The organism is Streptomyces sp. NPDC003635 (assembly GCF_053587635.1).
Genome location: NZ_JBSFOK010000048.1, coordinates 1 through 54,537, shown reverse-complemented (window position 1 = coordinate 54,537; position 54,537 = coordinate 1). Strand labels below are relative to the sequence as shown.

Genomic DNA, 54,537 nt, shown 5'->3' with positions numbered 1-54,537 from the left:
CCAGGACCCGGTGGGCACGGAGGTGCTGGTGGGCCGGGAGGCGCTGCGCCGGCATCTGGGTGCCGCGATCGCCGCGGGCATCGAGGAGATCCCGGGCACGCTGACGGCGGCGCTGGACGGGAGCAGTGTGGCGGTGGCGGTCTCCGGGACGATGGCCGTGCCGGACGCCACCGACGGGGGCCGGGTGGCCTTCCGGCTGGTGAGTCTGATGCGGGTGGACGAGTCCGGTCTGATCTCGGAGGTCCGGATCATCGCGGGCCATTCGGATCTCACACCGGTCCCCTGACCGCCGACTGACCCCCGCCGCCCCGGGTCAGTTCAGCAGTGCCCATTCCTCGGCGGTGAGCGGGGGTTCGGTGAGCGGCGGGTGGGCGGGGCCCGTGCGCAGCGCGTTGAGCACCGCGGGCGACTGGAGGCTGGCGACCGGGGCGGCGAGGGTGGTGACGCCCGCGGAGGCGGCGCTGACCACCGGGTCGGACAGGCCGACCGTGCCGACGCGTTCGGAGAAGTCCTGGCGACTGTGGAGTTCCTCCGACAGCCGCGGGTCCTTGGCCTCGACCCGGCAGCCGGGGTAGAACACGTCCTGTGACGCGGCGAGGATCCACGGGTCGTCGACGGCCGCGGCGACGGCACGCATCACGGTGGCCGCGAGGTCGTGCTTGCCCCGGTGGCGGCGCAGGGTGCGGTCGAGGACGGCGACCGCCCTGGCGGCGGAGCTCATGCCGTGGCCGTAGACGGGGTTGAAGGCGGCGAAGGCGTCGCCGAGCACCACCAGGTTGTCCGGCCAGCGCTCCAACCGGTCGTAGTGGATACGGCGGTTGGCGGTGCTGCGGGAGCCCCGGACGGGGCCCGCCGGTTCGGCGGTCGCGAGGACCTGGCCCACCAGCGGGTGCCGAAGGCCCTCGGCGAAGGCGGTGAACCCCGCCTCGTCCGTCGGAGGTTCGGCGCCCCGGGTGCCGGAGAGGGTGACGATCCACTGCCCGTCCTCGATGGGCAGGATCAGCCCGCTGCGGCCCGGTTCGCCGACGCGGTGGTCGGCGTACACGCTGACCATGGGGAAGCGGGCGGCGGCCCGTTCGGGCGCGCGGTAGATCCGGGTGGAGTAGGTGATCCCGGAGTCGACCACGTCCTCCTCCGGTTCGGGTACGCCGAGCGGGGCCGTCCACTGGCGCAGCCGTGAGCCGCGTCCGCTCGCGTCCACGACGATCTCGGCGTCCAGTGTCGTGACGTCGCCGCTGTCGAGGTCGCGGACGGTGATGCCGTCCAGGTGGCCCTGGGTGCCGCGCAGTTCGTGGACCTCGGTGCGGGTGCGTACGGTGATGGCCTCGTCGGTGAGTACCTGGTCCCGGACGGTCCAGTCGAGCAGGGGGCGGCCGACCGCGAGGAGGAACTGCGTCTCGGGGAAACGCTGTTGCCAGCCGTACGGGGACATGTTCACCATGTCGGACTGGACGCCGATGCGGTGGGCGCCGGCGGAGCGCAGCCGTTCGACGGTGCCGGGCAGCAGTGACTCGACGATCCGGGCGCCGCCCGACCACAGCAGATGGGCGTGCCGGGCCTGGGGAACGCCCTTGCGCGGTTCCGGGCCGGTCGGGAGGTCGTCGCGGTCGATGACGGTGACCCGGTCGAGGTGTCTGCGCAGGGCCCGCGCCGTGAGCATCCCGGCGAGTCCGCCGCCGATCACGGCACCGTGGGTGGGCTTCGTCGACACTGGGTTTCCCTTTCGCCGGCACCCGGACCAGGTCTCGCAATCTAGGGAGCCGGGGCACGGCAGACCAACCCCTAACCCACCGCTCGCGGTGCGCGGAGCGTCAACCCCTATGCGGCGCAGCAGGGGTGGGCGGTCCTTCGACGATCCCGGAACGTGTCCTACCGGTAGCACGAGGTGCCTCGGAGGGCCTTGAGAAGCCGTCGGTCGGCAAAGATTCGGCAAGAATTCGGTCCTGTCTCTGCCGTAAGCTGTCGGCTCGGGCGGCAGGCGAGGCCGCCGCCCTCGACCCGGACTCCACCACGCGAGGACTACCGTTCAGCCATCCGGGGGCCACGACGCCATGCAGTCGAACAGTGCCGGTTTGTTCCATGACATCGCGTTCAGGGGGGACCGAGTCGAGTGGTACTGATACAGCGGGAATCACAGCTCGATCAGCTCCGCGCGGCCTTCGACAACTGCGACGACCAGCACGACGGACAGGTCTGTCTGATCACCGGCGGGGTGGGCAGCGGCAAGACCGCGCTGCTGGAGGCCTTCGCCGCGTCGGTGACCGAGCGCTCGGCCCATGTGCTCCGCGCCGTCGGCTCACCCGCCGAGCGCAGCCTGCAGTTCGCCGTGGTGGACCAGCTCATCGACAGCTCCGGACTCGGGCGCGCCTCCATGCGCCAGGTCGCCACCGCCGTACGGCATCTCGCCCGCACCGCGCCCCCACCACTGACCGCTGACGACCTCGCGGAGCTGACCACCCCGCCGGCCGCCCCGCCGGAGGCCGCCGAACAGCCGCTGCCCACCACCGTGCACGGCGTGCTCGCCTCCCTGCTCGATCTGGCCGGCCCGGCACCCCTCGTGCTCACCGTCGACGATGTGCACCACGCCGACCAGGCGTCCCTGCAGTGCCTGCTGTACGCGGTCCGCAGGCTGCGGCACAAGCGGATCATGGTGGTGCTCACCGAGTCCTCGACGCTGCGCGCCCCGCATCCGCACTTCCGGGCCGAGCTGATGAGCCAGCCCTCCTTCTCCCGGATCGAGCTGGCCCCGCTCACCGACGAGGCGCTGGGCCGGCTGGCCGGGACCCACCCGGTCCCCTCGGCCCGTGCCCGGCTCGCCCGCCGCGCGCCCGCGCTGACCGGCGGAAGCCCGCTGCTCATGAGCGCCCTGCTGGACGATCCGGTCGCGGCCGAGGCCTCCCCCGCGGCGGGCGGCGACGGACCACTGGCCGAGGCCGTGCTGCGCTCCCTGTACCGGCACGAGCCCGAGGTGCGCGCCACCGCGCAGACCCTCGCCGTGCTCGGCCGACCCACACCGCTGCCCGTGCTGGCCCGGCTGGTCGCCCTCACCCCCGATCTGACCGCCCAGGCGCTCCAGTTACTGGGGCAGTCCGGACTCGTGGACGGCGACCTGATCCGCCCCCCGCTCGTCGCCGCCGTCCTCGCCGGACTGCCGACCGAGGAGCGGCGGCGGCTGCACCGGATGACGGCCGAGGTGCTGCACGAGTTCGGCGCCGAGCCGGAGGCGATCGCCCGTCATCTCATCGCCGCCGACTGGGCCGAGCCGGACTGGGCGGAGCCCGCCCTGTACCGGGCGGCGGCCCAGGCGCTGGCCTCCGGTCGCCCCGATCTCACCTGCGCGTGCCTGCGCCTGACGCGGCCTCAGCCCGCGGACACCCCGCGGTGGACGGCGTACGACAGCCTGCTGCTGCGCTCCCGCTGGCAGCTCAACCCGCTGTCGGCCGCCACCGACCTGAGCAGGCTCAGCGCGGTGGAGGGGGCCGACGGCTACCCGCCCAACGCGCTCACCGGTGTGCCCGCGCTGTTGTGGCAGGGCCGCGGCGACGCCGCCTGCTCGATCGTCGCGGCCGTCACCGGGCTGAGGGACCCCTCCCCCGAGACCCGCGCCCGGCTCGCCGCCGCACGGCTGCTGATCTCACTCGCCCGGCCCGACCACTACCCGGAGGCACAGGCCGAGGCCCGGGCCATCACGGACTCCGGCATCGCCACCTCCGTCACCGGCCGCTATCTGGACGCGCTGACCCTGCTCGCCGACTCCCTCGCCCCGGAACGCGGCACGGCGGACCCCTCGGCCGACGCCGAGCTGATGATCCAGCGCTATCTCGACGACGACGGCGCGCTCGGACTGCTGGCGACGCTGCTCGTGGCGATGGTGTACACCGGGCGGCCGGCGCAGGTCCGCGACTGGACGAGGACCGTGCTGGCGCGCCCCTCGGTGGGGAACGTGCCGAGCTGGCAGGCGGTGCTGCACGCCATCCGGGCCGAGGCGGCGCTCCGGCTCGGCTCGCCCCAGGAGGCCGAGGAGCAGGGGCGGGCCGCGCTGACCGTGATCACCCCGCAGGCGTGGGGGTTCGCGGTGGCGGCGCCGCTCGGCACCCTGGTGGCCGCGGCGACGGAGGCCGGGCGGTTCGCGGACGCGGACCGCTGGCTGGCCCGGCCCGTCCCGGCGGAGTCCTTCCGTACCCCGCTCGGACTGCACTATCTGGCGGCGCGCGCCCGCTATCAGCTCGCCATCGGGTGGCGCCGGGCGGCCGCCGACGATCTGCGCTGGATCCGCCGGGAGATGGCGGCCTGGCGCATGGACGTGTCGACCCTGGTGCCGTGGCGGCTGGAGCTGGCGCGCGTACAACTGGCCCTCGGGCACCGGCCGGAGGCCGTACGCCTGCTGGAGGAACAGCTCGACGCCAACCGCCCGGTGGACGACCGCACCCGGGGTGCCGCGCTACGGCTGCTCGCCGGCCTGGTACCGGCGGAGCAGGCCCGCCAGCTGCTGACCCGGGCGGTGAAACTCCTGGAGACCAGCGGCGACCGCCGAGAACTGGACCGTGCGTTGGCCGACAGGGCCGTCCTGCTGGGCCGCCCCACCAGGCCCCATGCCTCCCCCGAGCCGGTGTCGCGCCCGCATTCCCGCCCGCCCGCCGAGCAGGCACGGTGCCTGGACGAGCCGCGGCCCAACGGGCGGGAGAGCCGGGCAGGACAGGTGGGGCAAGGGCAGCCGAAGGGGGAACAGCGCTCCGCCGGTGCGGAACGCGCGGAGCCCCTCGGCGGGTTGAGCGAGGCCGAGACCAGGGTCGCCGCGCTGGCCGCGCAGGGGCACACCAACCGGCAGATCTCCAGCAAGCTGTTCATCACCGTGAGCACTGTCGAACAGCATCTGACCCGGGTCTACCGGAAGTTGGACGTCAAGCAGCGCACCGATCTCGCCACCCGGCTGGCCGCTGTGGGCGCTTGCGGGGACTGAGCCCCTCCGCTCAGGGCGACGCGGGAGTGGCGGAGCGGAAGGCGTCGATGTTCTCCCGGATCGCCTCCGTCACCTCCGCCGGGCGGCCGTTGAGATAGAAGTGTCCGCCGGGGAAGGACCGGAAGCGGAAGGTTCCGGTCGTCAGCTCCTCCCAGGCGCGGGCGTCGGCCAGGGGTACCCGGGAGTCGCTCTCGCCGGTCAGCACCGTCACGGGCACGCTCAGCGGGGCCGCGCCCGGCGTGACCCGGTAGGTCTCCACGGCCCGGTAGTCGGCGCGCAGCGCGGGCAGCACCATGCGCACCAGCTCCTCGTCGTCGAGGATGCCCGGCTCGGTGCCGCTCAGCTCGCGGATCTCGGCGATGATGCCGTCGTCGTCCCGGAGGTGGACGGTCTCCTCACGGAACCGGTGCGGGGCGCGCCGCCCGGAGGCGATGAGGCCCAGCAGCTCGCCCCCGCCGGACTCCTCCAGCCGCAGGGCGATCTCGTAGGCGAGCACGGCGCCCATGCTGTGTCCGAAGAGCACCACGGGACCGGTCGGCTCGGAGACCAGTGCCTTGTACACCTGGTCCGCCAGCTCCCGCAGATCCGTACGGGCCGGCTCACGGTGCCGGTCGAGTCGCCCCGGGTACTGGACGCACAACACGTCCAGCTCCGGCGCGAGCGCGCGGGCCAACGGCAGGAAGTAGGGGGCGGAACCGCCTGCGTGCGGCAGTGCGAGGAGCTTGACGGCGCCGGGCCGGGCCGGCTCGTACCGGCGGAACCAGGTGTCGTACTGACCGGATGCTGCCGACATGACGGGTCGTACCTCCAGCGATCGGGTGCGACGGGACGAACCGTCCACGGACGCCCCACATTACGAGCCCCGCCCACCACGGAAGAAGCCCCTACGACCCCTGTCCCGCCCGCGCGGACTGCCGGTGCGGGGGCGCTCGCGGTCCCCGGGGCGGGCATCCCGAGCGCCCCCTGAGGTCAGTCGTCCAGCGCGTCCATGACGTCCGCGAGGTCGACGAACTTGAAGCCGGTCGCGGTCCGGTCCTCGCTCCGCGGGGTCTCGTCGCCGTCCTGGACGACCAGGAGGCCGTTGGGGTAACGGCGCCCCAGCGGCGCGTTGAGGACCGCCGCGCCGTCGCACTCCTCGGAGCCGTCGAGGGTGGCGGAGGCGGCCGTGACCCGGAAGCCGCCCTCGTATTCGTTGTCGTCCTCGACCTCGCGGTCGTACGCGGCGAAGGTGTTGTCGCCCTGGCTGGAGGCGAGGAGGTAACCGTCACCGTCGGACTCGGGCAGCAGGGTCAGGCCCTCGACGTCGGCGGCGACGCGGGTGCCGCCGAAGCCGGGATCGGATCCCGGCGCGCACTCCTCGGTGGCCTCGTCGTAGGTGCCGGGGACGCCGTACTCGCGGACCTTGTCGATGAGCCTGGGCGTGCCGGTGAGGTCGGCGCGCAGCCGCCAGATACCGACGTCCTCCTGACCGGCGTAGAGCGTGCCGTTGGCGGGGTCGACCACCATGCCCTCCACCTGGGGCAGTTCACCGGGCTCCAGGCACGGCGTCCACGAGGTGCCGTCGGGCAGCCGGAAGGCGGAGGGCAGGTCAATGGTGCGGATCTTGCGGTAGCCGACCGTGCCGGAGCGGGTGGGCAGCAGCTCCAGGAGCGCGACGCTCGTCGTCTCGCGCCGGCTGACCAGGGCGTACGAGCGGCCCGTGGCACGGTCGGTCCAGGTGGCCAGGCCGTAGGCGGTGCGCTGGTCGTTGATCTCCTCCTGGTCGGCGGAGAAGACCGGCGACACGGCCGGGTCGGTGACGTCGGTGAGCGGGCCGCCGGCGCGGTCGCGGTCGATGCGGTAGAAGCGCAGCCGGTCGTTGCCGCGGTCGCTGGTGACGGCGAGGTCGGCGCGGCCGGTGGACAGCTTCAGGCCGTGCACCAGGTCGACGTTGTTGAAGCGCCCGGGGGCGTCCTCGGGGGTCGGTCCGGCCGGGGCGGGCACGGACTGGACCTCGCGCGCGTCGAGGTCGTAGACCCGCAGTCCGCCCTCCTTCGCCGTGGCGACGACCAGACTGCGGCCCGGCTCGGCGGCGTTGCGCCAGATCGCCGGGTCGTCCGCGTCGGAGTTGCCGCCCGCCTCGTCGTCGTGGAGTGCCGCCGTCTCGGACCTGGGGGTGATCCCGGGCAGTGCGGACGACGCCTGCGCCTGGGTGGGCAGCGTCACGGCGAGTGCGACCAGGGTGGCCGTCATCAGGAAGACGTGCGATCTACGGGGCTCGGGCACGGACGCGCTCCTTCTGCTCTTGATCGGATGCGTCTGGCAGCCTGTCCCGCGTGCGTGAAGGGTGAGCGTTCGTCACTTACGGCGAGATAGACGTGACATGAACACTACATACCGCGTCGAACGGTGACCGGGAAGTCGACGTGCCGGAACGGGTTCGGCAGCCCGTGCTCGGCGGCCCGCCGCGGATCGTCGACCTGGGCGAAGGTCCGGACCAGACTCGCCTTCACGCCGAACACCGCGTCGGAGTCCAAGTAGGGCGAGTCGTCGGCGAACAGATGGGTCGTCAGGGTCCGGACGCCGGGCCCCGACACCTGGACGTGGATGTGCGCGGCCCGGTTGGCGTGCCGGCGGGTCGATCTCAGCAGGGCGCCGACCGGGCCGTCGGTGGGGATCGGGTAGTGGCGCGGCACGACGGTACGGAACCAGAACCGCCCGTCGCCGTCGGCCGTGAACAGCCCGCGCAGATTGCGCTCCGGCACCTCGCCGGGCCGCTGCACGTCGTAGAACCCCTCCGCGTCGGCCTGCCACACGTCCACCCGGGCCCCGGCCACCGGCGCTCCGGAGGTGTCCGTGACCCGGCCGGTGACCAGGCACGGCTCACCGCCCTCACCGATGCTGTCGCCGAGCTCCCGCGCGGGTGACTCGACCAGGTGGAAGGGGCCTTCTACGGTGGCCTCGGTGCACTCCCCGTCCGCCGGGTTGTTCAGGGACTCGACCAGCATCGACACCCCGAGCACGTCGGAGAGCAGGATGAACTCCTGCCGGGTGGCGTCGCACTTGCGGCCGGTCTCGGTGAGGAAGCGGATGCCCTCGGCCCACTCCTCGGCGGTCAGCCCCACCTCCTTGACGAAGGCGTGGGCATGGCCGACCAGGGAGGTCAGGATCTCGCGCAGGCGCTCGTCCGGGGCTCCGGCGAAGGAGGCGGCGACGATCTCCGCGGACCGCTCCGCGTCGAAGCCACCGGACGCCTCGCGGGGTCGCTCGCTCATCTGCCGCCTCCCTCACCGCACGGTCAGTTCACGGCCGCGCCGGGAACCTCTTCGGTCACGCCGTTCAGCTCCGAGGCCGGATCGAAGCCGTACGGCCGGGTCAGGGCCTCCATGCCGTGGCCGGACGGATCCCGGAAGTACACGCCCCGGCCGCCGTCGTTGCGGTTGATGCGGCCCGGGTGCTTGCCGTGCGGGTCGGCCTGGATGGGCACGCGCGCCGCGACGAGCCGGGCGAGGATCTCGTCGAACTCCTCCTCCGACACGAGGAAGGCGTAGTGCTGCAGGGGAATGTCGGCGTCGGGACCGAAGGTCGCGAAGTCGAGCGTGACGCCGTTCGCCGTTTCGACGGGCAGGAACGGCTCGGCCGGTTCGCCCACTTCGAGGCCGAGGATCCCGGCGAGGAACCGGGCTGACTGCTCCCGGTCGTGACTGGCGATGACGGTGTGATTGAACTCGACGGGCAAGGTGAATGCCTCCGTGGGCATCTCCGCGGCGCCTCCATGCCTCACCCAGCCGGTGACCGACACGCGATGCCGCGACAATCACCCTAGGCACACGGTCGCCGTCGCGTCGAGCCGTTTTGCGCCGGAAGGCTTGCCTCCAGATCGTCCAGGGCGCTGCGGGCCGCGGCGATACGCGTCCGCAGCTCCCTGTCGGCCGGCGGAGTGTCGTCCGACCGCTCCCGCTCCAGCTCCCGGGCCTCCTCCAGGGAGCTGATCACCACCCCGATGAGCACGTTGACCAGCACGAACGAGGCGATCAGGACGTACGACGCGTAGTAGACGACGCTCCAGCGCGTGGCCTCGAGACCGGCGTGCACCGCCTCGCCCAGGCCGTCCAGCGTCATCAGCAGGAACAGGGTGAGCACCGCGCGGCCGATCGAGCCGTACTGCTCGGGGTCGTGTCGGCCGAGGAGGAGCCAGCCGACCATGGCGTAGACGTAGAGCAGCAGCGCGCCCACGAGCAGAAAGCTGACCGTGCCGGGCAGGCTGCGGGCCACCGCGACCATCACGATGCGCAGTTGGGGCAGGAACCGGGCGGTGCGCAGGACGCGGGCCAGGCGCAGCAGCCGCAGGACGGTGGCGTTCTCGCGGACGACCGGGAGGAACGCGAGGCCCACGACGGCCAGGTCGAACAGGTTCCATGGATCACGGAGGAACTCGCGGGGGCGGTCGGCGTGGGCGCAGGCGCGCAGCGCGATCTCGGCCGTGAAGGCCGCGAGGCACACGTGCTCGGCGAGCCCCAGCCACCGGGACCACTCCGCCGCGAGGCCGGGGTACGTCTCCACGCCCAGCAGGGCGGCGTTGACGAGGATCAGGGCGAGGACGGTGAGCGCGAACCAACGGGCCTCCGTGATCTGGCGGGCCCACTGCGCGAGCGCCCGGCGGGCGGGCCAGGACGCGCGCTCCGGAAGAAGCTGGTGGTCGGTCATCCTGCTGAATCTGCTCCGAGGCGCGGCGCGGTATGCCGGGGGCTCAGATGTGCGAACGCGACAGAGCCCGCACGCCCCTCGCCTCGCCCGAACCATGCCCCGCCCGCACATGACCGCACCGCTGCCCCGCACAGGCCCACGGAAGGGGCGCGCCGGCCGCTCCGCTCAGCGGACGGCGGAGTGGAGCCGGTTCGTCAGCGCGTTCAGGGCGCCCAGGACGGAGCCCAGCGCGTCCTTCTCGCCCTCGGTGAGGGACAGCAGCGCCTGCCGGAGGTAGGCGGCCTCCAGCTCCCGCACCTCGGCGAGCCGCTGCCGGGAGGTGGCAGTGAGGTGGAGATGGGCGACCCGCTTGTCGGTGGCGTCCTGGCGGCGCTCCAGCAGCTCGAGCTCGGTCATCCGGGAGACGAGGGCGCTGACGTTGTTGGGCTTCATCAGCAGCGCCTCGGCCGCCTCGCGCACGGTGGCGCCCTCGCGCCGCGCCACGAACCGCAGCAGCGCGAGCTGACCCTCGGGCGGCTTGGGGTGCGGGTACTCCGCCGCGATCCGCCGCTCCAGCGCACGGTGCAGCGCGGGCACCTGCTCCGCGAGGCCGGCGGCCACGCGGTCGAGGTCCCGGCTGGGAGTGCTGGAGGGGGTCACGCTCGCAATATAGGTATGAGAACATAGCTATGTCAAAAGACCCACTGCCCACTGTTCGGCGACATCGTTCAAGCAGCCACCCCTACGGAAGCCGGAGCCCGATGGACCGCGTTTCTTCCCGCCCTCGCACTCCCCGCCCGCCCGTCCCCCAGACGGCCCTCGGTGTCGGCGCGATCCTGCACGGCCCCCAGGGGCTGCTGCTCGGCCGCCACAAGTACGGCACCTGGGAACTGCCCGGCGGCATGGTGGAGCCCGGCGAGTCGCTCCAGCAGACGGTCGTGCGCGAGCTGGCCGAGGAGACCGGCCTGACGGCGCGCCCGGCGGATGTACGACTGCTCGGCACCCTCCTGGACCGGGTCGAGGGGGTCGTACGGCTCACCGTCGCCGCCCAGGTCACCACCTGGCAGGGCGAGCCTCGCGACCAGCCCGGGGAGAAGGTCGGCGACTGGCGCTGGTACGCCCTGGACGGGCTGCCGCAGGAGCTGTTCGTGTGCAGCGCCCAGGCCCTGACCGCCTGGCGCCCCGGCCTGCCGATCGACCACACCCCGGCCCACTTCACGCCCTACGCGTAGGGGGCCTGCAACCCTCTCGCAACCTCCCCCGTGGTCCGCTGGTCCGTCCGGATCCGGTTCCCGTGGGGATGGTTGGCATGTACGAGGAGATCCCGCGCGTCGCGCTGACGCCCGCCGCCGCCGAACTGGTGCGGCGGCTGCACGACGCGCACGGCCCGCTGATGTTCCATCAGTCCGGCGGCTGCTGCGACGGCAGCGCGCCGATGTGCTACCCGGCGGGCGAGTTCCGCACCGGCAACTCGGACGTGCTGCTCGCCGAGTTGTACGTGCACGGCGTCGAGGAGCCGGTGGGCTTCTGGATGTCCCGCAGCCAGTACGAGGCCTGGGCCCACACCCGGCTGATCGTCGACGTGGTGGAGGGCCGCGGCAGCGGCTTCTCCCTGGAGGCACCCGAGGGGGTGCGTTTCCTCATCCGTTCTCGCGTTGTCGGGGCATAGCCACCGCGCCGACCGCCCGGATCTGATGCACTTCTCCCCTGAGTCCCGGGACAGTTGACGAATCCTCAGGGGGGACTGTGACACGTCGTCAGAAACGACGCACGGCACGCAGAACGACACTGACCTTTCTCACCGTACTCGGCTCGCTGGCCGGTACCGCCCTGCTGGGGGCGGTACCGGCCAGCGGCGCTCCCGCCGCCACGCGGCTCGCTCCCGGTGTGGTGTACGAGCAGTTCGACATCCAGGGCGCCCAGGGCACCGCCCACGGCCATCTGCTGCGGGTGGACCTGACCAACCCGCGTATCACCCTGGACCTGCTGTACCCCGGGAAGGTCGCTGCCCGGACGCCCGTGTCCCGGCTGGCCGACGCCCAGGGCGCCATCGCCGGGGTGAACGGCGACTTCTTCAACATCACCGAGACCCAGCACCCCGGCGTCGAGGTGACCGGCGCGAGCGTGGGTCCCGCCGTCGCGAGCGGCCGTACGCTCAAGGCGGCCGTACCGAACGACCAGCGCTTCGGGCCGTCCCTGCCGCCCGGCACCTCCACCGAGGACGTCGTGGGCATGGGCGTCGACCGCCGGGCCCGTCTCGACGACATGGCACTGGCCGGATCGGTCCGCACGGCCACCGGGAACCTGGGGCTCGGCGGCCTCAACCAGTACGCGCTGCCGGTGAACTCCGTCGGGGCGTTCACCTCCGAGTGGGGCAGTGTCTCCCGGGTCCGGGCGACCTGCGGCACCGACACCGACCGCGCCGCGCCGTGCAGCACGGACACCCACGAGGTGACGGTCCGCGGCGGTCGGGTGGTGGCGACCGCCGACAGCCCGGGCGGCGGCGCCATCCAACCCGGGACCACCGTGCTGGTGGGCCGGGAAGCGGGGGCGCAGGAGCTGCGGAAGTTCGTCCCGGGGCAGCCGGTGAAGGTACGGCACCGGCTGGTGGCCGCCGCCTCCCGGGTGGCGTACCGGTTCGCGGTCGGCGGCTACCCGGTGCTCACCGGCGGACAGCCGCTGCCGGGCCTGGACGACAACACCGCCGCGGTGCGCAGCGCCGTGGGCATCGGGGGCGGCGGGAAGCAGGTGCTGCTGTTCTCGCTGGACGGCGGCACCGGGTACAAGGGGCTGACCATCGCCGAAGTGGCCCACACCATGCGGAGGTTGGGCTCGACCGACGCCTTCAGCCTGGACGGCGGCGGTTCCTCGACGCTGGTCGCCCGGGCCCCTGGGGCCTCCACGGTCAGCGTGCTCAACCATCCCTCGGGCGGCGCGGAACGCCCCGTCCCGAACGGCATCGGCGTCTTCACCCGGTGACGGGCCGATGAGCGGGCGGCCTCACGGTCTCAGACCGCTGACGATGTCGGCGGTGGCCGTGAGGCCGCTGCTGATGGTGGGCGCGATGCTGGTGCCGGCCATGTAGAAGCCGAGCAGGGCGCACACGAGCGCGTGGGAGACCTTGAGCCCGCCGTTGCGCAGGAAGATCACCGCAAGGACCAACAGCAGCAGCACCACGGAAATGGACACGGCCATCGTCAACCTCCTCCGCCACGCCGCACACGTCCGGTTCACGGCGTTCGGCCGTAAGTGTGGCGTAGCGGAGGGTTCGTCCGGGCGGCTGACCTGTCCGCCGAACGTGTGGTGTCACGCGCGGTCGTGCGCCTCCAGGAAGGCCCGCAGGCCGGAGAGGTCGTCGGTGTTGAGGTAGTCGACATCGGCGGCGACCAGTTCGGTCCACAGCGCGTCGCGTTCCGGGCCCGCCAGGTCCGGGGTGGCCCAGAACCGCACCTTCTGCCCGCGGGAGTGCGCGGCCCCCGTGATCGTGTTCAGCTTCCGCCGCTCGGCGTCGGGGAAGGCGCCGACGCCTCGCCAGGTGAAGTTGTTGCCCCAGTTGTCGCTGATCAGCGGGATGAAGGAGGCCGGTGCCGAGCTGCCGAGGTCGCTGAGCCGGCCGTCGTAGAAGGCGCGGCGCACGGTCTGCGCCTCCATCGGCACCCGGGCGGCGCGGTCGCCGGAGATGACGGCGGTGACCGGGCCGGGGAACACCCGGCCGTGGGCGTACGTCGTGAACAGGTGCCTGTAGCGCTTGAGATGCCGGTCGAGTTCGAGGTACGTCGAGGAGCCCTCGGTCTTGATGTCGATGAGCAACTGGAGCGGCCTGCGGTAACCGCGGTACACGGAACCGTGGTTGGCCTTGACGCGGGCGGCGAGCGGGTCGAGGTAGAGGGACTCCAGGGTGCGCGCGGGGTCGAGGTCCTCCGGGTCGTGGGCGACGAGGAGCTGGTCGCCCGTGAGGAAGATGTCGGCCTCCAGGCTGCCGAACCGGTGGTCCAGGGCGTCGAGGAGGGGGCGCGGGTGCTCGTAGTCGTTGTGGGCGTGGGCGCGCCACAGCGGGCGGGGTCGGTGCTTCTTGTCGACGGCGAAGGCACTGCCGACCGGCGGGGCCAGCACGCCCGCGAGTGCGGCGCCGACCGTGGTGAGGGCTCTGCGACGAGTGATGAGCGCCATGTTCTGCCTCCCTTTGGGCCGATCCGAACCACAGGGAGTATGAAGCGGTCAGGTCCGTAACGAACCTGTACGTGCCAGGAGTTGGCCGGACTGCCGCCGTCCGTTCACTCCGTCCGTCCGGCGGCGCGAAAAAGCCCGCCCCAGGCAGGGCGGGCTTTCCCGGGTGAACTCCGGTGGGCCGTCAGGGGGCCTGGAGGTCGACCAGTTCGGCCAGCGCGGCCCGGTGCGCGCCCGCGGTGCCGTACGCGATCGAGTCCGCCTTGGCCCGCTTCAGGTACAGATGCACCGGGTGCTCCCAGGTCATTCCGATGCCGCCGTGCAGTTGCAGCGCCTCCTCGGCGGCACGGACCGCGACGGGCGCCGCGTACGCCTGGGCGACGGCGACCGCCACGTCGGCGTCCTCGCCGCGCGCGAGGGCGTCGGCCGCGTTGCGGGCGGCGGCGCGCAGGTTGACGACCTCCAGCCACGTCTGGGCGAGCCGGTGCTTGAGCGCCTGGAAGCCACCGACGGGCCGGTTGAACTGCTTGCGCTCCTTCAGGTAGCGCACGGTCTCGGTCAACGTCCAGTCGGCGCCTCCGAGTTGCTCGGAGGCGAGCAGCCCGGCACCGGCGCGCAGGGCGCGGCGCACGGCGGGTTCGGCGTCGCCGAGCAGGCGTCCGGGCGCTCCGTCCAGGGTCACCGTGGCCACCGGACGCGTCAGGTCCAGGGACGCCCGCGGGGTGATCGTGGCGGCGGAGGCGTCGACCGCGTAGAGGCCTCCGTCGTCGGCGGGCACGAGCAGCACGTCGGCGACTGCGGCGTCCGCGACGGCGGTCAACTCGCCGTGCAGGGAGCCCTCTTCATGTCGTACGACCTTGTAGACGCCGCCCGGAGCCACACTCAGGGCGACGGCGAGAGCGCCGATACGGCGGCCGGACGCGAGGTCGGCCAGCAGGTCGAAGGCGTCGCAGGCCAGCAGGGCTTCGGTGGCCACGACGGCACTGGTGAGATACGGCACCGGGGCGACCGCGCGACCCAGCTCTTCCAGGACCACGGCGGCTTCGCGGTGCGTGGCGCCCTGGCCGCCGTGCTCCTCGGGAACCAGGAGGCCCGCGAGACCCATGCCGTCGGCGAGCGCCTTCCAGGCCTCCAGGTCGTGCGGCGCGTCCGACTCGGTGCGGGCGATGACGCCGGGCGCGTCGCAGTGGTCGGCGAGCAGGTCCCGGACGGCGGACCGCAGCGCCTCTTCCTCCTCGGAGTAGAGAAGATCCGGCTGTGCGCTCATCGGGACAGGTCCTTCCATGCGACGTCCTTGTCGGTGCGCGGCTCGGCGGGCAGGCCGAGGACGCGCTCGGCGACGATGTTCAGCAGGACCTCGCTGGTCCCGCCCTCGATGCTGTTGCCCTTGGAGCGGAGGTAGCGGTAACCGGCCTCGCGGCCGGTGAAGTCCACGTGTTCCGGGCGCCGCATGGTCCAGTCGTCGTACAACAGGCCCTCCTCGCCGAGGAGTTCGACCTCCAGGCCGCTGATCTCCTGGTTGAGGCGGGCGAAGCCGAGCTTCATGCCGGCGCCCTCGGGGCCGGGCTGGCCCGCGACGAGCTGCTGGCGCAGCCGCTCGCCGGTGAGCCGGGCGACCTCGGCGTCCACCCACAGCTTCAGCAGTCGCTGATGGAGTTCCTGGGTGCGCAGTTCGGGACGCTCGCGCCAGGCCTTCGAGACCGGGCCGATCATGCCGCCCTCGCGGGGCAGCCGCATGCCGCCGATGGCCACGCGTTCGTTGTTCAGCGTGGTCTGCGCGACCCTCCAGCCGTCGCCGACCGCGCCGAGTCGGTGGGCGTCGGGGATGCGGACGCCGGTGAGGAAGACCTCGTTGAACTCGGCCTCGCCGGTGATCTGGCGCAGGGGCCGCACCTCGACGCCGGGGTCGGTCATGTCGCAGAGGAAGTAGGTGATGCCCGCGTGCTTGGGCACGTCCGGGTCGGTCCGCGCGATGAGGATGGCCCAGCGGGCGAGATGGGCACTGGACGTCCACACCTTCTGTCCGTTGACGACCCACTCGTCGCCCTCCCGTACGGCCCGGGTGCCGAGCGCCGCCAGGTCGGAGCCGGCGCCGGGCTCGCTGAAGAGCTGGCACCAGACCTCCTCCCCGGTCCACAGCGGCCGCAGGAACCGGCGCTTCTGCTCCTCGGTGCCGTAGTGAAGGATCGTCGGGGCGGCCATGCCGAGGCCGATGCCGATCCTGCGGGGGTCGTTGTCGGGGGCGCCGGCGGCCTCCAGCTCGGCGTCCACGACGGCCTGGAGCGAGCGCGGGGCGCCGAGGCCACCGAGGCCCTCGGGGTAGTGCACCCAGGCCAGCCCGGCGTCGAAGCGGGCCCGGAGGAAGTCCTGCCGGTCGGTGGACGCGGGCGGGTTCGCGGCCAGGAACTCCTGGGTGAGGCGGCGCAGTTCGGCGGCGTCGGTCATGCTGCTCCCTCCGTCAGGACGGCGATCCGGCCGGTGGTGACACCGTCGCCGACGCGTTGCACGGCCGCCGCGGCCTCGGCGAGCGGGACGCGCTCGCTGATCAGCGGCTTGATCGCGCCCCGCGCCGCCAGCTCGGTGAGCTGCTCGTGGCAGTGCTGGACCAGCTTGGGGTTCTTGGTGTTGTACAGGCCCCAGTGCAGGCCGAGGATCGAGTAGTTCTTCACCAGCGCGTGGTTGAGGCCCGGGCTGGGGATCGAGCCGCTGGCGAAGCCGACGACCACGATCCGGCCCTCGAAGGCGACGACCTTGGTGGACTGGGTGTAGGCGTCCCCGCCGACGGGGTCGTAGATCACATCGGCGCCCCGGCCGCCGGTGGCCTCCTTCACGGCCGCGACGACGTCCTCGCTGCGCCGGTCGATCACCACGTCACAGCCCAGCTCCCGGGCGACGGCGGCCTTCTCGGCGCCGCCGACGACACCGATGACCGTGGCTCCGGCGGCCTTGCCGAGCTGTACGGCGGCGCTGCCGACCCCGCCCGCGGCGGCGTGCACGAGGAGGGTCTCCCCGGCCTCCAGCCCGGCCCGGCGGTGCAGTCCGAACCAGCCCGTCTGGTAGCCGATGTGCAGGGCGGCGGCCTCGGCGTCGTCCAGCGACTCGGGCGCGGGCAGCAGGGCCCGTGCATCGGCGACGGCGTACTCGGCGAATCCGCCGTACGGCAGCGCGGGGTTGGCGATGACGCGGCGGCCGTCCTCGGTCTCGCCGCAGATCTCCACGCCCGGGGTGAACGGCAGCGGCGGCCGGACCTGGTAGTGGCCCCGGCACATCAGCACGTCCGGGAAGTTGATGTTGGCGGCGCGCACCTTCAGCAGGACCTGGCCGTCACCGGGGGTGGGCGGCTCGACGTCCGCGAGCCGCATCACCTCACTCGGCTCGCCGTTCTCGTGCACTTGCCATGCCTGCATGCGGTGCCTCCACGGGACTGCTTCGTCTGACCGGGGTCGGTTCGCATACTAAGCGGTCGCTTGCCGATCAGGGAACAGTCACGCGGGTCACGCGTTCCTGGGCCGCGCCCGCACGTGCATCCGCTCCCCCTGCGGCCCGAACAGACTCAGGAACTCCACCGGCCCCTCCCCCGTCGACCCGAACCAGTGCGGAACCCGGGTGTCGAACTCCGCCGCCTCCCCCGCCGCGAGCACCACGTCGTGCTCGCCCAGCACCAGGCGCAGCTTGCCGGAGAGGACGTACAGCCACTCGTAGCCCTCGTGGGTGCGCGGTTCCGGCTCGAGGCGGCGCTGCGGTTCGAGCACCTTGAAGGCCTGCAGGCCGCCGGGCTGCCGGGTGAGGGGCCAGTGGGTACGGCCGTAGCGCTCGATCGGCTTCACCCCGCGCACCCGGGGATCGCCGACCGCGGGGGCGCCGACCAGTTCGTCGAGCGGCACCTGATGTGCCTGGGCGATCGGCAGCAGCAGCTCCAGGCTGGGCTTGCGCAGCCCGGACTCCAGCCGGGAGAGGGTGCTGACCGAGATGCCGGTGGCCTCGGACAGCGCGGCGAGGGTCACCTCCCGCTCCTTGCGCATCTGCTTCAACCTGGGGCCGACGCCCGCGAGAACTTCCTCCGTACTCATGTCGGTATTGCAGTTTCGGCAAAGACGTTTGTCAATCCCGCGCTCGCGGAGCGACCGTGGCGGCATGACCGAAACCTACGAAGTGATCGTGATCGGGGGTGGCGCGGCGGGCCTGTCCGCGGCCCTGGTGCTGGGCCGCGCCCGGCGCCGCACCCTGGTGGTCGACGCGGGCGAGCCCCGCAACGCTCCCTCCGCCCATATGCAGGGCTATCTGTCCCGGGACGGGATGTCGCCGGCCGAGTTCCTCGCGATCGGGCGCGAGGAGATCGCCCGCTACGACGTGGAGCTGGTCCGGGACCGGGCGGTGGACGTCACCGAGGGCTTCACGGTGACGCTGGAGAGCGGGCGTACCGTCCACGCCCGGCGCCTGGTGATCGCCACCGGCCTCAAGGACGAACTGCCCAACGTGCCCGGGCTCGCCGAGCGGTTCGGGCGGGACGCGCTGCACTGCCCGTACTGCCATGGCTGGGAGGTGCGCGACCAGGCCTTCGGGGTGCTCGCGACCAGCCCGCTGAGCGTGCACCAGGCGCTGATGGTGTCGCAGTGGTCCAAGGACGTGACGCTGTTCCTGCACGAGGTCGACGAGAGCGAGCTGTCCGCCGACGACGTGCGGAGGCTGGCCGTGGCGGGGGTGGACGTGGTGCCGGGGCCGGTCGCCGAGGTGCTGGTCGAGGAGGACCGGCTCACCGGGGTACGCCTCTCGGACGGCTCCACCCATGCCCGCGAGGTCCTCTTCGTCGCGCCCCGCGCCGTGCCGCGGACCGATCTGCTCCAGCGGCTGGGGGCGGAGCTGACCGAGACCCCCTTCGGCTCGTACCCCGTGGTGGATCCCACCGGGCTCACGTCCGTCCCGGGCGTGTGGGCCGCGGGCAACGCGGCGGGGTTCGCCGAGCAGGTCGTCAACGCGGCGGCGGGTGGCTACCGGGCCGGGGCCACGATCAACGGGGAGCTGCTGATGACGGACCTGGACGCCGCCGCCCAGGTGTAGAGCGGCCACCCCGGGTGCACCATGGTCAGCATGCTGTTGAGCCGACTGGCCCAAGTGTCCCAAGAGGTCGCCGCCACCTCGGCCCGGTCCCGGAAGGTCGCTCTGCTGGCGGAGCTGTTCCGGGACGCCGAGGCCGCGGACGTGCCCATCGTCATCCCCTATCTCGCGGGACGGTTGCCGCAGGGGCGGCTCGGGGTGGGCTGGAAGGTGCTCGGCCGGCCGGTCGCCCCGGCCGCCGAAGCGACCCTGACCGTGGCCGAGGTCGACGCCCTGCTCACCGATCTCGGCAAGGTGTCGGGCGCCGGTTCGCAGGCCGAACGGGCGCGGCTCGTCGGCGAGTTGCTGGGCGCCGCCACCGCCGACGAGCAGCGGTTCCTGTACGGGCTGATCACCGGCGAGGTCCGCCAGGGCGCGCTGGACGCGGTGGCCGTGGAGGGCCTGGCGCAGGCGGTCGAGGCGGCCCCGGCGGACGTACGGCGGGCCGTGATGCTCGCGGGCTCGCTGCAGACGGTGGCCGAGGCACTGCTCACCGAGGGCCCCGCCGCACTCGGCCGCTTCCGGCTCACCGTCGGCCGCCCGGTCCTGCCGATGCTGGCGCACAGCGCCTCCTCGGTGTCCGAGGCGGTCGAGAAGCTCGGCTCCTGCGCGGTGGAGGAGAAACTGGACGGCATCCGCGTCCAGCTCCACCGGGACGGCGACACGGTACGGGTCTACACCCGCACCCTCGACGACATCACCGACCGGCTGCCCGAACTGACCGCCGCGGCGATGGAGTTGCGCGGTGAGCGGTTCATCCTGGACGGCGAGGTCATCGCCTTCGACGCGGCGGGACGGCCCCGCTCCTTCCAGGAGACCGCCGGGCGCGTCGGCTCACGGGTGGACGTGGCGACAGCGGCGCGCGCGGTCCCGGTCTCCCCCGTCTTCTTCGACGCGCTCTCCGTCGACGGCCACGACCTGCTCGACCTGCCCTTCGCCGACCGCCACGCCGAACTGGCCCGGCTGGTCCCGGAGCCGATGCGCGTCCGGCGCACCCTCGCCGACGGCCCCGAGGACAGCGGGCGGGCCGAGGCCTTCCTCGCCGAGACCCTGGAGCGCGGCCACGAGGGCGTGGTCGTGAAGTCCCTGGACGCCCCCTACAGCGCGGGCCGGCGCGGCGCGTCCTGGCTGAAGGTCAAGCCCGTGCACACCCTCGACCTGGTCGTCCTGGCCGCCGAGTGGGGGAACGGCCGGCGCACCGGCAAGCTCTCCAACCTGCACCTCGGCGCCCGCACCGACGACGGCTCGTTCGCCATGCTCGGCAAGACCTTCAAAGGCATGACCGACGCGATGCTCAGCTGGCAGACTCGGCGTCTGAAGGAGCTGGCGGTCGAGGAGAGCGGCCACGTCGTCACCGTACGACCGGAACTCGTCGTCGAGATCGCCTACGACGGCCTGCAGAAGTCCACCCGCTACCCGGCCGGCGTCACCCTGCGCTTCGCCCGGGTGGTCCGCTACCGGGAGGACAAGCGCCCCGAGGAGGCGGACACCGTGGAGACCCTGCTCGCGGCCCACCCCGAGGTGCGGCCGTGAAGTACAGCGCGGGCCTGCTGCTGTACCGGCGCACCGACGACGGCCTGGAGGTGCTTCTCGGCCACATGGGCGGCCCTTTCTGGGCCACGCGCGACGCGGGGGCGTGGGGCGTGCCGAAGGGCGAGTACGAGCCGGAGACGGAGGCCGCCTGGGACGCGGCCCGGCGGGAGTTCCAGGAGGAGCTGGGTCTGGCGCCGCCCGCCGGGGATGCCGTACCGCTCGGTGACGTGCGTCAGTCGAACGGCAAGCTGGTGACGGTGTGGGCGGTCGAGGCCGACCTCGATCCGGCGACCGTCGTGCCGGGCACCTTCCGGATGGAGTGGCCGCCGAAGTCCGGGCTGACCGAGGAGTTCCCCGAGCTGGACCGGGTCGCTTGGTTCTCCCTGGACAGCGCCCGCACCGTGATCGTGAAGGCCCAGGGCGCGTTTCTGGACCGGCTCGCGGAGCACTCGGGCTGAACCGCCGCGTTGCGGCCACCGGCGACGCGCGGGAAGGTCGAAGCACATCAGCACATCCCGGGAGGTCGGTCATGCCCATCGCAACGGTGAACCCGGCGAACGGCGAGACACTCAAGACGTACGAGGCCATGGACGGCGAGGAGATCGAGCGCCGCCTCCAGCTCGCCGAAGCCACGTTCCGCACGTACCGGACGACGACGTATCCCGAGCGCGCCCGGCTGCTGAACCGGGCAGCGGACCTCCTGGACGAGGACGCGGGGGACATCGCCCGGGTGATGACCACCGAGATGGGCAAGCCCGTCGCGCAGGCCCGCGCCGAGGCCGGCAAGTGCGCCAAGGCCATGCGCTGGTACGCCGGGCACGCCGAGGAACTCCTCGCCGACGAGGAGCCCGCCGAGGCCGACGTACGGGACTCCGGGGCCTCCCGGGTCCGGGTGCGCTACCGGCCGCTCGGCCCGGTGCTCGCGGTGATGCCGTGGAACTTCCCGCTGTGGCAGGTGGTGCGGTTCGCCGCGCCCGCGCTGATGGCGGGCAACGTCGGCCTGCTCAAGCACGCCTCCAACGTGCCCCAGACCGCGCTGTACCTGGAGGACCTCTTCCACCGGGCGGGCTTCACGGAGGGCGTGTTCCAGACGCTGCTGATCGGCTCCGGGCAGGTGGAGGAGGTCCTGCGCGACGAGCGCGTCAAGGCGGCCACCCTCACCGGCAGCGAGCCGGCGGGCCGCGCTGTCGCCTCGGTCGCCGGGGACATGGTGAAGAAGACGGTGCTGGAGCTGGGCGGCAGCGACCCCTTCGTCGTCATGCCCTCCGCCGACATCGACCGGGCCGCCGAGGTGGCGGTGACCGCGCGCGTGCAGAACAACGGGCAGTCGTGCATCGCCGCCAAGCGGTTCATCGTGCACACCGACGTCTACGAAGCCTTCGCCGAGCGGTTCGTGGCGGGCATGAAGGCGCTGAAGGTCGGCGACCCGATGGCGGAGGAGACCCAGGTGGGTCCCCTGGCGACCGAGCAGGGGCGGACCGACCTGGAGGAACTGGTCGACGACGCCACCCGCAGCGGGGCCGAGGCCCTGTGCGGCGGCCACCGGCTGCGCCGCCCCGAGCTGCCCGGCTGGTACTACCCGCCGACGGTGCTGACCGGTGTCACCCGGGAGATGCGGATCCACCGCGAGGAGGCCTTCGGCCCCGTCGCCACGCTGTACCGGGCGGGGGACCTGGACGAGGCGGTCCTCATCGCCAACGACTCGCCGTTCGGCCTGAGTTCCAACGTGTGGACGCGCGACGAGGCCGAGGTCGACCGGTTCGTACGGGACCTGGAGGCCGGCGGCGTGTTCGTCAACGGCATGACCGCCTCCCACCCGGCGTTCCCGTTCGGCGGGGCCAAGCGCTCGGGGTACGGCCGTGAGCTGTCCGGGCACGGAATCCGCGAGTTCTGCAACATCACCACCGTTTGGCAGGGTGCGTAGGCCCTGCGCGGCTACGATCCCGTTTTGTGAACCGCGAAGTGACTCTGCCTCTGATCGTCGATGACCGCGGGACCTTGCAGGTGTCCGCCGCCGATGTGAGCAAGCTCTTGCGGACCGTCGGCGGGCGGTGGCTTCATCTTGTCGAGGCCGGTGAGGATCTCGACGAGGACACCGTGGCCGCGCTGACCATCGAGCTGGCCAAGCTGGCGGATCGCATCGACGTCGCCTGCATCGCGCACAGCAGCGGCAGCACGCCGTAGGGGCACACGCACAGTCATCCCGCGTTCGGCGTAGCTCCGCGCGAAGTCGCCGCCTCCTCGGGTGATCGTGGACTGGACCACCTCCTGAGGCGAAAGCAGGCACGGTTCATGGCGACTTTGTGCAGACCCTCGGTGTCCGTTCCAGAGCATGTGATCACGATGGAGGAGACGCTCGAACTGGCGCGCTCCCGCCACGCCGACCACCCCCAACTCCCGCTGGCGCTCAGGCTGATCGAGAACACGGGCGTGAAGACCCGGCACATCGTGCAGCCCATCGAGGAGACGCTGAAGCACCCGGGGTTCGAGGAACGCAACAAGATCTACGTGGCGGAGGCGAAGGCCCGGGTGCCCGCCGTCGTCCAGCGGGCGCTCGACGACGCCGAGCTCCTCACCAGCGACATCGACGTGATCATCTACGTGTCGTGCACGGGCTTCATGATGCCCTCGCTCACGGCCTGGCTCATCAACGAACTGGACTTCGAGCCCACCACCCGTCAGATACCCATCGCTCAGCTGGGCTGCGCGGCCGGCGGTGCGGCGATCAACCGGGCGCACGACTTCTGCACGGCCTACCCGGAGGCCAACGCGCTCATCGTGGCCTGCGAGTTCTGCTCGCTGTGCTACCAGCCCACCGACATCGGCGTCGGCTCGCTCCTCTCCAACGGCCTCTTCGGCGACGGCATCGCCGCCGCCGTGGTGCGCGGCCGGGGTGGCGAGGGCATCCGACTGGAACGCAACGGCTCGTACCTGATCCCAAAGACCGAAGAGTGGATCATGTACGACGTCCGGGCCACCGGCTTCCACTTCCTGCTGGACAAGCGGGTGCCGGCCACCATGGAGCCGCTCGCCCCGGCGCTCCAGGACCTCGCGGGGCTGCACGGCTGGGACGCCGCCGACCTGGACTTCTACATCGTCCACGCCGGAGGTCCCCGCATCCTCGACGACCTGAGCAAGTTCCTCCAGGTCGACCCGCACGCCTTCCGCTTCAGCCGGGCCACGCTCACCGAGTACGGCAACATCGCCAGCGCCGTCGTCCTCGACGCGCTGCGCCGGCTGTTCGACGAGGGCGGCGCCCCGGAGCGGGCGCGCGGGCTGCTCGCCGGGTTCGGCCCCGGCATCACCGCCGAGATGGCTCTCGGCCGCTGGCAGCGCATGGACGAAGAGGCGGTATGACCGAGAAGACCCTGACCGAGATCCTCCCCCCGATCCGGCACTGGCCGGCCCTCGATCTGACCGGTGTCGACTTCGACCCGGTGCTGAGCGAGCTGATGCGGGAGGGCCCGATCACCCGCATCCAGCTGCCCAACGGCGAGGGCTGGGCCTGGCTGGTCACCCGGTACGAGGACGTACGCATGGTGACCAACGACCCCCGGTTCAGCCGCGAGGCCGTCATGGACCGGCCGGTCACCCGGCTCGCCCCGCACTTCATCCCGGCCCGGGGCGCGGTCGGCTTCCTCGACCCGCCGGACCACACCCGGCTGCGTCGCTCGGTGGCCGCCGCGTTCACGGCCAAGGGCGTGGAGCGGATCCGGGAGAAGTCCCGCCGGATGCTGGACGAGCTGGTCGACGAGCTGCTCCAGGACGGGCCGCCCGCCGATCTCACCGCGACGGTCCTCACCCCGTTCCCCATCGCGGTGATCTGCGAGCTGATGGGTGTGCCGTCCGCCGACCACCACGTCATGCACACCTGGACCCAGCTGATCCTGTCCTCGTCGCACGGCGCCGATGTCAGCGAGAAGGCCAAGAACGAGATGGGCTCCTACTTCGCCGACCTCATCGGGCTCCGGGACGGCGGCGGCTCCGAGGACGTCACCTCGCTGCTCGGCGCCGCCGTGGGCCGGGGTGAGGTGACGCTGGAGGAGGCCGTGGGGCTCGCGGTGCTGCTCCAGATCGGCGGCGAGGCGGTCACCAACAACAGCGGGCAGCTGTTCTACATCCTGCTGACCCGCCCCGACCTGGCCGCACGGCTGCGCGCCGAGCCGGAGATCCGCCCCCAGGCCATCGACGAGCTGATCCGCTACATCCCGCACCGCAACGCGGTCGGGCTCTCCCGGATCGCCACCGAGGACGTGGGCGTCCAGGGCGTCCGGATCCGGGCCGGGGACGCGGTCTACGTGTCCTACCTGGCCGCCAACCGGGACCCGGACGTCTTCCCGTACCCGGAGACGATCGACTTCTCGCGCAGCCCGAACCCGCATGTGTCCTTCGGTTTCGGACCGCACTACTGCCCCGGCGGCATGCTCGCCCGCATGGAGTCGCAGCTCCTGGTGGACGTGCTCATGGAGCGGCTGCCGGGGCTGAGACTGGCCGTTGCGCCGGAGAAGGTGCCCTTCAAGAAGGGCGCGCTGATCCGCGGGCCCGAGGCCCTGCCCGTCACGTGGTGAGCGGTCGATGACGGCGACGGAAGGCCTTCTGGTCCCGCCGGGTCATGGCCGGGTCGTCCAGACCCCGGCCCAGCACGTGACCTTCAAGGTCACCGGCTCGCACTCCCGCATGGCGTCCACGTTCGAGGTGATCGTGCCCCCCGGCTTCGACGTGGGCGCCCATGTGCACACCCGCAGCGAGGAGTTGTTCTACGTCCTCGAGGGCGAACTGGACGTCCTCGCCTTCGAGCCCCGGGTCCGGACCCCCGACAACTGGCAGCGCTGGGAGTCCGGTTCGGGCAGCCGGGTGGTACGGGCGACCCCGGGCACGGTGATCGTCGTACCACCCGGCTGCCCCCACGCTTTCGCGAACCCGACGGACGAACCCGCGAAGATGTTCTTCCAGGCCTCCCCGCCCCCGGACCACGAGCGCTACTTCGAGGAGCTGCTCGAGATCCTGGGCGGTGGGGGCCCACCGGACCATGCGGCGATCGAGGAGCTGCGGAGCCGGTACGACATCGAGCAACTGACTCCGTTGAGACACCGTTAGCGGATGGGCATCCCCGAGAGCGTCCTAGCGATCACCAGTCGCTGGATCTCACTCGTGCCCTCGAAGATCGTGTAGATCGCGGCATCCCGGTGCATCCGCTCCACCGGATACTCCCGTGTGTACCCGTTGCCGCCCAGGATCTGGATCGCCTGGGCGGTGACCTTCTTGGCGGTCTCGCTGGCGAACAGCTTGGACATCGAGCCCTCGGCCGCGGTGAACGGCTTGCCGTTGACCGCCATCCAGGACGCCCGCCACACCAGCAGCCGCGCCGCGTCGATCGACGTACGCATGTCGGCGAGCTCGAAGGCGACACCCTGGTTGTCGATGATCGGGCGGCCGAACTGCTCACGCGTCGTGGCGTAGTCCAGCGCCACCTCGTACGCGGCCCGGGCCGTGCCGACGGCCATGGCGCCCACGGCCGGCCGGGACGCCTCGAACGTGGCCATCGCCGCGTTCTTCACCCGCTCGCCGCCGGCCTTCGCCCGCTCGCGGGCCCGCGCCAGGCGCTCGTCCAGCTTCTCCTTGCCGCCGAGGAGGCAGGAGCCGGGAACGCGGACGTTCTCCAGCACGACCTCGGCGGTGTGCGAGGCGCGGATGCCGTGCTTCTTGAACTTCTGGCCCTGGGAGAGTCCCGGCGTGTTCGGCGGGATGATGAAGGACGCGTGGCCCTTGGAGCCCAGCTCGGGGTCGACGACCGCGACGACGACATGGACGTTGGCGATGCCGCCGTTGGTCGCCCAGGTCTTCGTGCCGTTGAGCACCCACTCGTCCTTGGCCTCGTCGTACACGGCACGGGTCCGCATCGACGCCACGTCGGACCCGGCGTCCGGCTCGGAGGAGCAGAACGCTGCGACCTTGACATCGTTGGCGTCGCCGTACATCTGCGGGATCCAGGTGCCGATCTGCTCCTCGGTGCCGTTGGCGAGGACGCCGACGGCGGCGAGGCCGGTGCCGACGATCGACAGCGCGATGCCCGCGTCGCCCCAGAACAGTTCCTCCATCGCCATCGGGATGCCGAGGCCCGTGGGGTCGAAGTACTGCTGGGCGTAGAAGTCGAGGGAGTAGATGCCCACCTTCGCGGCTTCCTGGATGACCGGCCAGGGAGTCTCCTCACGCTCGTCCCATTCGGCGGCCGCGGGGCGGATGACGTCGGCGGCGAAGCCGTGCAGCCAGTCCCGGACCTCCTTCTGTTCGTCGTTGAGCTCCATGGTGAACTCGGCCATGACCCCTCCAGCGGCGGCGCACGTGCATGTTACTTGCGGTAACGAAAGTCTGTTACCGATGGGTAGACAAAGTCAACTCCCGATGCCCCGTCGGCAGCCCGTTCGATGTCAGGACCGTGTCGAGTGTTAGTTTGCGCAGGCGTCACCGAAACAGCACGGGTGGGGAGAGCACATGGACACCACACAGCGGACCGAGCAGCAACGGTCGGCGGATCGCCGTCGGCGCGAGCTGCTGGAGGCCGCCGACCGGGTGGTGCTGCGCGACGGCCCGCAGGCCTCGATGAACGCGATCGCGGCGGAGGCGGGCATTACGAAGCCGATCCTCTACCGGCACTTCGGCGACAAGGGCGGACTTTACGCGGCCTTGGCCAAGCGGCACACGGACGCGTTGCTGGACTCGCTGCGGGCCGCGCTCGACGCGCCGGCGGAGCGACGGGAACGGGTGGAGGCCACGCTGGACACCTACCTCGCCGCGATCGAGGCCCGGCCCCAGGTGTACCGGTTCCTGATGCACCCCGCGGAGGGCGGCCAGTCGGGGGACCAGGGCTTCGACGTCGGCAAGCACTCGGCTCCCCTGCTGCGCCGGATGGGCGAGGAGTTGGCGCAGGTCATCGAGGAGCGGCTGGACCTCGGACCCGGGAGCCAGCAGCTGGCCCGGGTGTGGGGGCACGGGATCGTCGGGATGATGCACGCCGCGGGTGACTGGTGGCTCGGGGAACGGCCCTGTTCCCGGGCCGAGTTGGTGCGGAGCCTCGCGGACCTCCTGTGGGGCCGGCTGGCGGCGGCCGGCGACCGGGTGGGCGGTCCGGGGTTCTGAGCGAGTGCCCTCACCCGGACCAGGAGGCCTTGGCCACCTGACGCATCAGCTTCCTGTGGCGCCGGCCCGTGACGCGGTCCGCGTAAATCGTCCCCTCCAGATGGTCGCACTCGTGTTGCAGACACCTCGCGAAGAAGCCCGTCCCATGCACCGTCACCGGCTCCCCCGTCACCGTGAACCCCTCGACCACGGCGTGGTCGTACCGTTCCGTCCCGGCCTCCAGACCCGGCAGCGACAGACAGCCCTCCGGACCGCGGATCACCACACCGTCCGCCTCGACCAGACGCGGGTTCACCACATGCCCCAGATGCCGTACGTCCTCGTCGTCCGGACAGTCGTAGACGAACACCCGCAGCGGCACGCCCACTTGGTTCGCCGCGAGGCCCACGCCCCGGGCCGCGTACATCGTCGCGAACATGTCCTCGACGAGCGTCGCCAGTTCGGCGCCGAAGTCCGTGACGTCCTCGGCGGGGGCGTGCAACACCGGGTCGCCGTGCAGGGTGAGGGGCCGGACACGTCCGCGGACGCCCGGAATGGAGCCATGTCGCATGGCGGCAAGATTACGGCCGATTCGGGAGTGCGAATGGATCTCGATAGGCTGACCACCTACGACGTTGGGAGGATCGAGGACTGATGGCAGGCAACTCGGACCCGCTCACTCCGCGGGCCAAGATCGCCGTGACCGCGGGCAAGGCGGTCGCGGCGGCATCGCGCGCGGCGGGGCGCGGCAGCGGATCGGTGATCGGCGGCCGGGTGGCGCTCAAGCTCGACCCCGACCTCCTCGCCCGGCTCGCGCAGAACCTGGACGTGGTCCTGGTGTCGGCGACCAACGGCAAGACCACGACCACCCGGCTCATCGCGGAGGCGCTGCGCGCCGCGGGCCCGGTCGTCTCCAACGCGCTCGGCGCCAACATGCCCGCGGGCATCACCTCCGCGCTGGCGGGTGGCTCGGAGGCCCGGTACGGCGTCATCGAGGTCGATGAGAAGTACCTCGCCGGCGTGGCCCGGGACACCGACCCGAAGTGCATCGCGCTGCTGAACCTCTCCCGCGACCAGCTCGACCGAGCCGCCGAGACCCGGATGCTCGCCGAGAACTGGCGCGAGGGCCTCGCCGGCTCCAAGGCCGTGATCGTCGCCAACGCCGACGACCCGCTGGTGGTGTGGGCCGCGTCCTCCTCCCCCAATGTGATCTGGGTCGCCGCCGGGCAGATGTGGAAGGACGACGCCTGGTCCTGCCCCTCCTGCGGTGGCGTGATGCAGCGGCCCGGCGACGACTGGTTCTGCGGTGAGTGCGGCTTCCGCCGGCCCACGCCGAGCTGGGCGCTCTCCGGAGATCACGTGCTCGACCCGCACGGCTCCGCCTGGCCCATCCACCTGCAGCTCCCGGGGCGGGCCAACAAGGCCAACGCCGCCTCCTCGGCCGCCGTCGCCGCCGTCTTCGGGGTGCCTCCGCAGGTCGCCCTGGAGCGCATGTACCAGGTGCAGGCCGTAGCCGGACGGTACGACGTCGTGCAGTTCCAGGGGCGCGACCTGCGCCTGCTGCTGGCGAAGAACCCGGCCGGCTGGCTGGAGACGTTCTCCCTGATCGACCCGCCGCCCACCCCGGTGATCCTCTCGGTGAACGCGCGCGGCGCCGACGGCACCGACACCTCCTGGCTGTGGGACGTGGACTACACGCGTCTGACCGGACACCCCATTTGTGTCATCGGTGACCGCAAGCTGGACCTCGCGGTGCGTCTGGAGGTCGCGAACCAGCAGTTCCAGGTGTGCGAGAACCTCGACCAGGCGGTGCAGCAGTGCCCGCCGGGCCGGATCGAGGTCATCGCCAACTACACCGCGTTCCAGGATCTGCGCCGCCGCGTCGGCAACTGACGAACTCAGGGGACTTTTGTGAGCGACAACCAACTGCGGGTCGTCTGGATCTACCCGGACCTGCTGAGCACCTACGGCGACCAGGGCAACGTGCTCGTGGTGGAGCGCCGGGCCCGGCAGCGCGGCCTGGACGTGGCCCGGCTCGACGTGCGCAGCGACCAGCCGATCCCGACCTCCGGTGACATCTACCTGATCGGCGGCGGCGAGGACCGGCCGCAGCGGCTCGCGGCCGAGCGGCTGCGCCGGGACGGCGGTCTGCACCGGGCCGTGGGCAACGGCGCGATCGTGTTCTCGGTGTGCGCCGGGTACCAGATCCTCGGTCACGAGTTCATCAACGACCTCGGCCAGCGCGAGCCCGGTCTCGGTCTGCTGGACGTGGTGTCGACGCGCGGCGAGGGCGCGCGGTGCGTCGGTGACGTGCTCGCCGACATCGACCCGCGGCTCGGCCTGCCCCCGCTGACCGGTTTCGAGAACCACCAGGGCGTCACCCACCTCGGCCCGACGGCCCGCCCCCTCGCCCAGGTCCGCCTCGGCAACGGCAACGGCACGGGCGACGGCACCGAGGGCGCGTACAACGACACGGTCTTCGGTACGTACATGCACGGCCCCGTGCTCGCCCGGAACCCGCTGATCGCCGATCTGCTGCTCAAGCTGGCGCTGGACGTCAACGCGCTGCCGCCGACCGACGACCGCTGGTACGAGGCGCTGCGCAACGAGCGGATCGCGGCCGCGCAGCAGCCCGCGTGACGCACCCGCTCCAGAGGTCCTGAAGCCGCTTTCCAGCGCGCCCTGCCACCGTGCTCACCGGGCCCGCCTGACGGCCTGTCCGCTCACATGTGCGGGCGCGTCCAGCAGGCGGACGCCCGGTACGGTGTCACCCCCTCACGCCGGTAGGGTGGCCGGGATCAAGCCGGACAACGTGGTCCGGTCCCCGGCCCACGTTGAGAAGGTATTTCGGGCTATGCGCATTGGTGTCCTCACGTCCGGCGGCGACTGCCCCGGCCTGAACGCCGTCATCCGGTCCGTCGTGCACCGTGCCGTCGTCGACCACGGCGACGAGGTCATCGGTTTCCGGGACGGCTGGAAAGGCCTCCTGGAGTGCGACTACCTCAAGCTCGACCTGGACGCGGTGGGCGGCATCCTCGCCCGCGGCGGCACCATCCTCGGCTCCTCCCGGGTCCAGCCCTCGCATCTGCGGGACGGCGTGGAGCGGGCCAAGGGGCATGTGGCGGAACTCGGGCTCGACGCGATCATCCCGATCGGCGGCGAGGGCACGCTGAAGGCGGCCCGGCTGCTGTCGGACAACGGCCTGCCGATCGTCGGCGTGCCGAAGACCATCGACAACGACATCGCCGTCACGGACGTCACCTTCGGCTTCGACACGGCCGTGGGCGTCGCGACGGAGGCCCTGGACCGGCTCAAGACGACCGCCGAGTCGCATCAGCGGGTGCTGGTCGTGGAGGTCATGGGCCGGCACACCGGCTGGATCGCGCTGCACTCCGGCATGGCGGCCGGCGCGCACGCCGTGGTCGTCCCCGAGCGGCCCTTCGACATCGAGGAGTTGACCCGCAAGGTCGGCGAGCGGTTCGAGGCGGGCAAGCGGTTCGCGATCGTCGTCGCGGCGGAGGGCGCCAAGCCCGCGCCGGGCTCCATGGAGTTCGACGAGGGCGGCAAGGACATCTACGGCCACGAGCGCTTCGCGGGCATCGCGCGTCAGCTCTCCATCGAGCTGGAGCACCGGCTCGGCAAGGAGGCACGGCCGGTGATCCTCGGCCACGTCCAGCGAGGCGGCACGCCCACCGCGTACGACCGTGTCCTCGCGACCCGCTTCGGGTGGCACGCGGTGGAGGCCGTGCACCGCGGTGAGTTCGGCATGATGACCGCGCTGCGCGGCACGGACATCGTGATGGTGTCGCTGGCCGAGGCCGTCGAGACGCTGAAGACGGTGCCGGAGGACCGGTACGCCGAGGCGGAGTGCGTCCTGTAGTCCGGAACGGAACAACCGGCCCCCGGTCACGATCGTGACCGGGGGCCGTTCTAATGTGGGGGCCGGACAGACTTGCACAACCCCCACGAAACAGGAGCCGCCGGATGGATCACAGCGGGCACGGCATGATGATGGATCTGCCGCCGTTCACGCTGGGGCGGGGCCTCCAGTGGTCGGCGGATCCCTTCTTCCTCGTCGCCTGTCTGGCCGGGCTCGCCCTGTACGGCTGGGGTGTGCTGCGGCTGCGCCGGCGCGGGGACTCCTGGCCGGTGGCGCGCACGGTGTCGTACGTCGTGGGTGTGCTGACCATCGCCCTGGTGATGTGCACCAAGCTGAACGACTACGGCATGGTGATGTTCAGCGTGCACATGGTGCAGCACATGATCATCAGCATGCTGTCGCCGATCCTGATCCTGCTCGGCGCCCCGGTCACGCTGGCCCTGCGGGCGCTGCCGGTGGCGGGCAAGGGCCGCAAGGGGCCGCGTGAACTGCTGCTGGCGCTGCTGCACAGCCGCTACATGCGGATCATCACGCACCCGGTCTTCACCATCCCGCTGTTCATCGCGAGCCTGTACGCGCTCTACTTCACTCCCCTCTTCGACTTCCTGATGGGCTCCCAGGTCGGGCACATCGCGATGATGGTGCATTTCCTCGCGGTCGGTGTGGTGTTCTTCTGGCCGATCATCGGCGTGGACCCGGGACCGCACCGGCCCAACCATCTGATGCGGATGCTGGAGCTGTTCGCGGGCATGCCGTTCCACGCCTTCTTCGGCATCGCGCTGATGATGGCCTCCTCCCCCATGGTCAAGACGTTCGAGAACCCGCCCGCCTCGCTCGGCGTCGACGCGCTCGCCGACCAGAACGCCGCCGGCGGTATCGCCTGGGCGTTCAGCGAGATCCCCTCCGTACTGGTCCTGGTGGCGCTGCTGTTCCAGTGGTACGGCTCCGAGCAACGGCAGGCCAAGCGCAAGGACCGGGCCGCCGACCGCGACGGTGACAAGGAACTCGAGGCTTACAACGCCTATCTGGCCTCACTGAACGCACGGGGAAACTGACCGGGTTCTTCGTTCAGTAGCATGAAGCGCGTCGGGGGAACCGCCGGGGGGAGCGGTGATGCCTTCAGGGTCGTCGACGTCGGGCGTGGGCCGGATCATCGCCGGCCGCTGTCTGCTGCTGCACCGGCTGGGCGGCAGCGGTGCGGGGCGGGTCTGGCTCGCCCATGACCAGAGACTCGGGCGCGAGGTCGCGCTCGCGGAGGTCGGGTCCGGGGAGGTCCGACACACGCCGGGGCTCCGCGACCATCCGCATGTCGTCACCGTGCTCGACGTACTGGAGCACGAAGGGCTGCCCTGGGTCGTCATGGAGTACGTGTCGGGCGCGCTGACCCTGCGCGAGCTGGTCGGGCGCCGCGGCCCGCTCGCCCCCGCGGAGTGCGCCCGCGTCGGGCTCGCCGTCCTGGACGCGCTGACCGCCGGACATCGACGGGACGTGCGCCCGGCGAACGTCCTGCTCGCCCCGGACCGCACCGGCGCCCCCCACGGCAGAGTGCTGCTCTCCGGCCGCGGCTACCCTTCCCCGGACCAGGCGGCACCCGATCTGTTCTCGCTGGGACGCACCCTCTACTACGGCGTCGAGGGGCGGGACCCCTTCGCGGGGGGCACCGAGCAGCCGTGGCCCGCCGTGCGCGCCGGTGCGCTGGGGCCCGTCGTGGACGCGATGCTCGCCCCTGATCCGGCGTTACGGCCGTCCGCGGCCGAGGTGGAGGCGGAGCTGTCGCGGATCGTGGTACCGCAGGCCGAGGAGTACTCCAGGCCCGGTACCGACCCGGGCTCCCAGCCGCAGTGGGCGATCCCGGGACCGCCCGTGTCGCGGTCCCGCGGCCGGCACCGGATCCTGCGCTCCGCGCTCTCCGGGCTGCTGGGGCTGGCGCTGGCCGGAGGCGGTGTCTGGTACGCCGTCGCCGGGCAGGGCGACGAGGGCGGGGTCGCGCCACCGTACGGGGAGGGCGTCGGGCTCGCCCGGGCGCTGCAGGCCGGGGACTGTGTGCTCGCCCACTGGCCGAGGGCCCTGCCGTTCCAGGGAACGCCTCGGCTGACCCTGGATCCGAGCTGCGCGGACAAGGCGCCCCACGGGCAGGTGATGGGGTTCGTCACGGCCACCTCCGCCGAGCAGGCCATGACCGAGGGTCCCGCGCGGTGCGAGCGGCTGACGCAGGAGCTGCGCGGGCGGCTCGCGGACGTACGGGCCTTCGCGGTGGTCCCGACCGAGGCCGGATTCGAGCCGGCCGGACGGCGGACGGCCTGTCTGGTCCTGGGGGCGCACGGGCCGGTGTACGGGCCGCTCGGCGGGCACCGCGCACCCGGTTCGGCCTTCGCGGACCCGGCGACCATGCAGCGCCGCGACTGCCTGGACGTGCGTTCGAAGCAGGAGGTCCGTCTGGTGTCCTGCACGGGCCCGCACGACGAGCAGGTGCTCGGGTTCACCCGTTTGGCCGAGGGTGAGACGCGCGCCATGGCGGACCGGGCCTGCGCCCGTGACGTGGCTCCGCGTGACTACGGATTCGACCCTTCCGTCTATACCGCCGGGTCGTGGACCAGCCGGCGGACCCAGAATTCGGACACACATTTCGTCGTCTGCACTGTCCGGAAGCAGAACCGGGGCACCATGGAGGGGGACGAACCATGAGGAGGGTGTTGCGATGCCCGGTTCTACGGACGGCTCTACGCGGACGATGGGGGTGCTCACCGTCGGCGGACTCGTCGTGGTGACCGCCTACACGGTGGCGCTCGGCAGCAACGGCTGGCTGTGGTTCGGCTGGGTCGTGCTCGGGCTGATCACCCTGGGCATGGTGGTCACCCGCGGCTCGTGACGCTCAGGCGCCGGTCACCCGGCGCGCGGAGTGCACGCCCGGCTGGTACTTGGGCAGCCGGGCGGTGACCTTCATTCCCGCCCCCACGGCGGTCTCGATGACGAGGCCGTACTCGTCTCCGTAGACCTGACGGAGCCGGTCGTCGACGTTGGACAGACCGATGCCGCCCGACGGGCTGATCTCGCCCGAGAGGATTCGGCGCAACAGGGCGGGGTCCATTCCGGCGCCGTCGTCCTCGATGACCACGAGGGCCTCGGCGCCGGCGTCCTGTGCCGTGATGCTGATGCGGCACCGGTCGGTGCCGCCCTCCAGACCGTGCTTGACGGCGTTCTCGACGAGGGGCTGGAGGCAGAGGAAGGGCAGGGCGACCGGCAGCACCTCGGGGGCGATCTGGAGGGTGACGGAGAGGCGGTCTCCGAAGCGGGCCCGCACCAGGGCCAAGTAGTGGTCGATGGCGTGGAGTTCGTCGGCGAGGGTGGTGAAGTCGCCGTGCCTGCGGAACGAGTAGCGGGTGAAGTCGGCGAACTCCAGGAGCAGTTCGCGGGCGCGCTCGGGGTCGGTGCGCACGAAGCTGGCGATCACCGCGAGTGAGTTGAAGATGAAGTGCGGGGATATCTGGGCACGCAGGGCCTTGATCTCCGCCTCGATCAGACGGGTGCGGGACTGGTCGAGATCGGCCAGTTCCAACTGCACGGAGACCCAGCGCGCGACCTCTCCGGCGGCCCGGACCAGGACGGCGGACTCACGGGGCGCGCAGGCGACGAGGGCGCCGTGGACGCGGTCGTCGACGGTGAGCGGGGCCACGACCGCCCAGCGCAGGGGGCAGTCGGGGGTGTCGCAGGTCAGTGGGAAGGCCTCGCCGCGGCCGGACTCCAGCGGCCCGGCGAGTCGTTCCACGATCTCGGCGCGATGGTGTCCGCCCACGCCGTCCCAGGCCAGCACCTCCTTCTGGTCGGTCAGGCACAGGGCGTCCGTGCCGAGCAGCGACCGCAGCCTGCGGGCCGACTTGCGGGCGGTCTCCTCCGTCAGCCCGGCCCGCAGCGGAGGCGCGGCGAGGGAGGCGGTGTGCAGGGTCTCGAAGGTGGCGTGCTCAACGGGTGTCCCGAGCCCGCCCTGACTCTCGGGCCGAGCGGTCCGCCGCCCGAGCCAGAACCCGGCGGCCAGCAGCGGCAGGACGGCAACGCACAGTCCGGCGATGAAACCGCTCATGCCGTCACCTCCGGGGAGCGCTCCGCTCGGGGAGCCGCGCCCTCACGGGGCGCTGCCGCATCGCTCACGCCTTCACCTCCGCCAGTTCCTCGGGCAGATGGAAGCGGGCCAGGATCGCCGCCGTGCCCGGGGGGACACGGCTGGGGGTGGCCAGGGACACCAGGATCATCGTGAGGAAGCCCAGGGGTACCGACCAGAGGGCGGGCCAGGCGAGTACGGCGTGCAGGGCGCCGGCGCCGGGGAATCCGGCCATGGTCGCGGCGACGGCGAGCAGGGCGGAGCCGCCGCCCACCAGCATTCCGGCGGCCGCGCCCTGCGGGGTGAGCCTGCGCCACCAGATGCCGAGCACGAGCAGCGGGCAGAAGGAGGACGCGGACACGGCGAAGGCCAGCCCCACGGCGTCGGCCACCGGAAGGCTGCCCACCAGGACGCTCGCGGCGAGCGGCACCGCCATCGCGATCAGCGTGCCGAGCCTGAAGTGCCGTACGCCCCGGGCGGGGAGGACGTCCTGGGTGAGGACGCCGGCGACGGCCATGGTCAGTCCGGAGGCGGTCGACAGGAACGCGGCGAAGGCGCCCCCGGCGACCAGCGCCCCCAGCAGGTCGCCGCCCAGTCCGCCGATCATGCGCTCGGGCAGCAGCAGGACGGCCGCGTCGGCGTCGCCGGTGAGGGTGAGTTCGGGGGCGTACAGGCGGCCGAGGGCGCCGTATACCGGGGGCAGCAGGTAGAAGACGCCGATCAGGCCGAGCACGGCGACCGTGGTGCGGCGGGCGGCGACGCCGTGCGGGCTGGTGTAGAAGCGGACGACGACGTGCGGGAGGCCCATCGTGCCGAGGAAGGTGGCGAGGATCAGTCCGTACGTGGCGTACAGCGGGCGTTCGCCGCGACTCTCGGCCTGGGAGGGCGAGAGGCTGCCGTCGCGGTCGCGCTCGGCGTCGGGGACGGCGGCGCCCTCGCCGAAGGTCAGCCGGGTACCGGCCGCGATGCGGTGCGTGCCGACGGGGAGTTCGAGCCGCCGCTCGTCGTGGACGCGGCCGTCGACCGTGCCGCTCACGATGACGGTCAGGGGGCGCTCCAGCTTGAGCTCCAGGCTGTCGTCGACGCGGACGACGCGCTGTTCGCGGAAGGCGGCGGGTTCGTCGAAGGCGTGGTGCGGGCCGCCGTCGCTCTGCCAGGCGAGAACCAGGAACAGGGCGGGCACCAGCAGCGCGGTGAGCTTCAGCCAGTACTGGAAGGCCTGCACGAACGTGATGCTGCGCATGCCGCCCGCGGCGACGATGGCGACCACCACCACCGCCACGATCAGTCCGCCGAGTTCGTCGGGCGCCCCGGTCAGCACGGTCAGCGTCAGCCCGGCGCCCTGGAGCTGGGGCAGCAGGTACAGCCAGCCGACACCGACCACGAAGGCTCCGGCCAGCCGGCGCACCGCCTGCGAGGCGAGGCGGGCCTCGGCGAAGTCGGGGAGCGTGTAGGCGCCGGAGCGGCGCAGCGGGGCGGCGACGAAGAGGAGCAGGACCAGGTATCCGGCGGTGTAGCCGACGGGGTACCAGAGCATGTCCGGGCCCTGTACCAGGACCAGGCCCGCGATGCCGAGGAAGGAGGCGGCGGAGAGGTACTCGCCGCTGATGGCGGCCGCGTTGAGCCGCGGGCCGACGGTGCGGGAGGCGACGTAGAAGTCGGAGGTGGTGCGGGAGATGCGCAGGCCGAAGGCGCCTACGAAGACGGTCGACAGGACGACGAGGGCGACGGCTGGGACGGCGTAGTTCTCGTTCACGGCCCCTCAGCGGTCCTGGTCCTCGACGAGGCGGACGAAGTCCCGCTCGTTGCGTTCGGCGCGCCGCACGTACCAGCGGGCGAGGAGCACGAGCGGGGCGTACAGGCAGAAGCCGAGGACGGTCCATTCCAGGCGCTCGGAGTCCGGGATGGTGGCGAACAGCAGCGGGAGCGGGCAGATCAGCAGGCCTAGGACGGCCACCACGGCGAGGGCGGCGCGCAGTTGGGAGCGCATCAGGGAGCGGACGTAGGTGTGGCCGAGGGTGGTCTGTTCGTCGATCTCGGTGCGCGGGCGGTAGTAGCCGGAGGCACGTCCGGTGCGGCGGGGCGGTCCGGTGACGACGACCCGGCGCTCGGCGGGGTCCTGGCCCGGCATGTCAGGGCCTCCTCATCAGCAGGTCCCGCAGTTCCCGCGCGTGGCGTCGGCTGACCTGGAGTTCCTCGGCACCGACGACCACGCTCACCGTGCCCGCGTCCAGGCGGAGTTCGCCGATGTGGCGCAGGGCGACCAGATGGCGGCGGTGGATGCGGACGAAGCCGCGGGAGCGCCAGCGCTCCTCCAGGGTGGACAGCGGGATGCGGACGAGATGGCTGCCCTTGTCGGTGTGCAGGCGGGCGTAGTCGCCCTGGGCCTCGACATGGGTGATCTCCTCGACGGGCACGAAACGGGTCACGCCGCCCAGTTCGACGGGTATCTGGTCGGGGTCGGGCTCGTGCACGGGTATGCGAGGACCGGCGTCGATCAGCTCGGCGGCCCGGCGGACGGCCTCGGCGAGGCGCTCCTTGCGGACCGGCTTGAGGACGTAGTCGACGGCCTTGAGGTCGAAGGCCTGGACGGCGAAGTCCTCGTGGGCGGTGACGAACACGACCAGCGGCGGCTTGGCGAACCCGGTGAGCAGCCGGGCCAGGTCGAGTCCGTCGAGCCCTGGCATGTTGATGTCGAGGAAGACGACGTCGATGGCCTCGGGTCCGGCGGGCCCCGACTCCAGCGCGCGGTTGATCCGGCGCAGCGCCTCGGTGGCGTCCCCCGCGCCCTCCGCGCTGCCCACGCGGGGATCGGCGTTCAGGAGGTACAGCAGTTCCTCCAGTGAGGGGCGTTCGTCGTCGACAGCCAGGGCGCGCAGCATGAACGTGGAGTGTAGGAGCAATTCGTACGCCTGCACACGGGCCGAGTGCGGACGTCGCCGCTGGATAGGGTGCCGCCATGAACAGCAGGCCCAGCCCGTTCGACGAGCTCGACCGGAAGATCATCACCGCCCTGATGGCGAACGCCAGGACGAGTTTCGCCGAGATCGGCGCGGCCGTCGGACTGTCCTCGACGGCGGTCAAGCGACGGGTGGACCGGCTCCGGGAGACCGGTGTGATCACCGGGTTCACGGCCACCGTGAAGCCCTCGGCGCTGGGCTGGCGCACGGAGGCGTACGTCGAGGTGTACTGCGAGGGCGCGGCCCCGCCGCGGCGGCTCGCCGAGGTGGTCCGCAACCATCCGGAGATCACCGCGGCGATGACCGTGACGGGTGGCGCGGACGCGCTGCTGCACGTGCGGGCCCGGGATGTGGAGCACTTCGAGGAGGTGCTGGAGCGGATCCGCGTCGAGCCGTTCATCCGGAAGACGATCAGCGTCATGGTGCTGTCCCATCTCCTCCCGGAAAGCCCGGAAGCGGGCGCCAGCCAGGTGGCACCGGACGGCGCAGCAGACCTGCACTGAAGGGTGCGAGAACGCAGCATTCCTGCGTGAACACGCAGCCCTTGTTCCTTGTCGGGCTTCTCCGTCACTTCCTACCTTGGTGTCAACCCGTCCACACCGCAGGAAGCGGAGGAACCCCTCTGTGTCCGTGAACCGTGTGCAGCGCCGGCGGCGCTTCCTCGTCTGCGAACCCAGACATTTCGCCGTGCAGTACGCGATCAACCCCTGGATGCATCCCGACACCCAGGTCGACGTCGATCTGGCCCAGGAGCAGTGGCGGTCGCTGATCGACGCCTACCGCTCGCACGGCCACACGGTCGAGACCGTGGAGCCGGTCCCGGGTCTGCCCGACATGGTCTTCGCCGCCAACTGCGCGGTCGTGCTGGAGGGCCGGGTCTTCGGCTCGCTCTTCCACGCGCCCGAGCGGCGGCCCGAATCCACCCATTACGACACCTGGTTCAAGGCGTCCGGATTCGACGTCTACCGCCCCGAGTCGGTGTGCGAGGGCGAGGGCGACCTGATCCCGACGGGCCGGTACGTCCTGGCCGGCACCGGTTTCCGCACGACCCGCGAGGCCCATCGCGAGGTGCAGGAGTTCTTCGGCGTCCCGGTGATCGGCCTGACGCTGGTGGACCCGTACTTCTACCACCTCGACACCGCACTGTTCGTGCTCGACGAGGACACGGTCTGCTACTACCCGGAGGCCTTCTCGCCGGGCAGCCGCGAGGTGCTGCGGCGCCTGTACCCGGACGCCGTACTGGCGACCCGCGAGGACGCGATGGCCTTCGGGCTCAACTCCGTCTCCGACGGACTGCACGTCTTCATCGCGCCGGGCGCGACCGCGCTCGCCGACCGGCTGGCCGAGCGCGGCTACGTCCCCGTCCCCGTCGACCTGTCCGAGCTGCTCAAGGCCGGCGGCGGCATCAAGTGCTGCACCCAGGAGATCCGCTGATGACCGCACCCGCACGCACCCGTTCGTCCGCCGACCTGATCCGGGCCGAGGAGCCCGTCCTCGCGCACAACTACCACCCGCTGCCGGTCGTCGTCGCGCGCGCCGAGGGCACCTGGGTGGAGGACGTCGAGGGCCGCCGCTACCTGGACATGCTGGCCGGCTACTCGGCGCTCAACTTCGGCCATCGCCACCCCGGCCTGATCGAGGCGGCCCACCGCCAGCTGGACCGGCTCACCCTCACCTCGCGCGCCTTCCACAACGACAAGCTGGCCGAGTTCGCCGAGCGGCTCGCCGCGCTGACCGGCCTGGACATGGTGCTGCCCATGAACACCGGCGCCGAGGCCGTCGAGAGCGCCGTCAAGGTGGCCCGCAAATGGGCGTACGAGGTCAAGGGCGTCCCCGCCGACCGGGCGACGATCGTGGTCGCGGCGGACAACTTCCACGGCCGTACGACGACGATCGTCAGCTTCTCCACCGACGAGACCGCCCGCAGCGGCTTCGGCCCCTTCACGCCGGGCTTCCGGATCGTGCCGTACAACGACCTGGCGGCGCTGGAGGAGGCCGTCGACGACACCACCGCCGCCGTGCTCATCGAGCCCATCCAGGGCGAGGCCGGCGTGGTCATCCCGGACGACGGCTACCTGGCCGGAGTACGCGAGCTGACCGGCCGCAAGGGCTGCCTGTTCATCGCGGACGAGATCCAGTCGGGCCTCGGCCGCACCGGCCGTACCCTCGCCGTCGAACACGAGTCGGTCGTCCCCGACATGCTGCTGCTCGGCAAGGCGCTGGGCGGCGGCATCGTCCCGGTCTCCGCGGTGGTGGCCCGGCGCGACGTGCTCGGGGTCCTCGGGCCTGGGGAGCACGGCTCGACCTTCGGCGGCAATCCGCTGGCCGCGGCGGTCGGCACGGCGGTGGTGGAGCTGCTGGAGACGGGCGAGTTCCAGCGCCGCGCGACCGAGCTGGGAGTGGGCCTGCGGGACGGGCTGACCGAGCTGGTCGGCAAGGGCGTCGTCGGCTTCCGCGCGCGCGGCCTGTGGGCGGGCGTGGACATCGACCCGGCGGTCGGCACCGGACGCGAGATCGGTGAGCGGCTGATGCGGGAGGGCGTGCTGGTCAAGGACACCCACGGCTCCACGATCCGGCTCGCCCCGCCGCTGACGATCACCGCGGAGGAGCTGGCCGGGGCGCTCGCCTCGCTGGAGAAAGTGCTCGCCTGAGAGGCCGGCGGTCAGCGGACCGTAAGAAGGACACGCCGACGGCCCGGTGGCCGTCCCGTCTCTCCGCTGCCAGGGTGAACACTGGGGTCAGAGGTGGTAGACCACTGACGTAGACCACTCTCAGCGACTCCCAGCGACGGAGAGGTCGGCCGTGGGCAGAGACGAGGAGCACACCACCGAGCGGCATCGGTTCGACGTGGCCGATGCCGCTCCCGTGCTGCTTGACGCCCGGGGCGAGGTGACCTGCTGGCCCGGCCCCGCCCAGCGGCTGCTGGCCCACCCGGCGGCGCACGTGATCGGCCGGCCCGTGGCCGCACTGCTGTCGGACGAGGACGCCGCCCGCGTCCCCGAACTGGCCGAACGCTGTCGCCGGGACGGCGGATGGGCGGGACTGCTGACCGCACGAGACGCGGACGGCCGTCCGGTGCGGATCATGGTGCGGGTCGTCTCGGTGCCGGAACCGGGCGGTCCGTCGCGCTGGCTCGCGCTGTTGTCGGCGATGGAGCAGGCGCCGGGCTGGGACATGAGCCGGCCGGTGCTGGAGCAGATGGTGGCCCGCTCCCCCGTCGGCATAGCGATCGTGGACACCGATCTCAGGTTCGTGTGGTCCAACGCCGCGCTGGAGCAGTTCGGCGGCGGACCGCCGTACCAGCGGCTGGGGCGGCGACTCGCGGACATACAGCCCGGCCTCGACGCGGCAGGCGTGGAGACGCAGATGCGGCGCGTGCTGGAGACCGGCGAGCCGGTCGTCGGCTACGAGCATCTGGGTCATGTGCGCGCCGAGCCGCACCGGGAGACGGCGCACATGATGTCGTTCACCCGGCTCGACGACGAGCAGGGCGCGGCGATGGGCGTCTACTACACGGTCGTCGACGTCAGCGAGCGGCATCGCGCCCGGCAGCGGCTCGCCCTGCTGGACCGGGCCGGCCGGCACATCGGGCGCACCCTGGACGTGGTGCACACCGCCCAGGAGCTGGCGGACGTCGCCGTGCCGAGCTTCGCCGACCTGGTCTGGGTGGACCTGCTGGACTCGGTGCTGCGCGGCGGGGAACCCGCGCCCGGCCCGCTCAGCGACACCGAGCCGGTGCCGCTGCGCCGGACCGGGCACCGCTCCGAGCACGAGGACCAGGCCGTCGGCATCGGCGCCACGGTCACCTACCGCGCCGGGTCGCCGCCGGTCCAGTGCCTGGCCGGCGGGCGCTCCTGGCGCGCCGAGCAACGCGATCCGCTCGCCCGGGACTGGGCGACGGAGGTGCTCGGCCGAGAGGCCACGCTCAGGGATCTCGGGCTGCACAGCGTGATGATCGTGCCGGTGCGCGCCCGGGGCGTCACCCTGGGCATCACCACGTTCGTCCGCAGAAGCCGCAAGGAACCGTTCGACGAGGACGACCTGCGGCTCGCGGAGGACCTGGTCTCGCGGGCCGCGGTCTGTGTGGACAACGCCCGCCGCTACACCCGCGAGCGCGACGCCGCCCTGGTCCTGCAGCGCAGTCTCCTCCCGCACCGGCTGAGCGACCGGGACGCCGTGGAGGTCGCCGCCTGCTACCGGCCCGCCGACGAGCTGACCGGCCTCGGCGGCGACTGGTACGACGTGGTGCCGCTGTCCGGGGCGCGGGTGGCGCTGGTCGTGGGCGAGGTACCGGGGCACGGCATCGGCGCCGCGGCGGAGATGGGGCGGCTGCGTACGGCCGTACGGACGCTCGCGGCGCTGGATCTGCGGCCCGAGGAGGTGCTGGCGCACCTCGACGACCTCGTCGGGCGGTCGCCCCGGGAAGAGGACGCGGCGCCGGGCACGGAGGGTTCCGACACCGTGCGGACGACGGGGTCGGGCTGCGTCTACGCGGTGTACGACCCGGTCGACGGCGGTTGCACGATGGCCGCCGCGGGCCATCCCTCCCCCGCCGTGGTGGGGCCCGACGGCGCGGTCGGCTTCGTCGACCTGCCGCAGGGGCCGCCCCTCGGTGTGGGCGGTCCGCCCTTCGAGGCGGTCGAGCTGCGACTGGCCGAGGACAGCGTCCTCGCCCTGTACACCGACGGTCTGCTGGCCCGCGGGGACGCCCGGGCGACCGAGGCGGACCGCGGCCGGCTGCGGCTTGCCCTGGAGCGGCCCGCCTCCTCGCTGGCCCTGCATTCCCGGGCCGTGGTCGACGCGCTGGTCCCGGTCCGGCCGCAGGACGACGTGGTCCTGCTGATGGCCCGCACCCGGCGCCTCGGCGCCGACCAGGTGGCGGACTGGGAACTGCCGAGCGACCCCGCCGTCGTGGCCGACGCCCGCAAGAGCGCCACCCGTCAGCTGACCGAATGGGGTCTGGAGCCACTGGCCTTCACCACCGAACTGGTCGTCAGCGAACTGGTCACCAACGCCATCCGGCACGCCGCCGGGCCCATCCGGCTGCGGCTGATCAAAGAGCGGACGCTGATCTGCGAGGTCATGGACGGCGGCGCCTCCGCCCCGCATCTGCGCCATCCCCGCGCCACCGACGAGGGCGGCCGCGGGCTGCTGCTGGTCTCCCAGTTCACCCAGCGCTGGGGCACCCGCTTCGCCGCCGAGGGAAAGATCATCTGGGCCGAGCAGTCACTCACGGAGCCGAGGGAGTGATCCACTACTCCGGCGCATATGCCGTACCACGTGCGAAACTGGGGTGATCCCGGTGGTGAGGCGGGAGTCATGAACGAGACGGCGATCGACTACGCGGCGGTCTTCCAGGGCCTGCCGGGCATGGTGGCCCTGCTCACGCCCGACCTGGTCTTCGTGGACGTCAACGAGGACTTCCTCGCCCAGGCCGGCCGCCGGCGCGAGCACGTGGTCGGGCACTACCTCTTCGACGTCTTCCCCGACAACCCCAACAACCCCGCCGCGACCGGCATGCGCAATCTGGCCGCCTCGCTCGCGCGGGTGGTGGCCACCGGCGAGCGCGACGCGATGGCCCTCCAGCGCTACGACGTGGAGTCGGCGGAACGACCGGGGCATTGGGAAGAGCGCTACTGGAGCCCGGTCAACTCGCCGATTCTGGGACCCGACGGCCGGGTCGTGCTGCTGGTGCACCGGGTCGAGGAGGTGACCGAGCTGATCAAGGCCCGCGGTGGCCCCACCGGCAGCTCGGCCCGGGTCCTGGAGGCGGAGCTGTACACCCGGGCCCGCGAGCTCCAGGAGCTCAACGACCGGCTGCGCCAGGCCCACGCCCGCGAGCGCGAGGTCGCACTGGCCCTCCAGGAGGCGATGCTCCCCGCCCGCCGCCAAGTCCGCCACCAGGCCGCCGCCGTGCGCTACCGGCCCGCCGTCGGCGCGCTGAACGTGTGCGGGGACTGGTACGACATGGTCGACCTGGTGGGCGGCAACCGCCTCGGCGTGTCCGTCGGGGACGTGGTCGGGCACGGACTCGCCGCCGCCTGCGCCATGGGCCAGCTGCGCAGCGCGCTCACCGCCGCGTCACGCGTCGCGACCGGGCCCGCCCAGGCGCTCGACGTGCTGGGCAGGTACGCGCATGTCGTCGCCGGCGCGGAATCGGCCACCGCGGTCGTCACGTTCGTCGACTTCGAGCGCCGGACCATCGCCTACAGCAGCGCCGGGCATCCCCCGCCCGCGCTACTGCATCCCAGCGGCCGCGTGGAGTTCCTCGACCAGGCCACCGACCCCCCGCTCGACGCCCGCCCCGACCCGATTCCGCGACCGCAGGCGGAGACCACGTTCACCGAGGGCGCCACGCTCGTGCTGTACACCGACGGGCTGGTCGAACGCAGACGCGAGGACATCTACGCCGGCCTCGCCCGGCTCGCCGACTCCCTCGTCCAGCACTGCCACGAGGACGCGGAGCACCTCGCGGACGCCGTCCTCCTCGACCTGCTGCCGCCCGGCGGCGCCACCGACGACACGGCCCTGGTCGTCGTGCGGCTCTGACGCCCTATTACCTCCGGCCGCGCCCACGCCTACACTGGCACCCCCACAACACGCCTGTTGACCTGCAAGTAGAGGAGCTACTCCTTGTTCTACTACCTGCTCAAGTACGTGTTGCTGGGACCCCTGCTGAGACTGGTCTTCCGCCCCCGCACCGAGGGACTCGAACATGTCCCGTCCTCCGGAGCGGCCATCGTCGCGGGCAACCACCTCTCCTTCTCCGACCACTTCCTGATGCCCGCGATCCTCAAGCGGCGTATCACCTTCCTCGCCAAGGCCGAGTACTTCACGGGCCCCGGCCTCAAGGGCCGCCTGACCGCGTTCTTCTTCCGCAGCGCGGGCCAGATCCCGGTCGACCGCTCCGGCAAGGAGGCGGGCCAGGCCGCGATCCGCGAGGGCCTCGGGGTGCTGAGCAAGGACGAGTTGCTGGGCATCTACCCCGAGGGCACCCGCTCCCACGACGGCCGTCTGTACAAGGGCAAGGTCGGGGTCGCGGTGATGGCGCTCAAGGCCGGGGTGCCGGTGATCCCCTGCGCGATGATCGGCACCTTCGAGGCGCAGCCGCCCGGCAAGGTCATCCCCAACATCCACCCGGTGGTGATCCGTTTCGGCAAGCCCCTCGACTTCTCCCGCTACGCGGGCATGGAGAACGAGAAGGCGGTCCTGCGCGCGATCACCGACGAGATCATGTACGCCATCCTGTCCCTCTCCGAGCAGGAGTACGTCGACGAGTACGCGGCCGTCGTCAAGGCGCAGCAGGCCGCGGCGGGCGAGCACAGGGAGCGCAGGTTCCCGAGGCTGCCGCTGGGCTGACTCCTCGGCTTCACAGGGTCCGCAGCGCTTCGTCCAACTGCCTGCGCAGCAGGCGCGCGTCCGGCGCGACGGCGGTGACGAGCGCGGCGGGCCCGGCGAGCGGGACGAGGGCGGCGGTCTCGGTGAGACAGCGGGCGGTGACCGGTTCCTTCCCGAACTCTGGCCGTGCGACGACGAGTTGGCCAATCGCACGATGCCCCGCGAGTCCCGCCGGTCCGTCCCAGCCACCCGGCGCCCCGGGCCCGCAGGACAGCTCCTGATCCAGCACGACCCGCCCGGCGACACGCAGGGTGAGCCGGCTGGTGAGCCTTCCCGGCTCCTCCCCCACCCGGCCGAGCACCTGCTCCTCGCGCAGCACGAGCCGGGCCGCGGCGCCGAGGTCGACGTGCGTGGTGACGTGCAGGTCGCTGCCACCGGCGGAGATCAACTGCTCGGGCAGCCAGTGCAGTTCGCCGCCGTCGGCGACGGTGAGCCGTACGTCGTAGCGGGCCTCGCCCTTGGCCTGGCCCGGCAGTGCGATGGTCGCGGCGGCGGATCCGACGTACAGCCGGGCGCCGTCCGCCACGTCGGCCTCGACGGCGAACCGGTCACCGCCGAGGGGCCCGCTCATCGCGCCGACGAGCATCACCCGGGCCTCGGATCCGGTGGCGCGGGTGCGTCGCAGCGCGAGCGGCCCGTCGCTCTCCAGCACGGGCAGCGCCGTACCGCCTCGGCCGTCCGCCCGCGCGCCGATCCGGGCGGTGGCCGCGACGCCGCTCGCGATCACGCCGACCACGCGGCGAGCTGCGCGCGCACCCAGTCGGCGACGTCGCGGACTCCGTCCTCGCCGCGCAACGACTGGAAGACGACGGGCAGTTCGGCGCGCTGGGCCTTCGCGTCGGCGGCCATCCGGGCGAGGTCGGAGCCGACGTACGGGGCGAGGTCGGTCTTGTTGATCACCAACAGGTCGGCGGTGGTGACACCGGGCCCGCCCTTGCGCGGGATGTCGTCCCCTCCGGCGACGTCGATCACGAAGATCTGCGCGTCCACGAGCCCCTTGGAGAAGGTGGCGGTGAGGTTGTCCCCGCCCGACTCCACCAGGATCAGCCGCAACGGTCCGACCTCGTCCTCCAGGTCCTCGACGGCCTCGAGATTGGCGGAGATGTCGTCCCGGATCGCGGTGTGCGGGCAGGCGCCCGTCTCGACGGCGGTGATCCGCTCGGGTGGCAGGACGGCCTCGCGCAGCAGGAACTCGGCGTCCTCGCGCGTGTAGATGTCGTTGGTGACGACGGCGAGCGACAGCTCGTCGCGCAGGGCGCGGCAGAGGGCGGCCACGGTCGCGGTCTTCCCGGACCCGACGGGCCCGCCGAGCCCGATCCGCAGAGCACGGCGCGAGCCGTCGGGGCGCCGGGCGTCGGCGCTGACGGCGGGGGTGGCGGAGTGGGAGTGGTCAAGATGCACAACGGCTCCAGGGGTTCTCTCGGATCAGGACGCGAACAGCCTTACGGCCCAGGCGGCATGCGTCTCCGCCCCGATCTCCAGCAAGGGTGAGCTCGCGGCGGGCAGCGCGTCGACCCCCTCGGCGACGACCGCTCGGGCCGCCTCCACGGCCTGGTCCGCGACGAGGTCCAGCTCGGGGGTCAGCCGGGCCAGTACGGCGGTGGCGTCGAAGGGGTCGAGGCTGAGCAGGCGTACGGTCGCGGACGCGGGCCCGCTGACGCTCTCGTACACCGCGCAGTGTGCCGCGTCCAGGGGACCGAGTCCGGCGGCCCGTGCCGCGAGCCCCAACACCACCGGCTGGTGTGCCCCCTTGGGGAACTCCCTTGCCAGGGCGTCGAGTTCGGGCGAAGGCCAGGTCGCCCGTGCCGCCCGCGACAACTGCCTGCCCAGCTTCCGCGCGGTGGCGCGCAGGGCGGGCGAGGGCGTCCGGGCGTCCAGGGCCGAGTCCAGCGCGACGGGATCGGCCCCGAGTACGGCCGCCGCGGCGGCCGCCGCGGCCACCCGTCCCGCCGTGTGCAGCCGCCCACGGCAGAACTCCTGCAGACTCGCCGCCCCGGTCACCCGGCCCGCCTTGACGGCCGCCTCCGCCCCGCCGGAGTGCGCGTGCCCCCCGGCGGGAAAGCGGCCGTCGGCCAGGACGAGAAGTGCCGCCCTGGTCATCAGAAGAGGAAGTAACGCTGGGCCATGGGCAGTTCCCCGGCCGGAGCGGCCTCGACCAGCTCCCCGTCGATGTGCACGGCGAAGCTGTCGGGGTCGATCCGGACGTCGGGCCTGGCGTCGTTCTCCCGCATGTCGGCCTTGGTGACCCCGCGCGTCGACTCGATCCCCACGAACCGCTTCCCCAGCTGGAGCCGCTCCGGCAGCCCGTCCTCGATCGCCAGGGGAGCGACGAAGTTCACGGAGTTCGTGGCGGGCGCCCGTCCGATCGCGCCGAACATCGGCCGGGGAAGGACCGGCTGCGGTGTGGGGATCGAGGCGTTGGCGTCGCCCATCTGCGCGTACGCGATCTGGCCGCCCTTGAGGACGAGTTGCGGCTTGACGCCGAAGAACGCGGGCTCCCACAGCACCAGGTCGGCGAGCTTCCCGCTCTCCACGGACCCGACCTGCCCCGCGATGCCCTGGGCGAGCGCCGGGTTGATCGTGTACTTGGCGACGTACCGCCGCACCCGGTGGTTGTCCGCGCGGCCGTCTCCCGGCAGCGCCCCGCGCCGCCGCTTCATGACGTGCGCGGTCTGCCACGTCCGCAGCACGACCTCGCCCACGCGCCCCATGGCCTGGGAGTCGGAGGAGATGATCGAGATCGCGCCGAGGTCGTGCAGTATGTCCTCGGCGCCGATCGTCGAGGGCCGGATCCGGGACTCCGCGAACGCCAGGTCCTCCGGCACCGCCGGGTTGAGGTGATGGCAGACCATCAGCATGTCGAGGTGTTCCTCGGCGGTGTTCACGGTGAACGGCCGCGTCGGGTTGGTGGAGCTCGGCAGCACGTGGGACTCCGAGACCACGGTCATGATGTCCGGCGCGTGCCCGCCGCCCGCGCCCTCGGTGTGGTACGCGTGGATGCCCCGGCCACCGATGGCGGCGAGCGTGTCCCCGACGAACCCGGCCTCGTTCAGCGTGTCCGTGTGGATGGCGACCTGGATGCCGGTGCGGTCGGCGACCGTCAGCGAGGCGTCGATGACGGCCGGGGTGGAACCCCAGTCCTCGTGCAGCTTCAGGCCCATCGCGCCGCCGCGGATCTGCGACAGCATCGCTTCGTGCGAGACGGTGTTGCCCTTGCCGAGGAAGCCGATGTTGAGCGGGTACTGCTCCATCGCCTCCAGCATCCTTGCCAGATGCCACGGCCCCGGCGTCACGGTGGTCGCCTTGGAACCCTCGGCCGGACCGGTGCCGCCCCCGACGAGGGTCGTGATCCCGGCGGACAGCGCCTCGTCGGCGATCTGCGGGCAGATGAAGTGGACATGGGCGTCGATGGCGCCGGCGGTGAGGATCCGCCCGTTGCCCGCGATGACCTCGGTCTCGGGACCGATCACGAGGTCGGGGTGCACCCCGTCCATGGTGTCGGGGTTGCCGGCCTTGCCGATGCCGGTGATGCGGCCGTCCCGGATGCCGATATCGGCCTTGACGACACCCCAGTGGTCGATGACGACCGCGCCCGTGATGACGGTGTCCGGGGTGCCCTCCGCGCGGGTGGCGCGGGACTGGCCCATGGACTCGCGGATGACCTTGCCGCCGCCGAACACCGCCTCGTCACCGGCGAGTCCGGGACCGCCGGAGCGGTCCTCCTCGATCTCGACCAGCAGATCGGTGTCGGCGAGCCGGATCCGGTCGCCGGTCGTCGGTCCGAACAGGTCGGCGTAGGCGGCGCGCGAGATCTCAGGCATCGAGGCCACCTCCGGTCTCCCCGCGCAGACCGGGCACGATCCGGGCGCCGGCGAGCGGGACGAGTTCGACGTCGACGGGAATGCCGGGCTCGAAACGTACGGCGGTGCCGGCGGCGATGTTGAGTCGCTTGCCCCGGGCCGCGGCGCGGTCGAAGTCCAGGCCGGGGTTGGCCTCGGCGAAGTGGTAGTGGGAGCCGACCTGGACGGGCCGGTCGGCGGCGTTGAGGACGGTCAGCGACGTGACCTCGCGGCCCGCGTTGTAGACGACGGGCCCGTCCGCGAAGAGAACCTCTCCGGGAATCATGGAAGCGCTCCCCCTCAGACGATCGGCTCGTGGACGGTGACGAGCTTGGTGCCGTCGGGGAAGGTCGCCTCGACCTGGACGTCGTGGATCATCTCCGGGACGCCCTCCATCACATCGTCCCGGGTGAGCAGCTTGCGCCCGGAGGCCATCAACTCGGCGACCGTACGGCCGTCGCGCGCGCCTTCGAGGATGTGCGAGGTGAGGAGGGCGATCGCCTCGGGGTGGTTGAGTCTCAGCCCACGGGCCCGGCGCTTCTCGGCCACGTCGGCCGCCACGTGGATCAGCAGCCGCTCTTGCTCGTGCGGGGTCAGTTGCACGTCCCACCTCACAGTCCTCGCCCGGACCGTGCGGGGCCCGGATTGCCGCGACCACCGGCAAAGTCCCTGGTGGCGTGGAGGGAGGCTAGTTGGACCGAGTTTCAAGGAAGTTAACCGAGCCGTGATCCGGTCAGGCGCCCGGCGGCCGCCCCGGCAGGCTCATCAGGGCGCGCAGACCGTCCTGGAGGACCTCGATCGGGATCGGCCCGTGCAGGGACTGCTGCGCGATGAAGCCCTGGACGAGGGCGACCATGGTGCGGGCGACATGTTCGGCGGGAACGTCGGTGCGCATCAGCCCGGCGTCCTGATAGGCCTCCACCACCCGGCCCCAGGCCCCGGTGACCACCTCGTGGACCTCGTCCATGACGGCCGCCAGTTCGCGGTCGCGCACGGTCTCCGCCCAGACCTGCATGATCAGCGGGGGGAAGGCGGCCTTCCCGTCGACGAGCAGGGTGTCCCAGATGCCGAGGGCGCGGCCGAGCACCTCGCCGACCAGCTCGTCCGGGGGCGGGGGCGGGGTCTGCCGGGTGACCTCCTCGAACGCGGCGCGCACCTCCGCGAGGACGCCCTTGACGATCGCGGCGATCAGCTCGTCCTTGCTGCTGAAGTAGCGGTACACCGCGCCGGCCGAGAGGTCGACCTCCTTCAGCACGTCCTGCATGGAGGTGGCGTGAAAGCCGTTGCGGGCGAAGCAGCGGGCGGCGCCTTCGAGGATCTGACGGCGGCGTGCGTCGAGGTGCTCCTGGGATACGCGGGCCATGCCACCGAATGTAAAACGAACATTCCTTCTTGACAAGGGAGCACTTCGGGAGCACGGTGGCTCTGGCCTAAAACGAACGATCCTTCTTTTTAAGTTCCACGCACCACCTCGCACCCGCACCACAAGGGGAAACCATGTCCACGCGCCGCCCACTGATCGCGGTCGTCGTCCTCGTACCGCTCCTCGCGGCCCTCGCCCTGTGGGCCTTCGCCTGGCCCTCCGCCCGCACCGCGCCCCATGACCTGCCGCTCGGGGTCGCCGGCCCCGCCGCTGCCACCGCCCCGCTGGAGCGGCAGCTGAATGAGCACGAGGGGGCGTTCGAGATCCACCGGTACGCCGACGAGGCCGACGCCCGGGACGCCGTCGAGGACCGGTCCGTATACGGCGCGATCGTTGTCACCCCGAAGGCCACCGAGCTGCTCACCGCCTCGGCAGCCAGTCCCCTGGTGGCGCAGTTGCTCCAGGAACAGGTGGGCCGGCAGGCCGCCGCCGAGGGCGCCCGGCTCACGACCGTCGACGTGGTGCCCGCCCCCGAGAACGACCCGCGGGGCGCGACCCTGACCGCGAGCGTGCTGCCGCTCGCGCTGGCCGGCATCGCCGCGGGCGCGATCGTGACGCTGCTCGGGCTGCGCGGCGGGCGGGCGGTGGCCGCCCTGCTCGGCTCCGCCGCGCTGGTGGGCCTCGCCACGACGGCGGTGGCGCACAGCTGGCTGGCGGTCCTTGAGGGCGACTGGTGGGCGGAGGCCGGGGTGTTCGCCCTGGCCACGCTGGCGGTGAGCGGCGCCGTCGCCGGGACGGCCGCGCTGATCGGGTCCGCGGGGATCGGCGTCGCGGCGGGGGTGGTGATGCTGTTCGGCAACCCGTTCTCGGGGGCCGCCTCGGCACCTCAGATGCTCCCCGAGCCGGTCGGCGCGATCGGGCAGTGGCTGCCGCCGGGCGCGGGAGTCAGCGCCCTGCGCTCGACGGCCTACTTCGACGGCGCGGCGGTGACCGGCCCCGCCCTCACCCTGACCTGGTGGGCGGCCGTGGGGCTCGGCGCGGTGGTGCTCGGCGCCCTGCTGAAGCAGCGGGCGGAGGCCAAGCCGGCGCCCGAGCGGGGACTCGCCCCGGCGTCCTAGGCGCCCTAGGAGGCGCCCGGCCCCCTGTGCTCGGCGGCGATGCCGAAACGCTGCCGCTCATGGGGGGCCGTCGTGACTTCGCGGACGCCGGAGACCGCGCTGACCACCTGGCCCTCGGCTGGATCCACGGACTCCGGGAGCTGTTCGAGACGTTCGAGATCGGCGGCGGACACCAAGGCCACGATGGGCTTGCCGTGCCGGGTCACCACGACCCGCTCACCGCCGTACACCACCCGGTTGATCAGGTCGGCGAGCTCAGCCCTCGCTTGCGTCACCGGAATCTCGTAGGCCATGGACCCATCTTAACGGCACGTACGTCCTGTACATTTTTTACAGACGCTGCGCTGCCGCGAGGAGGGTTCCCCATGCCCGAGTTCACCGAACGCACCAGCTCCGGGATCAGGACGACGGATCCGGTCGCCAAGCTGCTGGAGGACCGGATCGTCATGCTCGGGACGCGGGTGGACGACACCACGGCCAACGACGTGGTGGCGCAGTTCGTGTACCTGGAGCGCCAGTCCCCCGACCGGGACATCTCGCTGTACGTCAACTCCCCCGGCGGCCCGTTCAGCGCCATGTCCGCGGTCTACGACACCATGCGGCACGTCTCCTGCGACGTGGAGACGGTCCTGCTGGGCCAGGCCGGCCCCACCGCCGCGGTCCTGCTCGCGGCGGGCACTCCGGGCAAGCGGTACGCCCTTCCCGGCGGGCACGTGGTGCTCCGTCAGCCCGCGCCGCCCGAGCCGCTGGAGGGTCGGGCGAGTGATCTGGCCGTCCGGGCGGAGGAACTGACGCGTGTTCGGACGCTGCTGGAGGAGATGCTGGCCCGGCACACCGGGCGCGACGTGGCGCGGGTGAGCCGGGACATCGAGCGCGAGAAGGCGCTCGACGCGCAGGGGGCGCTGGAGTACGGCCTGGTGGACCGGATCGTCCCGAGCCGCGCGGTCTCGCGCACCGCACCCGGCGCGAGGTGAGCCGCGGATGCTGCCACCGGAACTGCCGCCGCTGCCCGCCCTGACACGTGCCGAGGGCGAGCTGATCGACCGTTACCTGGATGTCGTCGATCTGCTCGGGCGGATCAACCCCGCCCACCACGGGGACACCTACCGTGGGCTGCGCGCCGCCCAGGCGTTGGTGGCCAGGGCGGCCGAACTGCGGGACGCGCTGGCGCTCATGCACGCGCGGGGCGAGACCGAGGTGCACGCCCCCACCCTGGCGCGTGCGCTGCGTGTGCTGGACGGCGAGCGCCGCACGGCTCGGGTCACGGTGCCTCCGCGCTCGGACAGTTGACGCAGGCCGGCGCGGTCCGGACACCCGGCCCCGACCTCGCGGCGTCCGGGCGGGAGTTGAAACGGACCAAAGGAGGTACCCCCTCTTGGCGTAGTCGCGTCTCCTTTTTCGGGCCCTTCGAGGTTGCGCAACGCGCGTAGCCCGAACACCGAATCTGACGTTTCGTCGCTGGTCCGGGCATCCCCCGTTGCCTCGACGCTAGTTCGAACGGAGCAGTGTCCACCCGAACGGGTGAGTGGTGACTAACACCACAAATCCTCGGTTCCGTTGGGATTTTCGGACATCCGTGAGCCAAGATCCCTGTCTGACGACAAGCCCCCGCCACAGCGGCGAGGCGATCCGGGCGGACGCCGAGTCCTGCCGCCGCCCGGATGACCGGTCGACAGGAGTGGATCGGCAGGAGTGGAGGACCCAGGCAAGACGGGTCGCCGGCACGGAACCTCGTGCCGAGCAGCCCTTGGGGTGAAGCCGCAGCAGCGGCCGGGCAACTTCGCCAGCCCGAATCCGACAGGTCATCCTTCACAGGCGGCTGACGAAGGGTTGCGCATGACTGCGCTCAATCGTGTCCCGTCGCTGATGGCCCGGGCCGGAACGGCCTCTGCCCTCACGATCGCCGCCGTGGGCGGTTCGATCGTGGCTCCCGGCCTCTCCGCGGAAGCGGAGGCGGCCACGCCGGCGTCGAAGGCACTCCAGGTCGCGGCCTCCAAGCAGGGCTCCCCGTACAAGTGGGGTGCCGTCGGCCCGCACCGCTTCGACTGCTCCGGTCTCACGCTCTACTCGTACAAGAAGGCGGGCAAGAAGCTGCCTCGTACGGCGGCCCAGCAGTACAACAAGACGCGCCACATCTCCGCCAAGAGCCGCAAGGCCGGCGACCTCGTGTTCTTCCACTCGGGGTCGAACGTCTACCACGTCGGCATCTATGCCGGGAAGGGGAAGATCTGGCACTCCCCGAAGACCGGGGACGTGGTGAGGCTGCAGAAGATCTGGACCAAGAGCGTCTGGTACGGCCGGGTGCGCTGACCGGCCGCCCGTCGGGGCGGCGGCGTCCCTGACACGCC

56 protein-coding genes, 1 pseudogene and 1 riboswitch (1 of these 58 only partly in view) are annotated in these 54,537 nt (G+C 72.0%); of the genes and pseudogenes, 30 read left to right on the top strand and 27 right to left on the bottom strand.

Going from position 1 to position 54,537, the window contains the following annotated elements:
• Positions 1-286, top strand: partial view of a nuclear transport factor 2 family protein gene (locus tag ACWDRW_RS32950; protein ID WP_451729775.1) — the 3' portion only. The gene continues 104 nt to the left of window position 1, outside the view; 286 of the gene's 390 nt are visible here — the last part of the coding sequence; its start codon lies beyond the left edge, outside the window; the stop codon is at positions 284-286.
• Positions 287-313: 27 nt separating this feature from the next.
• Here the strand turns inward: ACWDRW_RS32950 and ACWDRW_RS32945 are convergent, their stop codons facing one another.
• Positions 314-1,711: an FAD-dependent oxidoreductase gene (locus ACWDRW_RS32945; RefSeq protein WP_451729772.1), complete on the bottom strand. Its 1,398-nt coding sequence runs from the start codon at positions 1,709-1,711 to the stop codon at positions 314-316.
• Between the two features lie 399 nt (positions 1,712-2,110).
• Here ACWDRW_RS32945 and ACWDRW_RS32940 point away from each other — a divergent pair, with 399 nt between their 5' ends.
• Complete coding sequence (locus tag ACWDRW_RS32940) at positions 2,111-4,960, top strand: AAA family ATPase (protein WP_451729770.1); 2,850 nt, start codon at positions 2,111-2,113, stop codon at positions 4,958-4,960.
• Between the two features lie 10 nt (positions 4,961-4,970).
• Here the strand turns inward: ACWDRW_RS32940 and ACWDRW_RS32935 are convergent, their stop codons facing one another.
• From ACWDRW_RS32935 to ACWDRW_RS32910, 6 genes are all read right to left on the bottom strand, one after another.
• Positions 4,971-5,753 carry a thioesterase II family protein gene (locus ACWDRW_RS32935; RefSeq protein ID WP_451729767.1) on the bottom strand — a complete coding sequence of 261 codons (783 nt, stop codon included), beginning with the start codon at positions 5,751-5,753 and terminating at the stop codon, positions 4,971-4,973.
• A 176-nt stretch (positions 5,754-5,929) separates the two neighbouring features.
• Entirely contained in the window at positions 5,930-7,192 is a 1,263-nt protein-coding gene (locus tag ACWDRW_RS32930; RefSeq protein ID WP_451729792.1) for a phytase, read from the bottom strand.
• Positions 7,193-7,329: 137 nt separating this feature from the next.
• Positions 7,330-8,214, bottom strand: a complete 885-nt coding sequence (locus ACWDRW_RS32925) for a dioxygenase family protein (protein WP_451729764.1) — start codon at positions 8,212-8,214, stop codon at positions 7,330-7,332.
• Positions 8,215-8,237: 23 nt separating this feature from the next.
• Positions 8,238-8,678, bottom strand: coding sequence for a VOC family protein (locus tag ACWDRW_RS32920; protein WP_451729789.1), 441 nt, complete (start codon positions 8,676-8,678; stop codon positions 8,238-8,240).
• Positions 8,679-8,761: 83 nt separating this feature from the next.
• Positions 8,762-9,646 carry an ion transporter gene (locus ACWDRW_RS32915; protein WP_451729761.1) on the bottom strand — a complete coding sequence of 295 codons (885 nt, stop codon included), beginning with the start codon at positions 9,644-9,646 and terminating at the stop codon, positions 8,762-8,764.
• A 165-nt stretch (positions 9,647-9,811) separates the two neighbouring features.
• Complete coding sequence (locus tag ACWDRW_RS32910) at positions 9,812-10,285, bottom strand: MarR family winged helix-turn-helix transcriptional regulator (RefSeq protein ID WP_451729758.1); 474 nt, start codon at positions 10,283-10,285, stop codon at positions 9,812-9,814.
• A 107-nt stretch (positions 10,286-10,392) separates the two neighbouring features.
• Between ACWDRW_RS32910 and ACWDRW_RS32905 the strand changes: the two are divergent.
• The 3 genes and pseudogenes from ACWDRW_RS32905 to ACWDRW_RS32895 all read left to right on the top strand — a co-directional run.
• A pseudogene (locus ACWDRW_RS32905) lies at positions 10,393-10,857 on the top strand (nucleotide triphosphate diphosphatase NUDT15); the annotation flags it as partial.
• 77 nt (positions 10,858-10,934) lie between these two features.
• On the top strand, positions 10,935-11,294 hold the full coding sequence (locus tag ACWDRW_RS32900) for a DUF779 domain-containing protein (RefSeq protein ID WP_451729755.1): 360 nt from the start codon (positions 10,935-10,937) through the stop codon (positions 11,292-11,294).
• 77 nt (positions 11,295-11,371) lie between these two features.
• The gene (locus tag ACWDRW_RS32895; protein ID WP_451729753.1) at positions 11,372-12,604 is read left to right on the top strand and encodes a phosphodiester glycosidase family protein; all 1,233 of its coding nucleotides are present in this window, start codon (positions 11,372-11,374) and stop codon (positions 12,602-12,604) included.
• Between the two features lie 21 nt (positions 12,605-12,625).
• On the opposite strand, the gene ACWDRW_RS32890 is transcribed toward ACWDRW_RS32895, so the two are convergent.
• The 6 genes from ACWDRW_RS32890 to ACWDRW_RS32865 form a co-directional block, all read right to left on the bottom strand.
• Positions 12,626-12,820 carry a hypothetical protein gene (locus tag ACWDRW_RS32890; protein ID WP_451729750.1) on the bottom strand — a complete coding sequence of 65 codons (195 nt, stop codon included), beginning with the start codon at positions 12,818-12,820 and terminating at the stop codon, positions 12,626-12,628.
• Between the two features lie 111 nt (positions 12,821-12,931).
• Positions 12,932-13,795: a phosphatidylinositol-specific phospholipase C/glycerophosphodiester phosphodiesterase family protein gene (locus tag ACWDRW_RS32885; protein WP_451729747.1), complete on the bottom strand. Its 864-nt coding sequence runs from the start codon at positions 13,793-13,795 to the stop codon at positions 12,932-12,934.
• Positions 13,796-13,976: 181 nt separating this feature from the next.
• The gene (locus tag ACWDRW_RS32880) at positions 13,977-15,059 is read right to left on the bottom strand and encodes an acyl-CoA dehydrogenase family protein (RefSeq protein WP_451729744.1); all 1,083 of its coding nucleotides are present in this window, start codon (positions 15,057-15,059) and stop codon (positions 13,977-13,979) included.
• Positions 15,056-16,237, bottom strand: a complete 1,182-nt coding sequence (locus ACWDRW_RS32875; RefSeq protein ID WP_451729741.1) for an acyl-CoA dehydrogenase family protein — start codon at positions 16,235-16,237, stop codon at positions 15,056-15,058. The genes ACWDRW_RS32880 and ACWDRW_RS32875 overlap by 4 nt, the downstream gene beginning before the upstream one ends.
• Positions 16,234-17,199 (bottom strand): NADPH:quinone oxidoreductase family protein, encoded by a 966-nt coding sequence (locus ACWDRW_RS32870; protein ID WP_451729738.1) that lies wholly within the window; start codon positions 17,197-17,199, stop codon positions 16,234-16,236. Before ACWDRW_RS32870 ends, ACWDRW_RS32875 begins: the two co-directional genes overlap by 4 nt.
• Positions 17,200-17,286: 87 nt before the next feature.
• Entirely contained in the window at positions 17,287-17,862 is a 576-nt protein-coding gene (locus tag ACWDRW_RS32865; protein WP_451729736.1) for a helix-turn-helix domain-containing protein, read from the bottom strand.
• Positions 17,863-17,926: 64 nt separating this feature from the next.
• Between ACWDRW_RS32865 and ACWDRW_RS32860 the strand changes: the two genes are divergently transcribed.
• The 8 genes from ACWDRW_RS32860 to ACWDRW_RS32825 all read left to right on the top strand — a co-directional run bounded on the left by ACWDRW_RS32860 (position 17,927) and on the right by ACWDRW_RS32825 (position 25,516).
• Positions 17,927-18,850: an NAD(P)/FAD-dependent oxidoreductase gene (locus ACWDRW_RS32860; protein ID WP_451729734.1), complete on the top strand. Its 924-nt coding sequence runs from the start codon at positions 17,927-17,929 to the stop codon at positions 18,848-18,850.
• 30 nt (positions 18,851-18,880) lie between these two features.
• Positions 18,881-20,419, top strand: a complete 1,539-nt coding sequence (locus ACWDRW_RS32855; protein WP_451729731.1) for an ATP-dependent DNA ligase — start codon at positions 18,881-18,883, stop codon at positions 20,417-20,419.
• Entirely contained in the window at positions 20,416-20,877 is a 462-nt protein-coding gene (locus ACWDRW_RS32850; protein ID WP_451729728.1) for an NUDIX domain-containing protein, read from the top strand. Before ACWDRW_RS32855 ends, ACWDRW_RS32850 begins: the two co-directional genes overlap by 4 nt.
• 71 nt (positions 20,878-20,948) lie before the next feature.
• The gene (locus ACWDRW_RS32845) at positions 20,949-22,343 is read left to right on the top strand and encodes an NADP-dependent succinic semialdehyde dehydrogenase (protein ID WP_451729725.1); all 1,395 of its coding nucleotides are present in this window, start codon (positions 20,949-20,951) and stop codon (positions 22,341-22,343) included.
• Positions 22,344-22,369: 26 nt separating this feature from the next.
• Positions 22,370-22,603 carry a DUF6213 family protein gene (locus tag ACWDRW_RS32840; protein ID WP_451729722.1) on the top strand — a complete coding sequence of 78 codons (234 nt, stop codon included), beginning with the start codon at positions 22,370-22,372 and terminating at the stop codon, positions 22,601-22,603.
• 84 nt (positions 22,604-22,687) lie between these two features.
• Positions 22,688-23,776 carry a type III polyketide synthase gene (locus ACWDRW_RS32835; protein ID WP_451729787.1) on the top strand — a complete coding sequence of 363 codons (1,089 nt, stop codon included), beginning with the start codon at positions 22,688-22,690 and terminating at the stop codon, positions 23,774-23,776.
• Positions 23,773-24,987 carry a cytochrome P450 gene (locus ACWDRW_RS32830; RefSeq protein ID WP_451729719.1) on the top strand — a complete coding sequence of 405 codons (1,215 nt, stop codon included), beginning with the start codon at positions 23,773-23,775 and terminating at the stop codon, positions 24,985-24,987. The genes ACWDRW_RS32835 and ACWDRW_RS32830 overlap by 4 nt, the downstream gene beginning before the upstream one ends.
• 7 nt (positions 24,988-24,994) lie before the next feature.
• Positions 24,995-25,516 (top strand): cupin domain-containing protein, encoded by a 522-nt coding sequence (locus ACWDRW_RS32825; protein ID WP_451729716.1) that lies wholly within the window; start codon positions 24,995-24,997, stop codon positions 25,514-25,516.
• Here the strand turns inward: ACWDRW_RS32825 and ACWDRW_RS32820 are convergent.
• Positions 25,513-26,739 carry an acyl-CoA dehydrogenase family protein gene (locus ACWDRW_RS32820; RefSeq protein ID WP_451729713.1) on the bottom strand — a complete coding sequence of 409 codons (1,227 nt, stop codon included), beginning with the start codon at positions 26,737-26,739 and terminating at the stop codon, positions 25,513-25,515. The genes ACWDRW_RS32825 and ACWDRW_RS32820 overlap by 4 nt on opposite strands.
• Positions 26,740-26,911: 172 nt before the next feature.
• On the opposite strand from ACWDRW_RS32820, the gene ACWDRW_RS32815 reads away from it, so the two are divergent.
• Positions 26,912-27,556 carry a TetR family transcriptional regulator gene (locus ACWDRW_RS32815; RefSeq protein ID WP_451729710.1) on the top strand — a complete coding sequence of 215 codons (645 nt, stop codon included), beginning with the start codon at positions 26,912-26,914 and terminating at the stop codon, positions 27,554-27,556.
• A gap of 10 nt (positions 27,557-27,566) precedes the next feature.
• On the opposite strand, the gene def is transcribed toward ACWDRW_RS32815, so the two are convergent.
• Positions 27,567-28,106, bottom strand: coding sequence for a peptide deformylase (gene def, locus ACWDRW_RS32810; RefSeq protein ID WP_451729707.1), 540 nt, complete (start codon positions 28,104-28,106; stop codon positions 27,567-27,569).
• A gap of 83 nt (positions 28,107-28,189) precedes the next feature.
• Between def and ACWDRW_RS32805 the strand changes: the two genes are divergently transcribed.
• The 6 genes from ACWDRW_RS32805 to ACWDRW_RS32780 all read left to right on the top strand — a co-directional run bounded on the left by ACWDRW_RS32805 (position 28,190) and on the right by ACWDRW_RS32780 (position 34,284).
• Positions 28,190-29,428, top strand: a complete 1,239-nt coding sequence (locus tag ACWDRW_RS32805; protein WP_451729703.1) for a MurT ligase domain-containing protein — start codon at positions 28,190-28,192, stop codon at positions 29,426-29,428.
• An 18-nt stretch (positions 29,429-29,446) separates the two neighbouring features.
• Positions 29,447-30,175: a type 1 glutamine amidotransferase gene (locus tag ACWDRW_RS32800; protein ID WP_451729700.1), complete on the top strand. Its 729-nt coding sequence runs from the start codon at positions 29,447-29,449 to the stop codon at positions 30,173-30,175.
• Positions 30,176-30,389: 214 nt separating this feature from the next.
• Positions 30,390-31,415 carry a 6-phosphofructokinase gene (locus ACWDRW_RS32795; protein WP_451729697.1) on the top strand — a complete coding sequence of 342 codons (1,026 nt, stop codon included), beginning with the start codon at positions 30,390-30,392 and terminating at the stop codon, positions 31,413-31,415.
• A 104-nt stretch (positions 31,416-31,519) separates the two neighbouring features.
• Positions 31,520-32,470, top strand: a complete 951-nt coding sequence (locus ACWDRW_RS32790; protein ID WP_451729694.1) for a cytochrome c oxidase assembly protein — start codon at positions 31,520-31,522, stop codon at positions 32,468-32,470.
• A gap of 58 nt (positions 32,471-32,528) precedes the next feature.
• Positions 32,529-34,100, top strand: coding sequence for a septum formation family protein (locus tag ACWDRW_RS32785; RefSeq protein ID WP_451729691.1), 1,572 nt, complete (start codon positions 32,529-32,531; stop codon positions 34,098-34,100).
• A 13-nt stretch (positions 34,101-34,113) separates the two neighbouring features.
• Entirely contained in the window at positions 34,114-34,284 is a 171-nt protein-coding gene (locus tag ACWDRW_RS32780; RefSeq protein WP_186282554.1) for a hypothetical protein, read from the top strand.
• 3 nt (positions 34,285-34,287) lie between these two features.
• On the opposite strand, the gene ACWDRW_RS32775 is transcribed toward ACWDRW_RS32780, so the two are convergent.
• The 4 genes from ACWDRW_RS32775 to ACWDRW_RS32760 all read right to left on the bottom strand — a co-directional run bounded on the left by ACWDRW_RS32775 (position 34,288) and on the right by ACWDRW_RS32760 (position 38,393).
• Entirely contained in the window at positions 34,288-35,493 is a 1,206-nt protein-coding gene (locus ACWDRW_RS32775; protein ID WP_451729688.1) for a sensor histidine kinase, read from the bottom strand.
• 64 nt (positions 35,494-35,557) lie between these two features.
• A complete protein-coding gene (locus ACWDRW_RS32770) occupies positions 35,558-37,267 on the bottom strand; it encodes a sodium/solute symporter (protein ID WP_451729685.1) in 1,710 nt (569 codons plus the stop codon).
• Between the two features lie 6 nt (positions 37,268-37,273).
• A complete protein-coding gene (locus tag ACWDRW_RS32765) occupies positions 37,274-37,642 on the bottom strand; it encodes a hypothetical protein (protein WP_451729682.1) in 369 nt (122 codons plus the stop codon).
• A 1-nt stretch (position 37,643) separates the two neighbouring features.
• Positions 37,644-38,393, bottom strand: coding sequence for a LytR/AlgR family response regulator transcription factor (locus tag ACWDRW_RS32760; RefSeq protein ID WP_451729679.1), 750 nt, complete (start codon positions 38,391-38,393; stop codon positions 37,644-37,646).
• 77 nt (positions 38,394-38,470) lie between these two features.
• Between ACWDRW_RS32760 and ACWDRW_RS32755 the strand changes: the two genes are divergently transcribed.
• The 6 genes from ACWDRW_RS32755 (at position 38,471) to ACWDRW_RS32730 (ending at position 45,830) form a co-directional block, all read left to right on the top strand.
• A complete protein-coding gene (locus tag ACWDRW_RS32755) occupies positions 38,471-38,974 on the top strand; it encodes an Lrp/AsnC family transcriptional regulator (RefSeq protein ID WP_451729676.1) in 504 nt (167 codons plus the stop codon).
• A gap of 121 nt (positions 38,975-39,095) precedes the next feature.
• Positions 39,096-39,905 carry a dimethylargininase gene (gene ddaH / locus ACWDRW_RS32750; RefSeq protein WP_451729673.1) on the top strand — a complete coding sequence of 270 codons (810 nt, stop codon included), beginning with the start codon at positions 39,096-39,098 and terminating at the stop codon, positions 39,903-39,905.
• Positions 39,905-41,122 carry an ornithine--oxo-acid transaminase gene (rocD, locus tag ACWDRW_RS32745; RefSeq protein ID WP_451729670.1) on the top strand — a complete coding sequence of 406 codons (1,218 nt, stop codon included), beginning with the start codon at positions 39,905-39,907 and terminating at the stop codon, positions 41,120-41,122. The genes ddaH and rocD overlap by 1 nt, the downstream gene beginning before the upstream one ends.
• Positions 41,123-41,273: 151 nt before the next feature.
• Positions 41,274-43,721, top strand: coding sequence for a SpoIIE family protein phosphatase (locus ACWDRW_RS32740; protein ID WP_451729668.1), 2,448 nt, complete (start codon positions 41,274-41,276; stop codon positions 43,719-43,721).
• A gap of 69 nt (positions 43,722-43,790) precedes the next feature.
• On the top strand, positions 43,791-45,020 hold the full coding sequence (locus ACWDRW_RS32735) for a PP2C family protein-serine/threonine phosphatase (RefSeq protein WP_451729665.1): 1,230 nt from the start codon (positions 43,791-43,793) through the stop codon (positions 45,018-45,020).
• Positions 45,021-45,104: 84 nt separating this feature from the next.
• Positions 45,105-45,830: a lysophospholipid acyltransferase family protein gene (locus tag ACWDRW_RS32730; protein WP_451729662.1), complete on the top strand. Its 726-nt coding sequence runs from the start codon at positions 45,105-45,107 to the stop codon at positions 45,828-45,830.
• A 10-nt stretch (positions 45,831-45,840) separates the two neighbouring features.
• On the opposite strand, the gene ACWDRW_RS32725 is transcribed toward ACWDRW_RS32730, so the two are convergent.
• The 7 genes from ACWDRW_RS32725 to ACWDRW_RS32695 form a co-directional block, all read right to left on the bottom strand.
• Positions 45,841-46,596 carry an urease accessory protein UreD gene (locus tag ACWDRW_RS32725; protein ID WP_451729784.1) on the bottom strand — a complete coding sequence of 252 codons (756 nt, stop codon included), beginning with the start codon at positions 46,594-46,596 and terminating at the stop codon, positions 45,841-45,843.
• Positions 46,593-47,270 carry an urease accessory protein UreG gene (ureG, locus tag ACWDRW_RS32720; RefSeq protein ID WP_451729660.1) on the bottom strand — a complete coding sequence of 226 codons (678 nt, stop codon included), beginning with the start codon at positions 47,268-47,270 and terminating at the stop codon, positions 46,593-46,595. Before ureG ends, ACWDRW_RS32725 begins: the two co-directional genes overlap by 4 nt.
• A 24-nt stretch (positions 47,271-47,294) precedes the next feature.
• Positions 47,295-47,969 carry an urease accessory protein UreF gene (locus ACWDRW_RS32715; protein ID WP_451729657.1) on the bottom strand — a complete coding sequence of 225 codons (675 nt, stop codon included), beginning with the start codon at positions 47,967-47,969 and terminating at the stop codon, positions 47,295-47,297.
• Positions 47,969-49,690 carry an urease subunit alpha gene (locus tag ACWDRW_RS32710; RefSeq protein ID WP_451729654.1) on the bottom strand — a complete coding sequence of 574 codons (1,722 nt, stop codon included), beginning with the start codon at positions 49,688-49,690 and terminating at the stop codon, positions 47,969-47,971. The genes ACWDRW_RS32715 and ACWDRW_RS32710 overlap by 1 nt, the downstream gene beginning before the upstream one ends.
• Entirely contained in the window at positions 49,683-49,994 is a 312-nt protein-coding gene (locus ACWDRW_RS32705) for an urease subunit beta (protein WP_451729651.1), read from the bottom strand. Before ACWDRW_RS32705 ends, ACWDRW_RS32710 begins: the two co-directional genes overlap by 8 nt.
• 14 nt (positions 49,995-50,008) lie before the next feature.
• Complete coding sequence (locus tag ACWDRW_RS32700) at positions 50,009-50,311, bottom strand: urease subunit gamma (protein WP_451729649.1); 303 nt, start codon at positions 50,309-50,311, stop codon at positions 50,009-50,011.
• A gap of 130 nt (positions 50,312-50,441) precedes the next feature.
• Positions 50,442-51,071, bottom strand: a complete 630-nt coding sequence (locus tag ACWDRW_RS32695) for a TetR/AcrR family transcriptional regulator (RefSeq protein WP_451729646.1) — start codon at positions 51,069-51,071, stop codon at positions 50,442-50,444.
• Between the two features lie 134 nt (positions 51,072-51,205).
• Here ACWDRW_RS32695 and ACWDRW_RS32690 point away from each other — a divergent pair, with 134 nt between their 5' ends.
• Positions 51,206-52,189, top strand: coding sequence for an ABC transporter permease (locus ACWDRW_RS32690; RefSeq protein ID WP_451729644.1), 984 nt, complete (start codon positions 51,206-51,208; stop codon positions 52,187-52,189).
• A 5-nt stretch (positions 52,190-52,194) separates the two neighbouring features.
• Here ACWDRW_RS32690 and ACWDRW_RS32685 read toward each other — a convergent pair whose 3' ends face one another.
• Positions 52,195-52,482 (bottom strand): type II toxin-antitoxin system Phd/YefM family antitoxin, encoded by a 288-nt coding sequence (locus tag ACWDRW_RS32685; protein WP_451729641.1) that lies wholly within the window; start codon positions 52,480-52,482, stop codon positions 52,195-52,197.
• Positions 52,483-52,554: 72 nt separating this feature from the next.
• On the opposite strand from ACWDRW_RS32685, the gene ACWDRW_RS32680 reads away from it, so the two are divergent.
• From ACWDRW_RS32680 to ACWDRW_RS32670, 3 genes are all read left to right on the top strand, one after another.
• Complete coding sequence (locus ACWDRW_RS32680; protein ID WP_451729639.1) at positions 52,555-53,163, top strand: ATP-dependent Clp protease proteolytic subunit; 609 nt, start codon at positions 52,555-52,557, stop codon at positions 53,161-53,163.
• A 7-nt stretch (positions 53,164-53,170) separates the two neighbouring features.
• Positions 53,171-53,479 (top strand): hypothetical protein, encoded by a 309-nt coding sequence (locus ACWDRW_RS32675; RefSeq protein WP_451729636.1) that lies wholly within the window; start codon positions 53,171-53,173, stop codon positions 53,477-53,479.
• A 416-nt stretch (positions 53,480-53,895) separates the two neighbouring features.
• Positions 53,896-54,022, top strand: a riboswitch (cyclic di-AMP (ydaO/yuaA leader).
• A gap of 3 nt (positions 54,023-54,025) precedes the next feature.
• Positions 54,026-54,499 carry a C40 family peptidase gene (locus ACWDRW_RS32670; protein ID WP_451729633.1) on the top strand — a complete coding sequence of 158 codons (474 nt, stop codon included), beginning with the start codon at positions 54,026-54,028 and terminating at the stop codon, positions 54,497-54,499.
• Positions 54,500-54,537 lie beyond the last annotated feature (38 nt).

What these genes read in the sequence shown, in the direction of transcription:
- def (WP_451729707.1), bottom strand. Translation starts at nt 28,106, where the DNA reads ATGCGACATGGCTCCATTCCGGGCGTCCGCGGACGTGTCCGGCCCCTC.
- ACWDRW_RS32925 (WP_451729764.1), bottom strand. Translation starts at nt 8,214, where the DNA reads ATGAGCGAGCGACCCCGCGAGGCGTCCGGTGGCTTCGACGCGGAGCGG.
- ACWDRW_RS32705 (WP_451729651.1), bottom strand. Translation starts at nt 49,994, where the DNA reads ATGATTCCCGGAGAGGTTCTCTTCGCGGACGGGCCCGTCGTCTACAAC.
- rocD (WP_451729670.1), top strand. Translation starts at nt 39,905, where the DNA reads ATGACCGCACCCGCACGCACCCGTTCGTCCGCCGACCTGATCCGGGCC.
- ACWDRW_RS32685 (WP_451729641.1), bottom strand. Translation starts at nt 52,482, where the DNA reads ATGGCCTACGAGATTCCGGTGACGCAAGCGAGGGCTGAGCTCGCCGAC.
- ACWDRW_RS32785 (WP_451729691.1), top strand. Translation starts at nt 32,529, where the DNA reads ATGCCTTCAGGGTCGTCGACGTCGGGCGTGGGCCGGATCATCGCCGGC.
- ACWDRW_RS32690 (WP_451729644.1), top strand. Translation starts at nt 51,206, where the DNA reads ATGTCCACGCGCCGCCCACTGATCGCGGTCGTCGTCCTCGTACCGCTC.
- ACWDRW_RS32900 (WP_451729755.1), top strand. Translation starts at nt 10,935, where the DNA reads ATGTACGAGGAGATCCCGCGCGTCGCGCTGACGCCCGCCGCCGCCGAA.
- ACWDRW_RS32755 (WP_451729676.1), top strand. Translation starts at nt 38,471, where the DNA reads ATGAACAGCAGGCCCAGCCCGTTCGACGAGCTCGACCGGAAGATCATC.
- ACWDRW_RS32845 (WP_451729725.1), top strand. Translation starts at nt 20,949, where the DNA reads ATGCCCATCGCAACGGTGAACCCGGCGAACGGCGAGACACTCAAGACG.
- ACWDRW_RS32765 (WP_451729682.1), bottom strand. Translation starts at nt 37,642, where the DNA reads ATGCCGGGCCAGGACCCCGCCGAGCGCCGGGTCGTCGTCACCGGACCG.
- ACWDRW_RS32885 (WP_451729747.1), bottom strand. Translation starts at nt 13,795, where the DNA reads ATGGCGCTCATCACTCGTCGCAGAGCCCTCACCACGGTCGGCGCCGCA.
- ACWDRW_RS32890 (WP_451729750.1), bottom strand. Translation starts at nt 12,820, where the DNA reads ATGGCCGTGTCCATTTCCGTGGTGCTGCTGCTGTTGGTCCTTGCGGTG.
- ACWDRW_RS32775 (WP_451729688.1), bottom strand. Translation starts at nt 35,493, where the DNA reads ATGAGCGGTTTCATCGCCGGACTGTGCGTTGCCGTCCTGCCGCTGCTG.
- ACWDRW_RS32815 (WP_451729710.1), top strand. Translation starts at nt 26,912, where the DNA reads ATGGACACCACACAGCGGACCGAGCAGCAACGGTCGGCGGATCGCCGT.
- ACWDRW_RS32675 (WP_451729636.1), top strand. Translation starts at nt 53,171, where the DNA reads ATGCTGCCACCGGAACTGCCGCCGCTGCCCGCCCTGACACGTGCCGAG.
- ACWDRW_RS32735 (WP_451729665.1), top strand. Translation starts at nt 43,791, where the DNA reads ATGAACGAGACGGCGATCGACTACGCGGCGGTCTTCCAGGGCCTGCCG.
- ACWDRW_RS32865 (WP_451729736.1), bottom strand. Translation starts at nt 17,862, where the DNA reads ATGAGTACGGAGGAAGTTCTCGCGGGCGTCGGCCCCAGGTTGAAGCAG.
- ACWDRW_RS32930 (WP_451729792.1), bottom strand. Translation starts at nt 7,192, where the DNA reads ATGACGGCCACCCTGGTCGCACTCGCCGTGACGCTGCCCACCCAGGCG.
- ACWDRW_RS32670 (WP_451729633.1), top strand. Translation starts at nt 54,026, where the DNA reads ATGACTGCGCTCAATCGTGTCCCGTCGCTGATGGCCCGGGCCGGAACG.
- ACWDRW_RS32875 (WP_451729741.1), bottom strand. Translation starts at nt 16,237, where the DNA reads ATGACCGACGCCGCCGAACTGCGCCGCCTCACCCAGGAGTTCCTGGCC.
- ACWDRW_RS32710 (WP_451729654.1), bottom strand. Translation starts at nt 49,690, where the DNA reads ATGCCTGAGATCTCGCGCGCCGCCTACGCCGACCTGTTCGGACCGACG.
- ACWDRW_RS32715 (WP_451729657.1), bottom strand. Translation starts at nt 47,969, where the DNA reads ATGACCAGGGCGGCACTTCTCGTCCTGGCCGACGGCCGCTTTCCCGCC.
- ACWDRW_RS32880 (WP_451729744.1), bottom strand. Translation starts at nt 15,059, where the DNA reads ATGAGCGCACAGCCGGATCTTCTCTACTCCGAGGAGGAAGAGGCGCTG.
- ACWDRW_RS32680 (WP_451729639.1), top strand. Translation starts at nt 52,555, where the DNA reads ATGCCCGAGTTCACCGAACGCACCAGCTCCGGGATCAGGACGACGGAT.
- ACWDRW_RS32805 (WP_451729703.1), top strand. Translation starts at nt 28,190, where the DNA reads ATGGCAGGCAACTCGGACCCGCTCACTCCGCGGGCCAAGATCGCCGTG.
- ACWDRW_RS32935 (WP_451729767.1), bottom strand. Translation starts at nt 5,753, where the DNA reads ATGTCGGCAGCATCCGGTCAGTACGACACCTGGTTCCGCCGGTACGAG.
- ACWDRW_RS32790 (WP_451729694.1), top strand. Translation starts at nt 31,520, where the DNA reads ATGGATCACAGCGGGCACGGCATGATGATGGATCTGCCGCCGTTCACG.
- ACWDRW_RS32760 (WP_451729679.1), bottom strand. Translation starts at nt 38,393, where the DNA reads ATGCTGCGCGCCCTGGCTGTCGACGACGAACGCCCCTCACTGGAGGAA.
- ACWDRW_RS32780 (WP_186282554.1), top strand. Translation starts at nt 34,114, where the DNA reads ATGCCCGGTTCTACGGACGGCTCTACGCGGACGATGGGGGTGCTCACC.
- ACWDRW_RS32860 (WP_451729734.1), top strand. Translation starts at nt 17,927, where the DNA reads ATGACCGAAACCTACGAAGTGATCGTGATCGGGGGTGGCGCGGCGGGC.
- ACWDRW_RS32820 (WP_451729713.1), bottom strand. Translation starts at nt 26,739, where the DNA reads ATGGCCGAGTTCACCATGGAGCTCAACGACGAACAGAAGGAGGTCCGG.
- ACWDRW_RS32870 (WP_451729738.1), bottom strand. Translation starts at nt 17,199, where the DNA reads ATGCAGGCATGGCAAGTGCACGAGAACGGCGAGCCGAGTGAGGTGATG.
- ACWDRW_RS32695 (WP_451729646.1), bottom strand. Translation starts at nt 51,071, where the DNA reads ATGGCCCGCGTATCCCAGGAGCACCTCGACGCACGCCGCCGTCAGATC.
- ACWDRW_RS32915 (WP_451729761.1), bottom strand. Translation starts at nt 9,646, where the DNA reads ATGACCGACCACCAGCTTCTTCCGGAGCGCGCGTCCTGGCCCGCCCGC.
- ACWDRW_RS32830 (WP_451729719.1), top strand. Translation starts at nt 23,773, where the DNA reads ATGACCGAGAAGACCCTGACCGAGATCCTCCCCCCGATCCGGCACTGG.
- ACWDRW_RS32825 (WP_451729716.1), top strand. Translation starts at nt 24,995, where the DNA reads ATGACGGCGACGGAAGGCCTTCTGGTCCCGCCGGGTCATGGCCGGGTC.
- ACWDRW_RS32855 (WP_451729731.1), top strand. Translation starts at nt 18,881, where the DNA reads ATGCTGTTGAGCCGACTGGCCCAAGTGTCCCAAGAGGTCGCCGCCACC.
- ACWDRW_RS32795 (WP_451729697.1), top strand. Translation starts at nt 30,390, where the DNA reads ATGCGCATTGGTGTCCTCACGTCCGGCGGCGACTGCCCCGGCCTGAAC.